The 52664-nt window shown below is 69.0% G+C and carries 49 protein-coding genes, 3 tRNA genes and 1 pseudogene; 43 read left to right on the forward strand and 10 right to left on the reverse strand.

Annotated features, from left to right (window positions below; translation table 11 throughout):
- The first annotated feature begins 171 nt into the window (after positions 1-171).
- Positions 172-1779 carry a type VI secretion system-associated FHA domain protein TagH gene (tagH, locus tag AC3A6X_RS35190; protein ID WP_487846505.1) on the forward strand — a complete coding sequence of 536 codons (1608 nt, stop codon included), beginning with the start codon at positions 172-174 and terminating at the stop codon, positions 1777-1779.
- Positions 1780-1809: 30 nt separating this feature from the next.
- Complete coding sequence (locus AC3A6X_RS35195) at positions 1810-2580, forward strand: PP2C family protein-serine/threonine phosphatase (RefSeq protein WP_487846506.1); 771 nt, start codon at positions 1810-1812, stop codon at positions 2578-2580.
- Between the two features lie 71 nt (positions 2581-2651).
- Here the strand turns inward: AC3A6X_RS35195 and AC3A6X_RS35200 are convergent, their stop codons facing one another.
- The 4 genes from AC3A6X_RS35200 to tssA all read right to left on the reverse strand — a co-directional run bounded on the left by AC3A6X_RS35200 (position 2652) and on the right by tssA (position 6412).
- Positions 2652-3137: an Hcp family type VI secretion system effector gene (locus AC3A6X_RS35200; RefSeq protein WP_487846507.1), complete on the reverse strand. Its 486-nt coding sequence runs from the start codon at positions 3135-3137 to the stop codon at positions 2652-2654.
- A 138-nt stretch (positions 3138-3275) separates the two neighbouring features.
- Positions 3276-4775, reverse strand: a complete 1500-nt coding sequence (gene tssC / locus AC3A6X_RS35205) for a type VI secretion system contractile sheath large subunit (protein WP_309958966.1) — start codon at positions 4773-4775, stop codon at positions 3276-3278.
- Positions 4776-4809: 34 nt separating this feature from the next.
- Entirely contained in the window at positions 4810-5328 is a 519-nt protein-coding gene (gene tssB, locus AC3A6X_RS35210; protein ID WP_309958963.1) for a type VI secretion system contractile sheath small subunit, read from the reverse strand.
- Positions 5329-5377: 49 nt separating this feature from the next.
- Positions 5378-6412 carry a type VI secretion system protein TssA gene (tssA, locus tag AC3A6X_RS35215; protein ID WP_487846508.1) on the reverse strand — a complete coding sequence of 345 codons (1035 nt, stop codon included), beginning with the start codon at positions 6410-6412 and terminating at the stop codon, positions 5378-5380.
- A gap of 71 nt (positions 6413-6483) precedes the next feature.
- Here tssA and tssJ point away from each other — a divergent pair, with 71 nt between their 5' ends.
- A complete protein-coding gene (gene tssJ, locus AC3A6X_RS35220) occupies positions 6484-7011 on the forward strand; it encodes a type VI secretion system lipoprotein TssJ (RefSeq protein WP_487846509.1) in 528 nt (175 codons plus the stop codon).
- A gap of 13 nt (positions 7012-7024) precedes the next feature.
- Here the strand turns inward: tssJ and AC3A6X_RS35225 are convergent, their stop codons facing one another.
- Both AC3A6X_RS35225 and AC3A6X_RS35230 read right to left on the reverse strand, forming a co-directional pair.
- Complete coding sequence (locus AC3A6X_RS35225; protein WP_487846510.1) at positions 7025-8101, reverse strand: type VI secretion system protein; 1077 nt, start codon at positions 8099-8101, stop codon at positions 7025-7027.
- 20 nt (positions 8102-8121) lie between these two features.
- A complete protein-coding gene (locus tag AC3A6X_RS35230) occupies positions 8122-9444 on the reverse strand; it encodes a DotU family type IV/VI secretion system protein (RefSeq protein ID WP_487846511.1) in 1323 nt (440 codons plus the stop codon).
- Positions 9445-9700: 256 nt separating this feature from the next.
- On the opposite strand from AC3A6X_RS35230, the gene AC3A6X_RS35235 reads away from it, so the two are divergent.
- Positions 9701-10381: a LuxR C-terminal-related transcriptional regulator gene (locus AC3A6X_RS35235; protein WP_309907471.1), complete on the forward strand. Its 681-nt coding sequence runs from the start codon at positions 9701-9703 to the stop codon at positions 10379-10381.
- A 52-nt stretch (positions 10382-10433) separates the two neighbouring features.
- Here AC3A6X_RS35235 and AC3A6X_RS35240 read toward each other — a convergent pair whose 3' ends face one another.
- The gene (locus tag AC3A6X_RS35240) at positions 10434-12452 is read right to left on the reverse strand and encodes a hypothetical protein (RefSeq protein WP_487846512.1); all 2019 of its coding nucleotides are present in this window, start codon (positions 12450-12452) and stop codon (positions 10434-10436) included.
- A gap of 201 nt (positions 12453-12653) precedes the next feature.
- On the reverse strand, positions 12654-12995 hold the full coding sequence (locus AC3A6X_RS35245; RefSeq protein ID WP_487846513.1) for an autoinducer binding domain-containing protein: 342 nt from the start codon (positions 12993-12995) through the stop codon (positions 12654-12656).
- 100 nt (positions 12996-13095) lie between these two features.
- On the opposite strand from AC3A6X_RS35245, the gene gph reads away from it, so the two are divergent.
- The 6 genes from gph (at position 13096) to AC3A6X_RS35275 (ending at position 18622) form a co-directional block, all read left to right on the forward strand.
- Complete coding sequence (gph, locus tag AC3A6X_RS35250) at positions 13096-13800, forward strand: phosphoglycolate phosphatase (protein ID WP_487846514.1); 705 nt, start codon at positions 13096-13098, stop codon at positions 13798-13800.
- A gap of 94 nt (positions 13801-13894) precedes the next feature.
- Entirely contained in the window at positions 13895-14968 is a 1074-nt protein-coding gene (locus AC3A6X_RS35255) for an NAD/NADP octopine/nopaline dehydrogenase family protein (protein WP_487846515.1), read from the forward strand.
- Positions 14958-15965: a 3-hydroxybutyryl-CoA dehydrogenase gene (locus AC3A6X_RS35260; RefSeq protein WP_487846516.1), complete on the forward strand. Its 1008-nt coding sequence runs from the start codon at positions 14958-14960 to the stop codon at positions 15963-15965. Before AC3A6X_RS35255 ends, AC3A6X_RS35260 begins: the two co-directional genes overlap by 11 nt.
- Positions 15962-16765 (forward strand): alpha/beta fold hydrolase, encoded by an 804-nt coding sequence (locus AC3A6X_RS35265; RefSeq protein WP_487846517.1) that lies wholly within the window; start codon positions 15962-15964, stop codon positions 16763-16765. Before AC3A6X_RS35260 ends, AC3A6X_RS35265 begins: the two co-directional genes overlap by 4 nt.
- Positions 16762-17631 (forward strand): quinone oxidoreductase family protein, encoded by an 870-nt coding sequence (locus AC3A6X_RS35270; protein WP_487846518.1) that lies wholly within the window; start codon positions 16762-16764, stop codon positions 17629-17631. The genes AC3A6X_RS35265 and AC3A6X_RS35270 overlap by 4 nt, the downstream gene beginning before the upstream one ends.
- Before the next feature lie 64 nt (positions 17632-17695).
- Positions 17696-18622, forward strand: a complete 927-nt coding sequence (locus AC3A6X_RS35275; protein ID WP_487846519.1) for a pseudouridine-5'-phosphate glycosidase — start codon at positions 17696-17698, stop codon at positions 18620-18622.
- A gap of 491 nt (positions 18623-19113) precedes the next feature.
- Here the strand turns inward: AC3A6X_RS35275 and AC3A6X_RS35280 are convergent, their stop codons facing one another.
- A complete protein-coding gene (locus AC3A6X_RS35280) occupies positions 19114-19611 on the reverse strand; it encodes a MarR family winged helix-turn-helix transcriptional regulator (protein ID WP_106557056.1) in 498 nt (165 codons plus the stop codon).
- Positions 19612-19749: 138 nt separating this feature from the next.
- On the opposite strand from AC3A6X_RS35280, the gene AC3A6X_RS35285 reads away from it, so the two are divergent.
- The 22 genes from AC3A6X_RS35285 to AC3A6X_RS35390 all read left to right on the forward strand — a co-directional run bounded on the left by AC3A6X_RS35285 (position 19750) and on the right by AC3A6X_RS35390 (position 44766).
- Positions 19750-21933, forward strand: a complete 2184-nt coding sequence (locus tag AC3A6X_RS35285; RefSeq protein WP_487846520.1) for a thiamine pyrophosphate-dependent enzyme — start codon at positions 19750-19752, stop codon at positions 21931-21933.
- A gap of 4 nt (positions 21934-21937) precedes the next feature.
- Positions 21938-23437, forward strand: coding sequence for an indolepyruvate oxidoreductase subunit beta family protein (locus AC3A6X_RS35290; RefSeq protein ID WP_487846521.1), 1500 nt, complete (start codon positions 21938-21940; stop codon positions 23435-23437).
- 29 nt (positions 23438-23466) lie between these two features.
- Positions 23467-24450 carry a PDR/VanB family oxidoreductase gene (locus tag AC3A6X_RS35295; RefSeq protein WP_487846522.1) on the forward strand — a complete coding sequence of 328 codons (984 nt, stop codon included), beginning with the start codon at positions 23467-23469 and terminating at the stop codon, positions 24448-24450.
- A gap of 14 nt (positions 24451-24464) precedes the next feature.
- Positions 24465-25778, forward strand: coding sequence for an aromatic ring-hydroxylating dioxygenase subunit alpha (locus AC3A6X_RS35300; protein WP_487846523.1), 1314 nt, complete (start codon positions 24465-24467; stop codon positions 25776-25778).
- Positions 25778-26263 (forward strand): aromatic-ring-hydroxylating dioxygenase subunit beta, encoded by a 486-nt coding sequence (locus AC3A6X_RS35305; protein WP_487846524.1) that lies wholly within the window; start codon positions 25778-25780, stop codon positions 26261-26263. The genes AC3A6X_RS35300 and AC3A6X_RS35305 overlap by 1 nt, the downstream gene beginning before the upstream one ends.
- Positions 26264-26270: 7 nt before the next feature.
- Positions 26271-27893, forward strand: a complete 1623-nt coding sequence (locus tag AC3A6X_RS35310) for an AMP-binding protein (protein ID WP_487846525.1) — start codon at positions 26271-26273, stop codon at positions 27891-27893.
- 1 nt (position 27894) lies between these two features.
- Positions 27895-29067 carry a thiolase family protein gene (locus tag AC3A6X_RS35315; RefSeq protein ID WP_487846526.1) on the forward strand — a complete coding sequence of 391 codons (1173 nt, stop codon included), beginning with the start codon at positions 27895-27897 and terminating at the stop codon, positions 29065-29067.
- Between the two features lie 85 nt (positions 29068-29152).
- The gene (locus AC3A6X_RS35320; protein ID WP_487846527.1) at positions 29153-30403 is read left to right on the forward strand and encodes an SDR family NAD(P)-dependent oxidoreductase; all 1251 of its coding nucleotides are present in this window, start codon (positions 29153-29155) and stop codon (positions 30401-30403) included.
- Between the two features lies 1 nt (position 30404).
- Positions 30405-31214 carry a cyclase family protein gene (locus AC3A6X_RS35325; protein WP_487846528.1) on the forward strand — a complete coding sequence of 270 codons (810 nt, stop codon included), beginning with the start codon at positions 30405-30407 and terminating at the stop codon, positions 31212-31214.
- Positions 31215-31233: 19 nt separating this feature from the next.
- Entirely contained in the window at positions 31234-31965 is a 732-nt protein-coding gene (locus tag AC3A6X_RS35330) for an SDR family oxidoreductase (protein WP_487846529.1), read from the forward strand.
- A gap of 138 nt (positions 31966-32103) precedes the next feature.
- Positions 32104-33261 carry an ABC transporter substrate-binding protein gene (locus tag AC3A6X_RS35335; protein WP_487846530.1) on the forward strand — a complete coding sequence of 386 codons (1158 nt, stop codon included), beginning with the start codon at positions 32104-32106 and terminating at the stop codon, positions 33259-33261.
- A 2-nt stretch (positions 33262-33263) separates the two neighbouring features.
- A complete protein-coding gene (locus tag AC3A6X_RS35340) occupies positions 33264-34406 on the forward strand; it encodes an ABC transporter substrate-binding protein (RefSeq protein WP_487846531.1) in 1143 nt (380 codons plus the stop codon).
- Positions 34407-34436: 30 nt separating this feature from the next.
- Positions 34437-35753: an aromatic ring-hydroxylating dioxygenase subunit alpha gene (locus tag AC3A6X_RS35345; RefSeq protein WP_487846532.1), complete on the forward strand. Its 1317-nt coding sequence runs from the start codon at positions 34437-34439 to the stop codon at positions 35751-35753.
- Complete coding sequence (locus tag AC3A6X_RS35350) at positions 35750-36214, forward strand: aromatic-ring-hydroxylating dioxygenase subunit beta (RefSeq protein WP_487846533.1); 465 nt, start codon at positions 35750-35752, stop codon at positions 36212-36214. The genes AC3A6X_RS35345 and AC3A6X_RS35350 overlap by 4 nt, the downstream gene beginning before the upstream one ends.
- A 31-nt stretch (positions 36215-36245) precedes the next feature.
- Positions 36246-37409 (forward strand): ABC transporter substrate-binding protein, encoded by a 1164-nt coding sequence (locus tag AC3A6X_RS35355; protein WP_487846534.1) that lies wholly within the window; start codon positions 36246-36248, stop codon positions 37407-37409.
- A gap of 40 nt (positions 37410-37449) precedes the next feature.
- Positions 37450-38505, forward strand: coding sequence for a branched-chain amino acid ABC transporter permease (locus AC3A6X_RS35360; protein ID WP_487846535.1), 1056 nt, complete (start codon positions 37450-37452; stop codon positions 38503-38505).
- Positions 38502-40352 carry a branched-chain amino acid ABC transporter ATP-binding protein/permease gene (locus tag AC3A6X_RS35365; protein WP_487846536.1) on the forward strand — a complete coding sequence of 617 codons (1851 nt, stop codon included), beginning with the start codon at positions 38502-38504 and terminating at the stop codon, positions 40350-40352. Before AC3A6X_RS35360 ends, AC3A6X_RS35365 begins: the two co-directional genes overlap by 4 nt.
- A complete protein-coding gene (locus AC3A6X_RS35370; protein WP_487846537.1) occupies positions 40349-41080 on the forward strand; it encodes an ABC transporter ATP-binding protein in 732 nt (243 codons plus the stop codon). Before AC3A6X_RS35365 ends, AC3A6X_RS35370 begins: the two co-directional genes overlap by 4 nt.
- On the forward strand, positions 41070-42674 hold the full coding sequence (locus tag AC3A6X_RS35375; protein ID WP_487846538.1) for an ATP-dependent acyl-CoA ligase: 1605 nt from the start codon (positions 41070-41072) through the stop codon (positions 42672-42674). Before AC3A6X_RS35370 ends, AC3A6X_RS35375 begins: the two co-directional genes overlap by 11 nt.
- 4 nt (positions 42675-42678) lie before the next feature.
- Positions 42679-43446, forward strand: coding sequence for an SDR family NAD(P)-dependent oxidoreductase (locus AC3A6X_RS35380; RefSeq protein ID WP_487846539.1), 768 nt, complete (start codon positions 42679-42681; stop codon positions 43444-43446).
- 40 nt (positions 43447-43486) lie between these two features.
- On the forward strand, positions 43487-44263 hold the full coding sequence (locus tag AC3A6X_RS35385) for an SDR family NAD(P)-dependent oxidoreductase (RefSeq protein ID WP_487846540.1): 777 nt from the start codon (positions 43487-43489) through the stop codon (positions 44261-44263).
- Entirely contained in the window at positions 44260-44766 is a 507-nt protein-coding gene (locus tag AC3A6X_RS35390) for a MarR family winged helix-turn-helix transcriptional regulator (RefSeq protein ID WP_487846541.1), read from the forward strand. The genes AC3A6X_RS35385 and AC3A6X_RS35390 overlap by 4 nt, the downstream gene beginning before the upstream one ends.
- Here AC3A6X_RS35390 and AC3A6X_RS35395 read toward each other — a convergent pair.
- On the reverse strand, positions 44763-45353 hold the full coding sequence (locus AC3A6X_RS35395) for a chalcone isomerase family protein (protein ID WP_487846542.1): 591 nt from the start codon (positions 45351-45353) through the stop codon (positions 44763-44765). The two genes, AC3A6X_RS35390 and AC3A6X_RS35395, sit on opposite strands and share 4 nt — an antisense overlap.
- 280 nt (positions 45354-45633) lie before the next feature.
- Here AC3A6X_RS35395 and trpE point away from each other — a divergent pair, with 280 nt between their 5' ends.
- From trpE to AC3A6X_RS35450, 11 genes and pseudogenes are all read left to right on the forward strand, one after another.
- Positions 45634-47136 (forward strand): anthranilate synthase component I, encoded by a 1503-nt coding sequence (gene trpE, locus AC3A6X_RS35400; RefSeq protein WP_487846543.1) that lies wholly within the window; start codon positions 45634-45636, stop codon positions 47134-47136.
- Positions 47133-47717 carry an anthranilate synthase component II gene (locus tag AC3A6X_RS35405; RefSeq protein WP_487846544.1) on the forward strand — a complete coding sequence of 195 codons (585 nt, stop codon included), beginning with the start codon at positions 47133-47135 and terminating at the stop codon, positions 47715-47717. The genes trpE and AC3A6X_RS35405 overlap by 4 nt, the downstream gene beginning before the upstream one ends.
- A gap of 4 nt (positions 47718-47721) precedes the next feature.
- Positions 47722-48771, forward strand: a complete 1050-nt coding sequence (ltaE, locus tag AC3A6X_RS35410; RefSeq protein WP_487846545.1) for a low-specificity L-threonine aldolase — start codon at positions 47722-47724, stop codon at positions 48769-48771.
- On the forward strand, positions 48764-49426 hold the full coding sequence (locus AC3A6X_RS35415) for a LysE family translocator (protein ID WP_487846546.1): 663 nt from the start codon (positions 48764-48766) through the stop codon (positions 49424-49426). Before ltaE ends, AC3A6X_RS35415 begins: the two co-directional genes overlap by 8 nt.
- A gap of 17 nt (positions 49427-49443) precedes the next feature.
- Positions 49444-50469 carry an anthranilate phosphoribosyltransferase gene (trpD, locus tag AC3A6X_RS35420; RefSeq protein WP_487846547.1) on the forward strand — a complete coding sequence of 342 codons (1026 nt, stop codon included), beginning with the start codon at positions 49444-49446 and terminating at the stop codon, positions 50467-50469.
- A gap of 13 nt (positions 50470-50482) precedes the next feature.
- Positions 50483-51283 (forward strand): indole-3-glycerol phosphate synthase TrpC, encoded by an 801-nt coding sequence (gene trpC, locus AC3A6X_RS35425; RefSeq protein WP_487846548.1) that lies wholly within the window; start codon positions 50483-50485, stop codon positions 51281-51283.
- Positions 51280-51984 carry a uracil-DNA glycosylase gene (locus tag AC3A6X_RS35430; RefSeq protein WP_487846549.1) on the forward strand — a complete coding sequence of 235 codons (705 nt, stop codon included), beginning with the start codon at positions 51280-51282 and terminating at the stop codon, positions 51982-51984. Before trpC ends, AC3A6X_RS35430 begins: the two co-directional genes overlap by 4 nt.
- A 136-nt stretch (positions 51985-52120) precedes the next feature.
- Positions 52121-52206: transfer RNA gene (locus tag AC3A6X_RS35435), tRNA-Tyr, on the forward strand.
- 120 nt (positions 52207-52326) lie between these two features.
- Positions 52327-52400, forward strand: a tRNA-Gly gene (locus AC3A6X_RS35440).
- 42 nt (positions 52401-52442) lie between these two features.
- Positions 52443-52517: transfer RNA gene (locus AC3A6X_RS35445), tRNA-Thr, on the forward strand.
- Positions 52518-52591: 74 nt separating this feature from the next.
- Positions 52592-52664 (forward strand): annotated as a pseudogene (locus AC3A6X_RS35450) (GTP-binding protein); the annotation flags it as partial.

Genomic DNA, 52664 nt, shown 5'->3' on the forward strand with positions numbered 1-52664 from the left:
CCTCTCTGGGGCCCCACCCGAAGGGCCGGGGCGGCAAGGGGCGCAGGGCGTCGTTGCGGTCCTTGCCCAGGCGGCCAAGCCTGGGCTGCGGCCCGCGCCTAGCCCTGCGCCCCTTGCCGCCCCGGCGCGGGGGTGATTCATGTGTCAACAGGCCCTAGAGGGAGTCGTTTCGTGATTCGCATTGCCGTCATTTCCCATCAGGGCGCGCCCGCGCCGCGCAAGCTGGCCGCGCAGTTCGGCGCCGATGGCGGGACCATCGGGCGCGCGCCCACCAACGCATTGGTGCTCGACGACCCGGACCGCACCGTCTCGCGCGTGCATGCGCAGGTGCTGTGCCGCGATGGCCGCTTCTTCATCGTGGACCGCGGCAGCAACCCGATGTTGTGCAACGGGCACCCGCTGGGCGCGGGCCACGAGGCCGCGCTGTCGCAGGGCGACCGGCTGGTGATCGGCGGCTTCGAGCTCGTGGTGGAGATGCTGTCCTCGCAGCATGCGCCGGCTGCAGCGGCACCTTCACCGGCGCATGCGCATGCCCCAGCGCAGGCTGTGCTGCCCACCGACGACGATCCCTTCGCCGACCTGCTGGCCGGGCTCGGGCCTGTGGCGCCCGCGGCCGCACCGGCGGCGATGCAGGCGCCGGCACCGGCCGGTCCTTTCCCCGATCCGCTCGGCGCCGGGCGGGCGCCCGCCGCGTCGGCGGACGATCCCTTCGCGGACCTGCTCGCGCCCTCCGCGCCCGCATCGGGCGGGGCGGCCGCACCTGCGCGCGGCCTGCCGCTGGACGACTTCTCGGACCTCGGCCTGTCGTCCTCCCCCAAGGGCTCGGGGATCGACGAGCTCTTCGGCATCGGTGGTGCCGGCGGCGGCGATCCGCTGGCCAGCTCGCCGCTCGGCGACCCCCTGCGCCAGCCCAACACTGCCTCGGCGGCCGATCCGCTGGCCGCGCTGCAGGGCACGGCGGCGCCGGCGGCGAAGCCGCGCAGCGACCATCTTCCGGTCGGCCAGTTCGCGTACACGCCGCCGCGCGAGGTGGCGCCTCCGCCTCCAGTCGCCCCGCGCTTCGACGACATGACCGGCGAGGCGATCCGGGCCGCGCCCGCGGCGCAAGCCGCACCTTCCGCTGTGACGCCCGCCGCGACGCCCGTGGCGCAAGCGGCGCCTCCCGCCGCAACGCCGACGGCCCCGCCCGATGCGTTGCTGGCTGCTTTTCTGCGCGGCCTCGGCAGCACGCACCAGGCACCGCAGCAGCTGACGCCGGAGCTCATGGAACGCATCGGCGTGCTGCTGCGCTCGGCCACCGAGGGCACGCTGCAGCTGCTGCTCACGCGCCAGGAGTTCAAGCGCGAGCTGCGCGCCGAAGTCACGATGATCGCGGCCCAGGCCAACAACCCGCTCAAGTTCTCGCCCACGGCCGAAGTCGCGCTGGCGCACCTGCTCGGCCCTGGCATGCGCGGCTTCATGCCGGCCGAGGCCGCGATGCGCGATGCCTTCGACGACCTGCGCTCGCACCAGTTCGGCGTCATGGTCGGCATGCGCGCGGCCCTGGCACAGGTCATCGAGCGCTTCGCGCCCGCGGAGCTGGAGAAGAAGATCGCCGCCAGGTCGGCGCTCGACAGCCTGTTCGCCGCCAACCGCAAGGCCAAGCTGTGGGATCAGTTCATCGCGCTCTACGGCGGCATCGCGAGCGAGGCGGAGGACGATTTCCACGCCCTGTTCGGCAAGGCCTTTCTCGAGGCCTACGAGGCGCAGATGGCGCGCCTGAAGTCCGGCCGCAATTGATCAGGAAAAGAAGCAAGAAGAGGAGGGCCCGTGGAAATCGAGATCATCACCCTGTCGAGGCAAGGCAGCCGGCGCTACAACGAGGATGTCTTCGGGCAATGGAACGACGGCCGTTTCGTTGCCTGCCTGGTGGCCGACGGCGCGGGCGGCCATGGCGGTGGCGACGTTGCGGCCGCCATCGCCCGCGGCAGCGTGCTGGACGGTTTCGCGGCCTGTCCCGGGCTCGATGCGGACTTGCTGCGTGGCCTGGTCGCGCGTGCCAACTTCGACATCGTGGCGCGCCAGGCCGAGGGCGGCAAGCTGGCCGACATGCGCTCGACCGTGGTGCTGGCCGCCATCGACCTGCACGAGCACCTGATCGCCTGGGCCCACAGCGGCGACAGCCGCGCCTACCTGTTTCGGGGCGGTGCGCTGGTGGCGCGCACCACCGATCACAGCCTGGTGCAGCAGATGGTGGCCGGCGGCATGATCGACGAGGAAGGCGCGCGCCTTCATCCGCAGCGCAACATGCTGCTGTCGGCGCTGGGCTCGATGGAGGAGCCGCCGGAGATCACCGTGTCCGCGCCCATGCCGCTGGCCGAGGGCGATGTGCTGCTGCTGTGCAGCGACGGCGTCTGGGAGCCGCTGGGCGACGAGGTCCTGCGGGAGACGCTGCAGGCCTCGCCGACGCCGACCCAGTGGGTCGAGCAGCTGGACGCGCACATCAGGGCGTTGGCCAAGCCGGGCCAGGACAACTACACCGCCCTGGCCCTCTGGGCGCATGCGGACGACGAGACGACGCGGCCGATGCCCGAGAGTTGAGGTTGCTGAACGCGGACATCCGGACGTGTTCTGCGTCCGGATGTCCCGGCCAACCGGCCCGCCTCGGAGGGTCAGCCGTAGGCGACGTTTTCGGAGATGTTCCAGGCCGCGGTCTTCACACCTTCACCGCCGCCCTTCTTGGTCTGCGGGTCGTACTCGAACTTCACCTTGGCGAAGTTGAGGGTGACGTTCTCGGTCAGGCGGTCCTCGCCGCCGCTGCCGCCGGTGCTGATGCTGGTGACGATCAGGTCTTCCATCGTGATCTTGATGTACTCCAACGGGTCGTCACCGGCCTTGCGCACCACCAGCACGGCCTTGTCGTAGTGCGTGCCCTTGCAGCAGGCCAGCAGCAGCGCGTGGGAGGCCGCGTCGACGTACTTGGTGAAGGACAGGTCCTGGACGCTCACCTTGCCGGCGCCGCCGCCGGAGCCGACATGCGTGGTGCCGCTTTGCGACGCACCCCAGCTCCAGGCCAGGACGTCGATGTCTTTCTTGTGCTTGGCATCGACCGACTCGCCGTCGACGGGACCGATCTTGATGAACATGTCTACAGCCATGATGTGCGCCTTTCAGTTGGGACGTGGGTGAGTGGTTGGGGAATCCGGGCTCCCCTTCGGCTGCCGTGACCGGCGGGCCGGGAGGGGGGCTGCCTGGAGAACGACTTCGATGCGCCTTTTTTCAAAGACCTTGCGGACTTATTTCCCGCCCTTGGCGGACGGCAGCCTCGACACCAGCCGGAGCGACACGGTGAGCCCTTCGAGCTGGTAGTGCGGGCGCAGGAAGAACTTGGAGCTGTAGTAGCCCGGATTGCCTTCCACCTCCTCGACCACCACCTCGGCCGCGGCCAGCGGCTTGCGGGCCTTGGTTTCCTCCGACGAGGTGGACGGGTCGCCGTCGACGTAGTTGGTGATCCACTTGTTGAGCCAGCGCTCCATGTCGGCCTTCTCCTTGAAGCTGCCGACCTTGTCGCGCACGATGCACTTCAGGTAGTGCGCGAAGCGGTTGCAGGCGAAGAGGTAAGGCAGGCGCGCCGCGAGGTTGGCGTTGGCGGTGGCGTCCGGGTCGTCGTACTCGGCCGGCTTGTGCAGCGACTGGGCGCCGATGAAGGCGGCGAAGTCGGAGTTCTTGCGGTGGATCAGCGACAGCAGCCCGGCCTTCGACAGCTCGGCCTCGCGCCGGTCGCTGATGGCGATCTCGGTCGGGCACTTCTGGTCGACGCCGCCGTCGTCGCTCGGGAAGGTGTGCAGGGGCAGGTTCTCCACGGCGCCGCCGGACTCGATGCCGCGGATGCGCGAGCCCCAGCCGTAGAGCTTGTACGAGCGGTTGATGTTGGTGGCCATCGCATAGGCCGCGTTGGCCCAGCTGTACTTGCTGTGGTCGGCGCCGGAGACGTCTTCTTCGAAGTCGAACTCCTCCACCGGATTGGTCTTGGCGCCGTAGGGCGTGCGCGCGAGGAAGCGCGGCATGCACAGGCCGATGTACTTGGAGTCGTCGGATTCGCGCAGGCTGCGCCAGCCGGCGTACTCGGGCGTGGAGAAGATCTTGGTCAGGTCGCGCGGGTTCGCGAGTTCCTGCCACGACTCCATCTGCATCAGGTTCGAGCTGGCGCCGGTGATGAAGGGCGCATGCGCCGAGGCCGCGATCTTGGCCATCTCGCCCAGGAGCTCCACGTCGGGCGGGCTCTGGTCGAAGTGGTAGTCGCCGACGATCGCGCCGAAGGGCTCGCCGCCGAACTGGCCGTACTCCTGTTCGTAGACCTTCTTGAACATGGGGCTCTGGTCCCAGGCCGCGCCCTTGAACTTCTTCAGGGTCTTGTGCAGCTCCTTCTTCGAGATGTCCATCACCCGGATCTTGAGCTGCTCGTCGGTCTCGGTGTTGTTCACCATGTAGTGCAGGCCGCGCCATGCGCTCTCGAGCTGCTGGAACTCCTCGTTGTGCAGGATCTTGTTGACCTGCTCGGTCAGCTTGCTGTCGATCGCGGCGATCATGGCCTGGATGGACTTCGTCACGTCCTTGCCGATGATCTGCGTGTTGGCCAGCGCCTGTTGCGCCAGCGTGAGGACGGCGGCTTCGACCGCGCTCTTGGCTTCGTCGCTGCGGGGCTTGAATTCCTTCTGCAGCAGCGACGCGAAGTCGCTCCCTTCGTATGCGACGTCCTTCAGTGCGCTCTGCTGGTCGAGTGCTTCGGTGGCCATGGTGCTTTCTCCTCGTGTTCGAATGGGGTGGGCTTCAGGCGGCCGGGGTGCCGGTGCCTTCCTCCGGCTTCTTGCTGGCGGCCAGCGTCTTGAGCAGCTCGGGGTTGTCCAGCACCTTGGCCAGCAGCTCCTCGGCCCCGCCCTTGCCGTCCATGTAGGTCACCAGGTTCGACAGCTGGTTGCGCGCCTCGAGCAGCTTGTTGAGCGCATCGACCTTGCGGGCCACCGCGGCGGGCGAGAAGTCGTCCATGTTCTCGAAGGTGATGTCGACCTTGAGCTCGCCCTCGCCGGTCAGCGTGTTGGGCACCGAGAAGGCGGCGCGCGGCTTCATGGCCTTCATGCGGGTGTCGAAGTTGTCGACGTCGAACTCCAGGAACTTGCGGTCGCCCACCGGCGCCAGCGGATCGGCCGGCTTGCCCGACAGGTCGGCCAGCACGCCCATCACGAAAGGCAGCTGGACCTTCTTCTCCGCGCCGTACAGCTCCACGTCGTACTCGATCTGGACCCGTGGCGCCCGGTTGCGGGCGATGAATTTCTGGCTGCTCTTGGACATGGACGTGCTCCTTGCGAGGGGTAAATGGAGGGGCCGCGCGACGCAGGCCCTATTCGGTGACCTGCTGCTTGCCGGTCACGGTCTCGATGGTGTCCAGCGCATTGGGCGCCAGATCGGCCATGATTTCGAAGAAGCTCACGCCGATGAGCTTCTTCGCGCGGGCGATCAGCAGGGGCGCGGGATTGCCCGGCTCGGCCTGCTGGAGGTAGTGGATGACGCGGTCGAGGGTCTGCAGCGCGTCCTGCCGGGTGCGGATCTCACCCGGCGCGGCGGCGCGTGCGCTGCCGGTGGTGCCCGGTTCCGCGCCATCCGCTGCTTCGGCGCCGGCCTCGTCCGACTGCGGCGGCGGCGCCACCGCGGCGGCGGCCTTGCCGAGCACGTTGGCGATCGCACGCAGCGGTGCCAGGTCGATCGAATCGGCGCGGCCGGTGCGTTCCACGATCAGCGACTGCAGCTTCGCGACCAGCGCGGGCGCTTCCACCAGCGTCTGCAACAGCTCGGGCGCCTCGGCATGGATGCTCTCCAGCCCGCCCTGGACCTGCGCCGCGGTGTAACCGGCCTCGGCGCCGGTCGGGGCCAGCGCGTTGTGCGCGATCGCGATGTCGCGCACGCGGATCGCACCGATGCCGCGCGCCGTGCCGATGCTGGCGTCGTACAGGTCGCGCAGCACCATGCCTTCGTCGGTCAGCGGGGCCAGCGCGTTGAGGCGCATGGTGGGGTCGTTGTCGTCTTCGGCATCCAGCTTTGGATGTATGCCTTCCCAGTAGCGGTCGAGCAGGGCCGTGAGCAGGCGCAGGCCCATGGCGAAACCGGCCACGCCCTGGGTGCGCGTGGCGGCGCGCAGCAGCAGCACGGCTGCCCGGGCGTCTTTGGTGCGTCCGAGCACGGCTTGGGCCTCCTGGGCCACGGCGCGCCACTCCGGCTCGACGGCGGGGATCACCGTGTCGCCGAACTGCTGCTCGGGCTTGCCCTGCGCAGCCGCCTCCAGCGCGGTGAAGGCCGGGTCGTACTCCAGATCGTCGCCGCAGGGCGAGGCTTCGCTGACGGGAGCCTGCAGGGCATCGACGAGTTCAGGTGTCAGCATGTTGCCTGTTCGAATTGACTGTCGATAATCAAAGATGCCCTTGCACGGGTCAATGCAACGAAGGAAATAGCATGAATGAGCCCGGTACACGCCGTTCGCCCTATGGACGACTCTCGAATGCGGGGGATCGGCAGCGGTTTGCCAGGCTCGGCATCCTGCTGTGGCTCGTCGGGGTCGCCGGGTGTTCGAGCCCGCCACCGCCGCCCAAGCCGATCACCACGCCCGTGGCAATGACGCTGGTCGCCGGCGCCGATGCCAATCCCGATGCGCGCGGCCGGGCCTCGCCGCTCACGGTGCGCGTCTATGCGCTCAAGACCAGCGGCGCCTTCGAGTCGGCCGACTTCTTCTCGCTCTTCGAGAAGGACCAGGCCACGCTGGGCGCGGAGATGGTGCAGCGCGAGGAGATGCTGCTGCGCCCCGGCGACAGCAAGAAGCTCGAGATGACGCTGGCCGCCGACATCAAGGCCATCGGCGTGATGGCAGCCTACCGCGACCTGGATCGCGCGCGCTGGCGCGAGGTGAAGGTGGTCGAGCCCGGCAAGGCGCTGGTGCTGACCACCACCTTCGGCGCGCGTCAAATTCGCATCGAAACCAAGTAGCGCGTCCCCTCGGTCATCGGGCCAGCGGCTGGTCGGTTGGCAGAAAGCGCTGGAACAGGTCGGTGACGAAGGCGGACTGGGCGCTCTCCTCAGGGGCCGCCACGAGATAGAGGCCGCGCCAGCGCGCGACCGCGTGGCCACCGCGCGTGGGCTCGAAAAGCTGCTGCGCGAAGGCGCGCAGGCCGGGCTGCAGGGCGCGCACCTGTTCGACGAAAGCATGGATCGCCAGGCGGTGCGCCGCCTCCGGCTGGCCGCGCAGCAGGCCCATGCGCAGGGCATGCAGCCGCAGCGCCAGGGGCTCGAATAACGCATCGGGGCGGGCGGCGGCGGCCGAGGTGTCGGGCAGGCGATGGCCCAAAACTTGGGCGCGCGCCGCAGGGGGCAGGGCCTCGCGCAGCACCTCGTAGCCCGCCAGCCGCTCCAGGCCGGTCACGAGCAGATAGACCGGCAGCTGCAGCCGCAGGAGCTCCGCCGCCTCGTCGACGCGCCGGCGCAGGCGTGCCGCATCGGCGGCGAGCGCCTGCGCATCGCCCAGCAGGCGGGCCGCGCTCACGCAGACCACGATGCCGTTGAGCGGCAGGCGCTCGCGCTGATCGGCCAGCGCCAGCAGGGCCTGGTACCAGAGGCTGCGCTCGCGCGGCGTGGCGGGCTCATGCACCGCGGCAGGACGGGCCTCGATGGCGACCATCGACGGCAGGAAGCGCCAGCGCCAGAAGTCCTCGCCCTCGGCTTCCTCCACGTCTTCGTGCGCCGCCGCGGCCATCAGCGCAGGCACGCCGGCGTCCTCGTCGCCGATGAACAGCAGCCAGGGCAGGTCGTAGAGCGGCTGATGCAGCGCGCGCAGCGACGGCGAGCGCAGCAGCCGCTCGCGCGCACGCGCGACCGCGGCGCGGGGCTCGGCGAAGGGGGCGGGCTGCGCGGGCTCCCCGTGTTCCGAGGGCGTGGCCAGCGCCTCGATGCGCCGGCGCAGCAAGCGCCGCCGCGCGAAGTAGCGCGAACCCAGCATGAACCACCACAACGCGAGCAGCCCGGCGAGGCACAGTGCCAGCAAGGCGCCGTAGTGGGCGGGCAGCGGGTACAGGACGTTCATGCGGTTCCGGCGTGCGCGGCTCAGCGCGAGACGGTTTCGAGGAACACGAAGTCGGCGATCGGCCGGCCCGCCGCCTCGCTGGTGGCCAGCGATTCGCGCAGGCGCTGCAGATAGGCCGAGGCCAGCTCGAAAGGCGGGGTGTCGCCGGCGTCGGCCAGCGGCGTGGTCGACGACAGGGCGGTGATCAGTACCGTGCCGAAGGGCGGGCTCACCAGCCAGCTCGAGGGAATGTCGCGGCCCAGTTCGAGGGCCTCGCCCGGGCGCATCGGCTGCGGGCCGCGGTTCGCATGCAGGTGCATGACGGCGCCGTCGGCCGTGTAGTAGTCGACCCGCAGGTAGCCTTCGTGGTCCGCATTGGTGACGCGCACCACCACCGTGTCGCCTTCGCGCAGCCGGCCCTCGCGCGCGGTGAACGCGGCGACCTTCAGTTGATACCGCTTCTCCTGGTTGCGCGCCTGGTAGGGCTTGAGGATGGCCACCACCTCGCAATGGGGCCAGATGCGCAGCCGCAGCGCGAAGTTCGCCGCTTCCACGCCAGGCACGGCGCGCACCTCGCGCTCGACGCGGGCCATGTCCTCCGCGGTCGGGACGAAGCCGCTGACGCGTGCCGTGCCGTCATCGCTCGCCGCGACAGCCAGGTCTGCGCAGGCGAAAGCCTGCAGCCGCTGTTCGACGCGCTGGGCCAGCGTGGGCGACGGCGCGCGCGCGCCCAGCATGGACCACAGCAGGTAGGCCAGCGGAATGAGCAGCGCCATCGCGCCGGCGGTGCGCAGCAGCGCGCGCTCGCGCCGCTCCGGCACGCGCGGGCCCGGCGGATCGGCCATGCTGTAGGGCTGCGGCGTGATGCGCTCCTCGGCCAGCGCATTGAGCGCCAGCGGGCGCACGGGCAGCTGCCGCCCGTGCAGCTCCTTGAGCTTGCCGAGCTCGCCGTCGTCGCCGCGCTCGAAGTAGTACTGGCCCTTGAAGCCGTGGGCCAGCGCGTGCCAGTAGATCTCGCGCACCTCGCCGTCGTCCGGCTGCAGGGCCGACAGGTGATGGAAGAACTCGCTGTGCGCGTTGTTGGAATTGAAGAGCCGCACCTGCAGCGGCGTTGCACCGGTGGGCCTTGCCGGGTGGCGCGCGATCACCTCGTCGAGCCAGGCGACGACCGCGAAGGACGCCGATTCGATGTGCGCCGCCGAGCTGCCTGCCGCCCGGGCCGCGTCACGGGCCTGGTCGAGCAGCTGGAGCGCGCGTTGCTGCGCGGCTTCGGGCGCGGGGGCGGCCCGGCCGGCCGCGATGGCGGCATCGAGCTCGAGGCCGAAGGTGAACAGCGTGCTGAAGCAGTCGAACAGGCGAGCCATGAAGCGCTCGCGCTATTCTTCGGTGGCAACGGGAGCCCTGGGTTTGCGCCTGTCTCGATGGCACATGCCTATGTCCCTGTTGAAGCGGTGGATCTTGGATTCATTCTTTCAACGCCCCTGGGGGGCGGCCATACCGCTTGGGGACTATGTCGTTCGTGGAGCCGGCGAGCCTTGCCGTGTCTGGCGATCCGTTTTATCTTTCGTGTTACTTGTCGAGTTGACTGCGTGTACCACGCTTAATCTTTTAAGGCCTGCCATGAAAATCCTGATCGCCGATGACCACAGGCTCGTCATCGAGGCGGTCAAGGCCAAGCTGTCGGAGATCGAGCCGGGCATCGAGTTCGTTCTGGCGATGAGCGTCGACGAACTGCTCGCCGGCGCCTCCGACGACATCGATTTGGCCGTGATCGATCTCAACATGCCCGGTGCCGAGGGCCAGGCCCATGTGGACGAGATCCGGCGCCGCCATCCGGCCGTGCCGGTCATCGTGCTCTCGGGCTACGAGGACCCGGCCATCATGCGCAGCGCGCTGGAGCGCGGTGTGCTGGGCTTCATTCCCAAGGCCTACTCGCCCGAGGTCATGCTGTCGGCCGTGCGGCTGGTGCTGGCGGGCGGCGTCTACGTGCCGCCGATGCTGCTGTCGGCGGTGCCGCCGGGCGTGGTGGCAGGCGTGCCGCCCGGTGCCGGCGAGGCCGCGCAGCGTGCGTCTTCCGCTGCCACGGCGCAAACCCTCGATCACCTGCGCACGGTGCTCACCGAGCGCCAGGTCGAGGTGCTGCAACTGCTGTCGCAAGGCAAGCCCAACAAGCTGATCGGGCGCGCGCTCGGCATCAGCGAGGGCACCGTCAAGATCCATCTGGCCGCCATCTTCCGTGCGCTCAACGTGCGCAACCGCACGGAGGCGGTGGTCGCGGCGCAGTCGCTGACCGAGGCCTGAGCCTCGCTTTTTTGCGGCGGCCACTGCACTGCCGTTGCCGGCGGGCGCTGTATCAGAAGCGCAAGGTCAGCAGGTGCGGCAAGCGGGGAATCGCGACGGCCCGGCCCGTGCACAGGGCCTCGCGATAGACGTGCAGAAGATGCCGCTGGAACAAGGTGACCTCGTCGGCCGGCCAGCCGTCCACGTAGCGCGCCTGAAGCTCCACCGCCGCGGCCCAGTCCCCTTGCTCGAAACGATAGCGCGCCAGCGCCATGATGCCGTTCGGATGTTCGGCTGCCCACGCGGGCACTTGGTCGAGCCAACCCTGCACCTCGTGAAGCGCGCGATCTTCGCAGGCGAGCCAGGCAGCCGCCAGGCAGGCGTTGGAGCGAACGATGCCGACCGAAGAGACCGCCATCGTTTCGCGAAGCATCCGCCAGGCCTGCTGCCGGTCAACGCGCGCATGGGCCAGCGCGGCGCTGAAGAACTCGGCGAAGCCGTACAGGCAAGTGCCTTCGTAGAAGCGCCGGTTGGCTGCGATCTCGGCGATCAGCTCGCGCGCCAGGTCGTAGTGGGCGCCGGCGATGGCGAGGCCCGTGTTCAGGGGGATCGCAACACTGAGCCAGAGATGCCGCGCCTCACGCCCGAGCTCGCGCACCCGCTCCATGCGCTGCGGCGCTTCGCCGATCCGGGCGCTGCGCCAGTACAGCCAGGCGTCGGTCAGCTGCGACAGGAACCGGCCGGCCCGGGACTGCTGCATCGACGGCGATGCGAGCGTGGCCTGCGCCCTTTTCGCGGCCGCCTGCTTGCCCGCGTGGCTATGCACCATCAGCTGCAACGCGAGCGTGAGCGCATGTCGCACCGGTGTGCCGGCCAGCCTCGCGCAGTCCACGGCTTCGTCGATGGCCACAGTCGCATCGTGCATGCGCCCGGCATCGCGGTAGATGATCGCGATCCGGTGCAGGGTGCGCGCGAGGTCTGCATGCTGCGGGAGCGGGTTGCGGCTGAGCTGCGCTGCGCGGTGCAAGCTCTCGAGCGCGGGTGCTGCCTGGCCGCGCAGGTGTGCGATGACGCCTTCCTGCCGCAGGCATTGCGCCGTGAGGCGATCATGGTTGCCACCTTGCGCCACGGCGAGCACGCGCCTGCCGATGCTTTGCGCGAGTTCGAACTCGCGTTCCGCGATCGCCAGCTCGCAGCGCTCCAGCAGCACCGCCGCCTTGAGGGCATCGTCGCCGTTCGATTCGAGCAGCGTCAGGGCCTGGTGGATGAGGGTCCGGGCGAGCTCGTTTTTTTCGAGCGCGCGGTAGTAGGCGGCGAGTGCGCGCAATACGCGCGCCTGCGTGGCGACGTCGGCCGACGCGGCGGCGCGCCCCAGCAGGTGCTGTGCCTTCGACGGGGTTTCCGGGTGTTCGATCGCGGCCAGGCTTTCGACGTGCTCCACGTCCATTTCGAACGCATGCGGCTCTGAAGCGACGCATACCTGCAGGTAGTCCTGCGCCATCTGATAGCGCTGCTCCCGGGCTGCGTGCATGGCGCGGGTGAATGCCTCTTTCGCGAAGCCGTCGATGGGGATGCGCGCCGGCGCCTTGCTGGCGCGTGCGGAAGACAGCCTCCGGCCGAGTGCGATGGTCAGCTCCGTCAGGTCGTTGCCGAGCAGCGGGGTGGCGTCGTCGAGCCGCATCTCGCCATGCAACTGCCAGCGCAGCTCGAAGCCGTTTTCGCAAGAATGAACCTGAACCGCGATCACGGTCCGGGCGCCGATGGCGCGCACCTGCTCGATGGCGCGGTTGCCCGCAGGCCTGTCGCCGCCTGCCTTGAGCGCGGTGACCACGTCGACGAGGGGCTGCACGGAAAGCCCTGGCTGCGTGCCGAGCTCTCGGTTCAGGAGCGCCGCCAGGCCGAACTCGACCCATACCAGTGCATCCCGGCCCGTGCGATTGTGAAAAGGGAGCGCGGCGACCGTGAGCACCCGGCCTGATTCGGAACGTTCCGGGGGCGCGGGCGGCGCCGCCGCATCGAGAGAGGCGCCGAATTCGCGCGCCGGAGGAAGCGAGGGGGAGTGCGGTGCCCCGATCATCGTGGACAGTGACATGGAACCACAATCAGAAAGAAGCCACCTCGTTCGCCGCTGAAAGCTGCGGGCCGGTGGAGGAGCCCCTTGTTTCGTTTGCGGCTGGCAGATTAGGCCTCCAGGCGGGGCGCGGCTGACCCGACGCGACAATTCATCAGGTTGTAGTGCCCCCTGACGATCGCGTCGGCGACATGACCGGCGCCTGCGCCTCGCAGATCGCGCTCAGCCGACGCGTATTCCGCAGGCTTGCGCCTCTGCCCATAGCTGCGGTGTGGACGCGAACAGCTCATCGCTCCAGACCACGGGCGTCTGGCTGCGTCGGCCATGCTGGACCGTCGGATCGGTGGCGACGTAGCCAGCTTCATGGTAGCGCTCGGCCCATGCGCTGGGGTAGTCGAACAGGGTCAGAACTCGGGGGTTCGACAGTGGGAACGGGAACCGGATTCCATAGGCGCAGTATTCGAAGCCCAGCCCGCGCGCGGCAGCAATGATTTCGTCAAAGATCTCCTGCTCGCTGGGCGCGACAGCGACGATGCGCAGCAAATCTTCTTGCCAGTTTTTCATAATGCGCCTCGCGACGACCTCCGGACGCAAAGAGTTTGCCAGTCAGCGTCGTTCGTCAATGCTCCCGGGGCAGAATTAATCACCATTTTGGAGATCTAGTTTGCATTCCCCCAACCTTGCGGCCCTACGCCGTCCACGGCTCGAGGCAGCCATCGTCGATCTCGATGGCACGATGGTCGACACGCTCGGCGACTTCGAGGTCGCGCTCAACCACATGCTGGGAGAACTGGCCCTGCCCGCGATCACGCGCGATGTCATCGGCACGATGGTGGGCAAGGGCTCGGAGCACCTCATCCGCTCAGTGCTGCATCGCGTGCGCGAGGGGCGCGATGCGGACGGCGCATTGTTCGACCAGGCCTGGGGGCGCTATGTGCACCACTACCTCGCCATCAACGGCCAGCATGCGCCGATCTACGCCGGCGTCGTCGAAGGGCTGGCCGCGTTGCGTGCGCGGGGCCTGCGCCTCGCCTGCCTGACGAACAAGCCCATCGCCTTCGCGCGCCCGCTGCTGGCGGCCAAGGGCCTCGACGGCTACTTCGAGCATCTGTTCGGCGGCGAGGCCTTCGAGCGCAAGAAGCCCGACCCGCTGCCGCTCCTGAAGACCTGCGAGGCGCTGGGCAGTGCGCCCGCCCGCACGTTGATGGTCGGCGATTCGAGCAACGACGCGCAGGCCGCGCGCGCCGCCGGCTGCCCGGTGGTGCTGGTGAGCTATGGCTACAACCACGGCCAGCCGGTGCGCGAGGTGGACGCCGACGGCTTCGTCGATTCGCTGGCCGAGCTCGATGGCCTGCTCGGGTCGGGTTGACGATAGTTGACAGTCAAATTGATGAAAAGTAATGTATCTACCTGCCCGCCGGTCTCCGTATCGGCGGCCCGTGGCCCACAACACTTTTTGCTCTATGAACATCGCGATCCTGGGCGGCGGCCATGGCTGTTATGCCGCCGCTGCCGACCTGTCCGAAGCCGGCCATTCGGTGCGCCTGTGGCGCCGTGATGCGGATGCACTGGCGGCCGTGCGCCAGGCCGGCTCCATTTGCCTGAAGGATGCGCGCGGCGCACGCGACGTGCCCATCGCACTCGCGACCGCCGACATCGGCGAGGCCTTGCGCGGCGCCTCGCTGATCGTGATCCCCACGCCCGCCATTGCGCAGGAAGACATCGCACGCGCCATGGCGCCGCACCTGGTCGATGGGCAGGTGGTGTTCCTGCCGCCCGGCACTTTCGGCAGCTTCGTGATGGCCCGCATCGTGAAGCAGGCCGGCAACCGCGCCGACGTGGCCTGGGCCGAGACCGGGACGCTGCCCTACCTGGCGCGCAAGCATGGCGAGCGCGAGGTCAACGTCACCATTCGCGCGATCCGTCTGCCGACCGGCGTCTATCCGGCGCGCAAGGAGCGCGAGGCGCTGGAGGTGATTCGCGCGGCCTACCCGAGCGTGCATGGCTGCGGCGATGCGCTCTCGGGTGCGCTGATGAATGCCGGGCCGATCATCCATCCCCCGCTGATGGTGATGAACGCCGCGCCGCTGCAGCACTTCGAGCGCTGGGACATCCACAACGAGGGCACGCAGCGCGCGGTGCGCGATGTGACCGACCGGCTGGACCAGGAGCGCATCGCGGTGCGCGAGGCCTTCGGCCAGGGCGCGCCGCACTATCCGCTGGCCGACCACTACAACAACGACCAGTGGATGTACGGCGATGCCCACAAGCAGCTGGTGAAGTCGGGCGACTGGCGCGAGAACATCGACCTCTACGCGCACCGCTACATCACCGAGGACACGGAGCTGGGCCTGGCCTTCCTGGCTTCGGCAGCGCGCCATGCGGGCGTGGATGCGCCGATCGCGCATGGCCTGCTGGCCATCGTCGGCGGCTTCCTCGGCCGTGACCTGCGCCAGGGCCCGCGCACCTTCGAGGCGCTGGGCCTGGCCGGGCTGGACCGGGCCGCGCTGACGAAGAGGCTGCACGATGGCGAATGAGGCCGCCGCAACGCCGCGCTTCGCTGCTGTCGGCGCGGGCCGCATGGGGCGCGGCATCGCGATTGCCTTCGCCTACGCGGGCCACCGCATCGCGCTGGTCGACCTGCGCGTGCGCAGCGACGAAGCCTGGCAGAAGCTGCGCGCCGAAGCCCGGGCCGAGATCGAGAGCAGCCTCTCCGGCCTGGCGCAACTGGGCGTGCTCGATGCAGCGCAAGTGCCGGCGATTGCCGAGCGCGTCGAGCTCGTGCCCGCCGCCGACGCGCCGCGCGCGCTCGCCGCCGCCGAGCTGGTGTTCGAAGGCGTGCCCGAAACGCTGGAGGCCAAGCGCGAGGCCTTCGAGCAGATCAACCGCCACTGCCGCGAGGACGCGATCCTCACCTCCACCACGAGCAGCATCCTGGTCACGCAGATCGCCGCGCTGGTGAAGAGGCCGGAGCGCTTCCTCAACATGCACTGGCTCAACCCGGCCTACGTGATCCCGGTGGTGGAGTTGAGCTGCCACCCGGGTACCGATGCGGCGGTGCTGGCGCGCACCAAGGCACTGATGGAAGCGATCGGCAAGCTGCCGGTGGTGTGCGGCCCGACGCCTGGCTACATCGTGCCGCGGCTGCAGGCGCTGGTCATGAACGAGGCCGCACGCATGGTGGAAGAGGGCGCCGCGACCGCGGAGGAAATCGACAAGGCCACGCGCTACGGCCTCGGCCTGCGCTTCGCCGCGCTGGGCGTGGTGGAGTTCATCGACTTCGGCGGCGCCGACATCCTGCACCACGCGAGCCGCGAGATGTCGGGCTCGATCGATCCCGCGCGCTATGCCGCGCCGGCCATCCTCGATCGCATGATGGAAGAGGGCCGGCTGGGCCTGAAGAGCGGCAGCGGCTTTTACGAGTACGCGGGCCGCGACGTGGGCGCCTACCGGCGCGATGTGCTGGCGCGCACGCTCGGGATGCTGAAGCACGCCGGATTGTGGCGGCCGCCGGCCGACCGGACGCAGCCATGACGAAGATCCGCCGCGCCTTCGCCGATTTGTCCGTCGGACAGGTCCACTACGCCAGCTGCGGCGATCCGCGTGCCGAGACGGTGCTGCTGCTGCACCAGTCGCCCCGCAGCTGGGCCGAGTACCGCCATGTGCTGCCCTTGATCGGGCGCCGTTTCCGCGCGGTGGCGATGGACACCGCTGGCTTCGGCGATTCCAATGACGGCGGCGTGCCCGCGAGCATCGAGCAATGGGCGCGCGTGGCGGTCGAGCTGCTCGATGCGCTGCGCATCGCCCGCGCCCATGTGGTGGGCCACCACACGGGCGGCGTGATCGCGGTCGAGCTGGCGAGCGCCTTCGCGGCGCGCGTGCATGGGCTGGTGCTGTCGTCGACGCCGTACACCGACGCCGCTTTCCGCCGTGCGCGGGCCGAGCGCCCGCCCATCGACGAGGTGGCGATGAGCGGCGACGGCAGTCATCTTGCGGCCTTGTGGCAGAAGCGTCTCGGCTTCTACCCGGCTGGCCGGCCCGAGCTGCTGGAGGCCTTCGTGCTGGACGCGCTGAAGGTGAGCGGCCGGATGGAAGAGGGGCACAGCGCCGTCGCGTCCTATCGCATGGAAGAGCGCATCGCGAAGGTGAGGCAGCCCACGCTGATCGTGCGCGCCACCGACGATCCCTTCGCGGCCCCGCATGCGCAGGAGCTGAAGGCACACATTCCGCAGGCCCGCATCGTCGACATCGAAGGCGGCATGGTGCCGCTGCCCGACCAGATGCCCGAGGCCTTCGCCGATGCGGTGCTGTCGTTCCTGGAGTCGCTGTCGTGAAGGCGGTGCGCATCCCCGGCTTCGGCGCCGCCCCGGTGCTGGAAGAACTGCCCGAGCCGCAGCCGCGCCCCGGCCGCACGATCGTGCGCATGGCCGCGGCCACCGTGGGCCATATCGATCGCACGGTGTGGAGCGGCGCCTTCCTCCAGCATCCGCCGCTGCCCTACATCCCCGGCGTCGAGGCCGCGGGCACCGTGGTCGCGAGCGAACGCCATGCGCCCGGCCAGCGCGTGCGGGTGCGCGGCAGCGGCCTGGGCACGACGGAGGACGGCACCTGGTGCGAGCTGATCGACGCGCCCGACGAGGCACTGGGCCTCTTGCCCGACGGGCTCGACATGGCGCTCGGCGCCGCCTTCTTCTCGCCCTGCACCTCGGCCTGGGTCGCGTTGCACGAGATCGCGAAGCTGCAGGCCGGCGAGCGCGTGCTGGTGACCGGCGCCACCGGCGCGGTGGGATCGATGACGGTGCAGCTCGCGCGCGAGGCAGGCGCCATCGTGCTCGCCCGCCTGGAGGAAGCGCAGCAGCAACCCGTCGACCTGCTGGTCGACACCGTCGGCGGCCCGGTGCTGGAGGCTGCCTTGCCCTGCGTCGCGCCCGGCGGCCGCGCGGTGCTGGTGGGCTACACGGCGGGCAACACGCTGCCCTTGAACATCGCCCATTTCCTGCAGCGCGACGTGGCGCTGTTGCCGCTCAACATGTTCCGGCGCGAAGCTGCCGGCCGCGCCGCCGTGCCGGCCTTGCTGGCGCGGCTGGCGGACGGAAGGCTCACGCTCGAGGTGAAGCGCTTCGCGCTCGGCGAGGCGGCGAGCGCGCTCGAATGGATCACGCAGCGCGGGCATCGGGGCCGGGCGGTGCTGGTGCCCTGAAGAGGGTGCGTGGGGCCAGGATCTAAGATTGTTGCGCCCGCATCGCCGAGGAGTACGCATCGACATGGACACCCCGCTTGCCCAATCCTGGCTCGCCCTGAGTGCGCCCGTGGCGGCTGCGCGCGCCGCCGGGCGTCCCCTCGTGGCGCTGGAGTCGACCATCATCGCGCACGGCATGCCCTACCCGGAGAACGTGCGCACGGCGCGCGAGGTGGAGGCGGCGATCCGCAGCCTGGGCGCCGAGCCCGCGACCATCGCGCTGATGGGCGGGCGCATCCGCGTCGGCCTATCGGACGAGGAGCTGGAACTGCTCGGCCGTTCCGGCCAGGCGCACAAGGTCAGCCGGCGCGACCTGCCGGCGGTGCTCGCCAGCGGCGAGCTCGGCGCCACCACCGTGGCCGGCACCATGATCTGCGCGGCGCTGGCGGGCATCGAGGTCTTCGTCACCGGCGGCATCGGCGGCGTGCATCGCGGTGCGGCGCAGAGCTTCGACATCTCGGCCGACCTGCAGGAACTGGCGAAGACTTCGGTGGCGGTGGTGTGCGCCGGCGCCAAGTCGATCCTGGACCTCGGGCTCACGCTGGAATACCTGGAGACGCATGGCGTGCCGGTGCTCAGCTGCGGGCAGGACAACTTCGCGGCCTTCTACACGCGTGACAGCGGCTTGCGCGCTGACTATCGCCTGGACGATGCGGATGCGCAGGCCCGCTTCATCCGCACCAAGTGGAGCCTGGGCCTCGCGGGCGGCGTGGTGCTGAGCACGCCGGTGCCGGAAGCCGCGGCCATGTCGCGCGAGGAGATCGATGCGATCACCGACCAGGCCCTGGCCGAGGCCGCGGCGCAGGGCATCGCCGGCAAGGCCGTGACGCCTTTTTTGCTGTCGCGCATCAAGGCGCTGACGGGCGGGCGCAGCCTGGCGACCAATATCGCGCTCGTGAAGCACAACGCCGAGGTGGGCGCGCGGCTGGCCCTGGCGTTGGCGTGCGTATAAGCGCCTTGCCTGCCAGGACTCCTGACATTCGTCTCTGTGCTGGAGACAAATGCTTTTATCTATCAGGGTTTCCCTTTCTCTCTCTTTCTCGCCAACTTGCTTCTGCGGGCTCGAATCTGACTAAGGTCATCGCCTTCCGACAACTCATCGACAAGACTAGATACGGATCTCGAACTTCCAAGCAAGCTGCACAAAGCACTTGAGCGTGAAGCGTCTGATGCGGGGCGAAGCCTGCACGCACACGTCATTGAGAAGCTGGAGTCGGTCACGCCACCTATCGAGGCAGTGACGCGCGAGGTGATAACGGCTGGGCTGCCCAAACCCAGTGGGACTCAGATGACGAATAGACTTGACGGGATGACTGCAGGCGCAGTTGCGCACGTTCGCGGTATCGGCGTCCCCATCTAAGGGATCTGGCGCCGGCGGTGTTGCCCCTCGAGGCAACGGATTCAGGATGTGGCTTTCAGTCGCGGTCGTGCGCGGCGAAGCCGCTACGCCTGCGAGTCCTCTTCCGCCTCATCCACCTCCCCCGCCGCACCGGCGTGCAGTTCGATCATCTGCCGCAGCGTCGTCTTCAACTCCTCCGCCCGCAGCAGGCCAAAGGGCTCCAGCACGCGCCGCTCGTGCTCGCGCGCCAGATCCATCAGCTGCTCCACCGTCTTCGCGCCCTTGCGCGTGATGCGCACCAGCGTGATGCGCCGGTCACTGTCGTGGGGCAGGCGCTCGACCTGGCCCTTGGACTCCATGCGGTCCAGCAGGCGCGTGACCGTCGGCTGCTTGGTCACCGTGACCTGCGCCAGCTGGCCGATGCTGACCGCCTCGCCCCCGGCCAGCGAGGCCATCACCCGCCACTCCGATACCGAGAAACCGTGCTGGCGCGCCACCACGTGGAACTCCGACGAAATCAACTGGCTGGCCTGCGCCAGCAGCGCCGGCAGGTAGTCGTCGACGAAGCGCAAGGCCTTCTTTTTAGAAGCGGCAGTGGCCATGAAGCGTCCCCTCGGCTGAAGTAGGCACGCAGCTTGCATGTCTAGGGTTATTCATGATTGTGGATACATTCACTTCTGAACATTATAGGAACCATGCGATGAGGCGGCACCCACGCCGTCACGGAAAGAAACAGAACCATGGCTGAGAGATCGTTCGTCGAGGAAGTGAAGAAACTCCGGCTCGCCGAAGGCGAAGTGTTCCGGGGTGAGGGCATTCTGGCAGTCACCAAGGCACTGCTCGAATCGGGTGTTTCCTATGTCGCCGGCTACCAGGGAGCACCCATCTCGCACCTGATGGACGTGCTGGCCGACGCCCAGGACATCCTGGCCGAGCAGGGCATCCGCTTCGAAAACAGCGCCAGCGAGGCGACGGCGGCCGCCACGCTGGCCGCCTCGGTCAACTACCCGCTGCGCGGCGCCGTCACCTTCAAGGCGACGGTGGGCACCAACGTGGCGTCCGACGCGCTGGCCAACCTGGCCTCGGGCGGCGTGACCGGCGGTGCGCTCGTCATCGTGGGCGAGGACTACGGCGAGGGCTCCTCGATCATGCAGGAGCGCAGCCACGCCTTCGCGATGAAGTCGCAGATCTGGCTGCTCGATCCGCGGCCCAACCTGCCGTCCATCGTCGATGCGGTGAAGAAGGGCTTCGAACTTTCCGAGGCCAGCCATACGCCGGTGATGCTGCAGCTGCGCATCCGCGCCTGCCACGTGCACGGCCAGTTCGTGGCCGGCGCCAACCGCCGGGCCGACTTCACGCTGAAGGACGCGCTGGAGAACCCGCAGCGCGACGTCAGCCGCATCGTGCTGCCACCGGCCAGCTTCGTGCACGAGCAGGAAAAGGTGAAGGAGCGCTGGCCCGCGGCGGTGCGCTTCATCGAGGAGCACAAGCTCAACGAGTTCTTCTCGGAAGACGCCGACGACATCGGCATCATCGTCCAGGGCGGGAGCTACAACACCCTGCTGCGGGCGCTGGAACGCCTGGGCCTGGCCGATGTCTACGGCCACACGCAGGTGCCGCTCTACGTGATGAACGTGGCCTACCCGCTGGTCGACAACGAGGTGCTGCGCTTCTGCATGGGCAAGCGCGCGGTGCTGGTGGTGGAAGAGGGCCAGCCCAACTTCGTCGAACAGAACCTCGCGAGCATCCTGCGCCAGGCCGGCTCCACCACCGCGCTGCACGGCAAGGACATGCTGCCCGTCGCGGGCGAATACACGGCGGCCGAGCTGCTCAAGGGCGCGCGCGCCTTCGGCGAGCGCTACGGCCGCCTGCAGCCGTTGCCGGTTCCGGCGGCGGTGCGCAAGGTGATCCCGCTCAAGGAAGTCGCCGAGATCGGCGTCGACGCCGCACCCGAGCCCGCCCTGCCGCTGGGCGACAGCGTGCATGCGCGCCCGCCGGGCTTTTGCACCGGCTGCCCCGAGCGGCCGATCTTCAGCGCGATGAAGCTGGTCGAGCTTGAACTGGGCCCGCACCACGTGAGCGCCGACATCGGCTGCCACCTGTTCTCCATCCTGCCGCCCTTCAACATCGGCAACACCACCATGGGCTACGGCCTGGGCGGCGCCGGCGCGTCCGCGCTCAACGCGCCGGCGGGCAAGCGCGCGATCTCGATGATGGGCGACGGCGGCTTCTGGCACAACGGCCTCACCAGCGGCGTGGCCAACGCGGTCTTCAACAAGAGCGACAACCTGACCATCGTGGTCGACAACAACTACACCTCCGCCACCGGCGGGCAGGACGTCCTCTCGTCGAACGCGCACAACGCGACCCGCAGCACCGGCCATGCGATCGAGCGCGCGGTGCGCGGCGTCGGCGTGCAATGGGTGCGCACGATGCGCCGCACCTACGACGTCGCCGGCATGCGCGACGTGATCAAGGAAGCGCTGACGACCAAGCAGAAGGGCCCCAAGGTCCTGATCGCGCAGTCCGAGTGCATGCTCAACAAGCAGCGCCGTGAGAAGCCGCTGGTGCGCAAGGCCATCGCAGACGGCAAGCGCATGGTGCGCGACAAGTTCGGCGTCGACGAGGACACCTGCACCGGCGACCATTCGTGCATCCGGCTGTCAGGCTGCCCGTCGCTGTCGATCAAGTCCAACCCCGATCCGCTGCGCGTCGATCCCGTCGCCACCGTGCTCGACAGCTGCGTGGGCTGCGGCAACTGCGGCGATGTGTCGCATGCCGCCGTGCTGTGCCCCTCTTTCTACAAGGCGCAGATCGTCAGCAACCCGACGGGCTGGGATCGTTTCCGCCAGCGCGTGCGCGCGGGCGTGATCGGCTGGCTCCAGCGCGGCGAGGCGAAGCGCCGGGCGGCCTATGCGTTCTGAAAAGATGACCACCGCTCAACCGATCAAGATCGCAATTCTCGCCATGGGCGGCGAGGGCGGCGGCGTGCTGGCCGACTGGATCGTCGACATGGGCGAGGCCAACGGCTACATCGCGCAGACCACCTCGGTGCCGGGCGTGGCCCAGCGTACCGGCGCGACCATCTACTACGTCGAGCTCTATCCCGAAGCGCAGGCCGAGGCCGACGGCGGCCGGCCCGTGCTGGCGCTGATGCCGCTGCCGGGCGACGTCGACGTGGTGCTGGCCTCGGAGCTGATGGAAGCCGGCCGCGCGGTGCAGCGCGGGCTGGTCACGAAGGACCGCACGACGCTTGTCGCCTCCACCCACCGCGTCTATTCGATCGCCGAGAAGAGCGCGATGGGTGACGGTCGCGTCGACAGCGCCCAACTGCTGGCGCATGCGGACAAGGCCGCCAAGCGCTTCATCCGCTTCGACATGGCGAAGGCCGCGGAAGAGGCCGGCAGCGTGATCAGCGCCGTGCTCTTCGGCGCGCTGGCCGGCGCCGGCGTGCTGCCTTTCAGCCGTGCGCAGTTCGAGGCCACCATCGAGCGCGGCGGCGTCGGCGTCAAGCCCAGCCTGAAGGCCTTCGGCGCAGCCTTTGCGCGGGCCCAAGGTGCGGGCGATGACGAGAAGCCGGTGCCGGCCCCCGCAGCCGCGCCGCAACCTCGCCACCCTGCGGTGCATGCGCTGGTCGAACGCGTGCAGCGCGACTTCGCGCCGGCGCTGCACCCCGTGCTGTTCGAAGCCGTGCGCCGCCTCATCGACTACCAGGACACCGACTACGCTGGCCTCTACCTCGACCGCATGGCTGCGATCGCCACGCTGCCCGCGGGCGAGGACCATCGCCTGCAGCGCGAGACCGCCCGCCACCTGGCGCTGTGGATGTCCTACGAGGACACGGCCCGCGTTGCTGCGCTCAAGACCCGCGCCTCGCGTTTCGAGCGCGTGCGCGGCGAGGCCGGCGTGCAAGAGGGCCAGCTGCTCGCGATCAACGAATACATGCACCCGCGCCTGCAGGAGATCTGCGAGACCCTGCCCGGCGGCCTCGGCCGCTGGCTGTTGGGCTCGGGCTGGCCGCGCCGCCTGGTGGAGCGCATGACCTGCAAGGGCCGCGTGATCCGCACCAGCTCGCTGGGCGGCTACCTGATGCTTTCCACGGTCGCCGCCATGAAGCGCTGGCGCCGCAGCACCACCCGCTATGCCGAGGAAAACGGCCGCATCGAGGAATGGCTGGGGCGCATCGCCGCCACGGCCGCGCAGCATCCCGAGCTGGCGGTGGAACTCGCCCAATGCCAGCGCCTGGTCAAGGGCTACAGCGACACCCACGAACGTGGCCTGCGCAACTACGACACGCTGATGGCCGCCTTCCAGCGGGCGGGCACTCGCATGGCGCCGGCCACGCTGCGCGAGTTGCGCGATGCGGCGTTGGCCGATGAACAGGGCCACCAGCTGAGCGCCATGCTGGCGCGGCATGCGCTGGCCTGAGTCGCTGTGAAAAGACAAGAGAGACACGCATGACCGCCACACTTCAACTGCGCGTCGCCGAGGCGTGCGAGCTCAACCCGCTGATCCGCAGGTTCGTGCTGCGCGCCGACGATGGCCGCGCGCTGCCGGGCTACAGCGCCGGCGCCCATCTCCGCATCCAGGTCGAGCTGCCCGATGGCGCGAAGGACTGGCGCCATTACTCGCTGATCAACTTCGCCACCGAGCGCAATGCGACGAACGCGCCCACGCAGTACGTCATCGCCGTGCGCAAGGAGGACGAGGGCCGCGGCGGCTCGCGCTTCATGCACGAGCGGCTGAAAGAGGGCGAGCTCGTCACCATCGAGCCGCCGAAGAACGACTTCCCGCTGCACACCGGCCCCGGGGGCACGGTGCTGGTCGCGGGCGGCATCGGCATCACGCCGCTGGCCAGCATGGCCGCGCGCCGGCGCGCCGAGGGCGAGCCCGTGCGCCTGCACTATGCCGGCCGCAGCCGCGAGCTGATGGCCTTCCTGCCAGAACTGCAGGCGCTGCTGGGCAAGGACCTGCGCGTGCATGCCGACGCCGACGCCGGCACGCCGCTCGACATCGACGCGGTGCTCGACGACGTGCCCGCCGGCGACCGCCTCTACGTCTGTGGCCCCAAGGTCATGCTCGACGCCGTGCTGGCCCGCACCCAGGCGCGCGGCTGGGAACACGACCGCGTGCACTTCGAGCTCTTCACCACCACGGTCGCCGAGGAAGGCGACCAGCCTTTCGAAGTGGAGCTCGCCCAATCCGGCCAACGCTTTACGGTGCCCGCGGATCAGAGCATCCTCGACTGCCTGATCGAGCATGGCTGCGACCCGATGTACGACTGCAAGCGCGGCGAATGCGGCGTGTGCACGACGCCGGTGCTGGAAGGCGAGATCGACCACCGCGACTACGTGCTGAGCGCGCGCGAAAAGGCCGAGGGCAACGTGATGCAGATCTGCATCTCGCGCGCCAAGGGGGCGAAGCTCGTGCTGGACATCTGAAGGAGAGCGACACGATGACTTCCTATCGAGGCAACCCAGAGGCCGTGCGCGCCCTGGTGCAGAACGACCGCGTGCACCGCGACCTCTACATCAGCCAGGACCTGTTCGAGCTGGAACAGGAGCATTTCTTCGCCAACACCTGGAACTACGTCGGCCACGAGAGCCAGCTGCCCAAGCCTGGCGACTACATCAGCAACGAGATCGCCGGCCGCCCCCTGATCGTGGTGCGCCACAGCGACGGGTCGCTGCGCGCGATGATGAACCGCTGCGCCCACAAGGGCTCGCGCCTGGTGAGCGCGCCCTGCGGCAACACCGGCAAGTTCTTCCGCTGCCCCTATCACGCCTGGACCTTCAAGACCGACGGCTCGCTGCTCGCGATCCCGCTGAAGAACGGCTACGAGGGCACGCAGCTGCACGAATGCGAGTCGGCCAAGGGCCTGACCACCATCCGCAACGTGCGCAGCCACCGCGGATTCATCTTCGTCAAGATCAACGACGTCGGCCCGGACTTCGAGGCGTACTTCGGCGACTCGCTGAGCTCCATCGACAACATGGCCGACCGCTCGCCCGAAGGCGAGCTGGAGATCGCCGGCGGCTGCCTGCGCTTCATGCACCAGTGCAACTGGAAGATGTTCGTCGAGAACCTCAACGACACCATGCACCCCATGGTGGCGCACGAGTCGTCGGCCGGCACCGCCAAGCGCATGTGGTCCGACAAGCCGGCCGACGAGCCGAAGCCCATGGCCATCGAGCAGTTCGTGCCCTTCATGTCGGACTACAAGTTCTTCGACGACATGGGCATCCGGACCTACGACAACGGCCACAGCTTCACCGGCGTGCACTTCAGCATCCACAGCAAGTACAAGGCGATCCCCGAGTACGACGACGCGATGAAGTCGAAGTACGGCGAGGAGCGCACCGCGCAGATCCTGGGCATGGCGCGCCACAACACGGTGTACTACCCCAACCTCACGATCAAGGGCGCGATCCAGGCGATCCGCGTGGTGAAGCCGATCGCGGCCGACAAGACGCTGATCGAGAGCTGGACCTTCCGCCTGAAGGGCGCGCCGCCCGAGCTGCTGCAGCGCACCGCCATGTACAACCGGCTGATCAACTCGCCCTTCTCGGTGGTCGGCCACGACGACCTGCAGGCCTATCGCGGCATGCAGGCCGGGCTGCACGCCACGGGCAACGAGTGGGTGAGCCTGCACCGCAACTACGACCCCGAGGAGTTGAAGGGCGGCGAGATCACCACCGGCGGCACCAACGAATTGCCGATGCGCAACCAGTACCGCAGCTGGGCCCGCTACATGACGGAGACCATGTGATGAGCAACACCGTCACGCGCCAGGACCTGATCGACTTCGTGGTGCAGGAGTCGCGCCTGCTCGACGGCAAGCGCTTCGAGGAGTGGAACTCGCTCTTCGCCGACGACGCCTACTACTGGGTGCCCGCGGTGCCGGACCAGGAAGATGGCCTCAACCACTGCTCGCATCTCTACGAAGACAAGCTCCTGCGCGACCTGCGCATCGAGCGCCTGAAGAGCCCGCGCGCCTTCTCGCAGCAGCCGCCCAGCCGCTGCCACCACCTGCTGCAGACGCCCACCGTGGAGGTGTTCGACGAGGCGGGCAATGCCTTCGTGGTGCGCACCGAGTTCCACTACACCGAGTCGCAGGGCGACGAGCTGCAGTTCTATGTGGGCACCTTCTTCCACCACCTGACGCAGGTGGATGGGCAGCTGCGCATGACGCTCAAGCGCGTGAACCTGCTCAACTGCGACGCCGCGCTGCCGGCCGTGCAGCTCTTCATCTAGGGACGAGATGCACACCACTGTCCATCAATGCTTCGCAGCCACCGCGGCGCGCACGCCGCAGGCGGAGTTCCTTTTCACGGAGTCGGTGACGGCGAAGGCCTACGGCATTGCTCCCGGCGCCGTCCGCTGGGGCGAGGCCGCGGCCGAGGTCGAGCGCCTGCGCCGTGCCTACTCGGCAGCGGGCTACGGCCACGGCCACCGCGTCGGTCTGCTGCTGGAGAACCGGCCCGCCTTCCTGCTCCACTGGTTCGCGCTCAATGCGCTGGGCGTGAGCGTGGTGCCCATCAACGCCGAGATGCGCTCGGCCGAGCTGGTCTACCTGATCGGCCACAGCGAGATCGCCCTGGCCGTGACCCTGCCCGAGCGCGTCGCCGACCTGCGCGCCGCCGCGGCCCAGGCCGGCATTGCCTTCGAGACCATGGGGCCTGACGACGCGGTGCCCGCGGCGAAGACCAGGCCGCCGCGTGCGGCCGAAGCGATCGGCCTCGACACCGAATGCGCCCTGCTCTACACCTCCGGCACCACCGGCCGGCCCAAGGGCTGCATCCTGGGCAATGCCTACTTCCTGCGAGCGGGCGAGTGGTATGCCGCGCTCGACGGCGTGTGCGGCATCCGCCCCGATGCCGAGCGCGTGATCACGCCGCTGCCGCTCAATCACATGAACGCGATGGCGTTCTCGACCATGGTGGTGCTGGTGGCCGGCGGCTGCCTGGTGCAGCTGGACCGCTTCCACCCGAAGACCTGGCTCGCGAGCGCACGCGAGAGCCGCGCCACCATCGTCCACTACCTGGGCGTGATGCCGGCGATGCTGCTGGCTGCGCCGGAGTCGGCGGCCGACAAGGACCATGCGATCCGCTGGGGTTTCGGTGCCGGCGTGGACCGAAAGAACCATGCGCCTTTCGAATCGCGTTTCGGCTTCCCGCTGGTCGAGGCCTGGGCCATGACCGAGACCGGCGCCGGCGCCTGCATCATGGCCAACCGCGAGCCGCGGCTGGTGGGCACGAGCTGCTTCGGCCGGCAGCAGGACTACGTCGAGCTCCGGCTGGTGGACGACGAAGGCCGGGACGTGCCCGCCGGTGCGCCGGGCGAGCTGCTGGTGCGCTCCGCCGGCGAGGACCCGCGGCGCTATTTCTTCTCCGGCTATCTGAAGGACGAGGACGCCACGCGCGAGGCCTGGGCCGGCGGCTGGTTCCATACCGGCGACCTGGTGCGGCGCGATGCCGATGGCAACTTCTTCTTCGTCGACCGCAAGAAGAACGTGATCCGCCGCAGCGGCGAGAACATCTCGGCGGTGGAGGTCGAGAGCGTGCTGAACCAGCACCCTTCGGTGAAGACCTCCGCCGTCGCCGCCACGCCCGACGCCGTGCGCGGCGACGAGGTGCTGGCCTGCATCGTGGTGCGCGAGGAGCTCGATGCCTCGCAGCGCGCCGAGATCGCGCAGAGCATCGTCGAGCATGCGCTGGCGCAACTGGCCTACTACAAGGCGCCCGGCTATGTCGCCTTCGTCGATGCATTGCCGCTGACGGCATCGCAGAAGATCCAGCGCGGGCAGCTGCGCGAGCTGGCGCACGGCCTGCCCGGCCAGGCGCACTGCATCGACACCCGCGCGATGAAGAAGAGGCAGGCCTGAGATGGCGCACAAGCGGCTTTCCTACGAAGGCGTCGCGGTGGCGGTGCCGGTGACCGTGCCCTACGTGCGCTACTCCACGCGCAGTGCGCACTGGTTCATCGGGCAGGCGCTCGAAGCGCTGGTCAAGGCCAGCGGCGTGGCCAAGGAAGACATCGACGGCCTGTGTCTCAGCAGCTTCTCGCTGGCGCCCGACACGGCTGTCGGCGTGACGCAGCACCTGGGCCTCTCGCCGCGCTGGCTGGACCATGTGCCCACCGGCGGCGCCTCGGGCGTGATGTGCCTGCGCCGCGCGGCGCGTGCGGTGCAGGCGGGCGATGCCGAGGTCGTGGCCTGCGTGGGCGCGGACACCAACCATGTCGATTCCTTCCGCCTGACGCTGGGCAGCTTCAGCAACTTCGCGCGCGATGCGAGCTACCCCTACGGCTCGGGCGGGCCCAACTCGATCTTCGCGATGATCACCGCCAACTACATGCGCACCTACGGCGCGAAGCGCGAGGACTTCGGCCGCATCGCGGTGGACCAGCGCACCAATGCGCTGGGCAATCCGAACGCGATGTTCAAGAAGCCGCTCACGCTGGAAGAGTACATGAGCGCGCGGCCGATCTCCGAGCCCATCCATCTGTTCGATTGCGTGATGCCCTGCGCCGGCGCCGAGGCCTTCCTGGTGATGAGCGAGGCCCGAGCCCGCGACCTGGGCCTGCCCCATGTGGTGATCCGCGGCGCGATCGAACGCCACAACGCCTATGCCGAAGATCCGGTGATGGTGCAGGGCGGCTGGCGCAAGGACCGCGATGACCTCTATGCGCAGGCCGGTGTGAAGCCCGCCGAGCTCGACTTCGTCCAGACCTACGACGACTACCCGGTGATCGTGATGATGCATTTCGAGGACCTGGGCTTCTGCGAGAAGGGCGAAGGCCCGGCCTTCGTTCGCGAGCACACCATGACCTTCGACGGCAGCTTTCCCAACAACACCAGCGGCGGCCAGCTCTCGGCCGGGCAGGCCGGCGCGGCGGGCGGCTTTCTCGGCATGGTGGAGTCGATCCGCCAGCTCACGGACCAGGCCGGTCCGCGCACCGTGCCCGATGCCGAGCTGGGCCTGGTCGCGGGCTTCGGCATGGTCACCTACGACCGCTGCCTGTGCACGGGTGCGGTGATTCTGGGGAGACCAGAATGAACAACCCCCACGTTTGCCGCTGCGCGGCTGCACTGCCCCCCGAGGGGGCCGCGCGCCTGCCTTGGGGCGGCCCGGCGGAGGCGCGATGACCATGCCCCTGATGCGCCCCAAGCGCAAGAACCCCGTCCTGCGCACGCGGCAGATGAACCTGCCGCCCGGTTCGCGCGGCCGCATTGCGCTCGGCATGACGGCCGCGGCTGCCGAGGGCCGCTTCGAGCTGCAGACCTGCGAGGACTGCGGCACGGTGCAGTACCCGCCGCGCGAGGCCTGCCACAAGTGCCTGTCGCCGCGCCTGCACTGGCGCGAGCAAAGCGGCGAGGGCGAGCTGCTCGCCACCACCACGCTGCACCACAGCAACGACCTGTTCTTCCGCGAGCGCCTGCCCTGGCGCCTGGGCCTGGTGCACCTCGACAGCGGACCGACGCTGATGGTGCACATGCACGGCGAGGTCGGCGACGCGCCGGCCCGCGTGCGCGTGGGCGCGCGGCTCGACCGCGCGGGACAAGCCGTACTCATTGGATTTCCGAACGAAGGGAGTGCCCATATGGCCGACGACAAGATGCTGCGCGAGATGACCAGCGACCCGAAGTTCCGCAAGGCGCTGGTGACCGACGGCAAGACCGAGGTGGGCCAGGCCATCGTGCGCGCCCTGGTGAAGGCCGGTGCCGACATCGTCTGGGTCGGCCATGCCGAGCCCTGGAAGAAGCTGGGCGGCCTGGAAGACATCACGGCCCTGCCGCAGGTGACGCTGGTGCCGCTGGACCTCACCAACGGCCGCTCGGTCAGCGAGCTGGCCGGCGAGATCGGCGGCAAGGTCGACATCGTGATCAACAACGCCGAGGTGCACCGCACCTTCGGCATCGGCGCGCGCCGCGGCACCGACGTGGCCAAGGCCGAGATGGACGTCAACTACTTCGGCCTGCTGCGCCTGGCGCAGGAGTTCGGACCGGCGCTCAAGGGGCGCTCGGCCGATGGCGTGACCGGCGCCACGGCCTGGGTCAACCTGCTGTCGATCTACGCACTCGCGAACTTCCCGCCGCACGGCACCTTCAGCGCCTCCAAGGCGGCGGCCTATTCGCTGGCGCAGTGCCTGCGCGCCGAGATGCGGCCGGCAGGCATCCGCGTGATCAATGTGTTCCCGGGGCCGATCGACGACGAATGGAACCAGCACATGCCGCCGCCCAAGGTGGCGCCGGGCGCGCTGGCCAACGCGATCGTGAAGGCGCTGCGCGACGGCGTCGAGGACGTCTACCCCGGCGATGTGGCGCAGGAATGGCTGGAGCGCTGGCGCGACAACCCCAAGGTGCTCGAACGCGAGCTCGCAGCTGGAGGCTGAAATGACGACGACAACCGAACTGATGTCCACCGCCGAGATCCTCGGCAGCCTCGTGGGCGCCATGGCCACCGGCCGCATCCGCGTGGTCGACCTCACGCAGACGCTGACGCCCGAATTCCCGCAGATTGCGCTGCCGCCCGAGATGGGCCAGTGCTGGCCCTTCCGCATCGAGGAGGTGTCGAAGTACGACGAGCGCGGGCCCGGCTGGTACTGGAACAATTTTTCCTGCGGCGAGCACACGGGCACGCACTTCGACGCGCCCATCCACTGGATCTCGGGCCGCGACCTGCCGAACAATTCCGTCGACACCATCCCCGTGCAGCACTTCGTGGCGGCCGCCTGCGTGATCGATTGCTCGGAGCAGGTGAAGGCCGATGCCGACTACCTGATGACGGTCGAGGACATCGAGCGCTTCGAGGCGAAGCACGGGCGCATTCCGAAGGGCGCCTGGGTGCTGATGCGCACCGACTGGTCCCAGCGGCAGGACCCGGAGGCCTACCAGAACTTCGACGAGACCGGCCAGCACACGCCGGGCCCGAGCGCCGAGGCGGTGCGCTTTCTGGTCGAGCAGCGCGACGTGCTGGGCTTCGGCTCCGAGGCCATCGGCACCGACGCCGGCCAGGGCTACCACCTGCGCCCGCCCTATCCCTGCCACTACTTCATGCACGGCGCCGGCCGCTATGGCCTGCAGTGCCTGAGCAACCTCGACCTGCTGCCACCCACCGGCGCGGTGCTGATCTGCCCGCCGCTCAAGATCGAGAAGGGCAGCGGCAGCCCGTTGCGGGTGCTGGCGCTGGTGGGCGGCGCTTGAGCAAGAAGAGGAGATCACCATGAACCTGACGCATCCCGTCGCCGCCGTCACCGGCGGCAGTGCCGGCATCGGCAAGGCGATCTGCGCGGACCTGCTCGCGCAAGGCTGGGAGGTGGTGTCGCTGGCGCGGCGCCGATGCGAGATCAACCACCCCAAGCTCTACAACATCGAGGTCGATCTGATGGACCGCGCCGCGACCGCGCAGGCCGCGCGGGAGATGGCCAGCCGCTTCGAGGTGAGGACCGTGGTGCACAACGCCGGCGTGATCCGTCCGGCGCTGCTGTCCGAGGCCAAGCTCGAGGACCTCGACGCCCTGGCCCAGCTGCACCTGGGCTGCGCGATCCAGCTGGTGCAGGCCGCGCTCCCCGCGATGCGGGCCGAGCGCTTCGGCCGGGTGGTACTCCTGTCCTCGCGCGCCGCGGTGGGCCTGGCCACGCGCACGAACTACTCGGCCACCAAGGCCGGCATGCTGGGCATGGCGCGCACCTGGGCGCTGGAGCTGGCGGCCGAGGGCATCACGGTCAACGTGGTGGCGCCGGGGCCGATCCGCACCGACATGTTCTACGACGTGGTGGAAGCCGGCAGCGAGAAGGAACGCCAGCTCGCCGCTTCGGTGCCGGTGCAGCGCCTGGGCGAGGCGGCCGACGTGGCACGGGCCGTGCGCTTCTTCGTCGACCCGGCCAACGGCTTCATCACCGGCCAGGTGCTCTACGTGTGCGGCGGCACCAGCGTGGGAAGTCTCGCGCTGTAGCGGTGCATCGCGCGCCTTTTACTCGAAACCCCTCGTTGCCTCCCTTGTCATCGCACCGTCGTCTCGCTAGTATTGTTTAGGTCTAAACATTTCAGAAATCATCTTCAGGCCTTGTCCCAACCTTTCTGGAGGATCGTCATGAGAGTTGCAAGCCCCATCCGCGCCCTGGCGGGCATCGTCCTGGGCATCGGCGCGCTGAGCGCCGCGAGTGCCTGGGCAGCCGACTACAAGGTCGGCTTCATCACCTCGCTGTCGGGGCCGGTGTCCTCGCTGGGCATTCCCTACGACAAGGGCATGAAGGCCGCGCTGGCCTACAAGGCCGAGCTCAACGGCCGCAAGATCCAGCTGGTGCAGCTCGACGACGCCTCTGATCCGTCGACCGCCGCGCGCAACGCGCGCAAGATGATCGACGAGGACAAGGTCGACGTCATCATCGGCACGGCCGGCTCGCCCGGCGCGCTGGCCATCGCCGCGGTGGCGCGCGAGACCAAGACGCCGCTGATCTCCATCGCCAACGCCAACCTGCCCGGCGAGGAAGGCGCGTGGATGGTCACGCTGCCGCAGCCTGCGCCGCTGATGCTGAACGCCGTCGTCGACCAGATGAAGAAGTCCGGCGTGAAGACCGTGGGCTACATCGGCTTTTCCGATGCCTGGGGCGACCTGGTCTACGACGCGCTCACCAAAAGCGCGCCGGCCGCCGGCATCAAGGTGGTGAGCAACGAGCGCTATGCGCGCGCCGACGCCTCGGTCACCGGCCAGGTGCTGAAGATCGTCGCGCTGCGTCCCGACGCGGTGATCACCGGCACTTCGGGCACGCCGGGCGCGCTGCCCTACCTGGCGCTCTCGGAGCGTGGCTACAAGGGCCAGATCTACGGCATGCATGCGCTGATCAACCCCGACTTCGTGCGCGTGGGCGGCAATGCGGTCGAGGGCCTGCTGGCGCCGACCGGCCCGGTGATCGTGGCCGAGCAGCTGCCCGACTCCAACCCGATCCGCAAGACCTCGATGGACTTCCGCGCGGCCTACCAGAAGGCCAACGGCGCGGCGCCCACCGATGCCTTCTCTGCCTACACCTTCGACGCCTGGCTGCTGTTCCTCGACGCCGCGCAGCGCGCCAAGGGCGAGCCCGGCACGCCGGCCTACCGCGTGGCGCTGCGCGACGCGATCGTCAGCACCAAGGAGCTGGTGGGCACGCACAGCGTCTACAACTTCAAGCCGGACAACCGCTATGGCTCGGACGAGCGCTCGCGCGTCGTGGTCAAGCTCGAAAAAGGTCAATGGAAGCTGGTCCCCTGAACATGAAAAACATCGCACGTTTCATCGGTCTCGCGGCCATCGCCCTGGCGGCTGCACAGGCCACGGCGGCCGATCTCAAGATCGGCTTCATCAGCTCGCTGTCGGGGCCTATCTCGGCACTCGGCATTCCTTACGAGAAGGGCATCCGCGCCGCCATCGCCGAGCATCCGATGCTGGCCGGCCGCAAGGTCGAGCTGATCGTGCTCGACGACGCCTCCGATCCCACCACCGCCGGCCGCAATGCGCGCAAGCTCGTGACCGAGGACAAGGTCGACTTGCTCATCGGCAGCTCGGGCGTTCCCAATGCAATGGCCATCGCGGCCGTGGCGCGCGAGCTCAACACGCCGCTGATCTCGCCCACGCCGGTCACCCTCCCCGGCCCCGAGGGTGCATGGACCGTGACGGTCTCGCAGCCTTTCCCGCTGATGGTCGCAGGCGTGGTCGAGCGCATGAAGAAATCGGGCGTGAAGACGGTGGCCTTCATCGGCTTCTCCGACGCGTTGGGCGACCTGGCCTACGACTCGCTCGTGAAGAGCGCTGACGCGGCCGGCATCAAGGTGGTGGCCAACGAGCGCTATGCACGTGCCGATTCCTCGGTCGCGGGCCAGGTGCTCAAGATCGTTGCCGCGCGTCCCGATGCGGTCTTCGCCGGCAACTCCGGCACACCTGGCGCCTTGCCCTACCTGGGCCTGGCCGAACGCGGCTACAAGGGCCAGCTCTACGGCACGCACGGCCTGATCAACGCCGACTTCGTGCGCGTGGGCGGCGCCTCGATCGAGGGCCTGCAGGTGCCCAGCGGCCCGGTGCTGGTGGCCGACCAGCTGCCGGCCGACAACCCGATCAAGAAGGTGTCGATGAACTTCCGCGCCGCCTACCAGAAGGCGCACGGCGCGGTGCCGACGGACGCCTTCTCCTCATACACCTACGACGCCTACCTGCTGCTGGCCGACGCCGCCTCGCGCACCAAGGGCGAGCCGGGCACGGCGCAGTACCGCACGGCGCTGCGCGACGCCATCATGAGCACCAAGGAGCTGGTGGGCACGCACGGCGTCTACAACTTCAAGCCGGACAACCGCTACGGCTCCGACCAGCGTGCCGTGGTGGTGGTGCGCATGGAAAAGGGCCAGTGGAAGCTGGTCCCCTGACGCCCTGATACGACGCAAGGCGCCCCTGCCATGAACAGCTACCGCGACCGACCGGATGCCATCCGCGCGCTGGTCCAGGAAGACCGCGTGCACCGCGACCTCTACCTCAGCGAGGAGCTGTTCGCGCTGGAGCAGGAGCGCTTCTTCGCCAACACCTGGCTCTACGTGGGCCATGCGAGCCAGGTGCCGAACACCGGCGACTACTGGGCGCTGGAACTGGCGGGCAGGCCGGTGATGATGGTGCGCCAGGCCGACGGCGCGGTGCGCGTCTTCTACAACCGCTGCGCGCACAAGGGCAGCCGCTTGGTGACGGACGAGAGCGGCAACGCCGGCAAGTTCTTCCGCTGCCCGTACCACGCCTGGACCTACAAGCTCGACGGCGCGCCGCTCGCGATTCCGCTCAAGTCCGGCTACGAGGGCACGCGCCTGAAGGAATGCGAATCGGGCCAGGGCCTGGTCGAGCTGAAGAACACGGCCGTCTACCGCGACTTCGTGTTCGTGCGCCTGTCCGACCACGGCCCCGGCTTCGAGGACTACTTCGGCGAGGTGCTGGGCGCCATCGACAACATGGTCGCGCGCTCGCCCGAGGGCCGGCTCACGGTGGGCGGCGGCGTGCTGCGCAACATCATCCATTGCAACTGGAAGATGTACCTCGAGAACATCAACGACACGGTGCATCCGATGTCCACGCACGAGTCGGCCACGCAGGCGGCCGATGCGCTGTGGCAGGGTCGCGCGCCCGAGGAGCCCAAGCCGATGGCGATGGAGCAGATCCTGCCCTTCGGCTCGGGCTACGATTTCTTCGACAAGATGGGCGGGCGCGTGTTCGCCAACGGGCACAGCGTGCTGGGCATCAACTTCAGCATCCACTCGAACTACGCCCAGCTGCCCGACTACGAGGCCGCGATGCGCGAGGCGCACGGCGCCGAACGGGCGATCGAGATCCTGCAGCGCTCGCCGCAGAACTCGGTGCTGTTCCCCAGCCTCTCGGTCAAGGGTTCGCCGCAGGCCATTCGCGTGATCCGCCCGCTGGCCGCGAACCGCACGCTGATCGAGGCCTGGAGCTTCCGCGCCGCCGGCGCGCCCCAACTTCTCTTCGAGCGTGCGATGACCTACAACCGGCTGGTGTTCTCGCCCATGTCGGTGGTGGCGCACGACGACGTGCACCTGTTCGAGAGCATGCAGTTGGGACTCAGGGGCGAAGGCAACGAATGGGTGAGCCTGCACCGCAACTTCGACCCCGCCGAGCTCGCGCAGGCCACGATCAGCACCAACGGCACCAACGAGCTGCTGATGCGCAACCAGTTCCGCGCCTGGGCCAAGTACATGACGGAGCCTTCGGCATGAAGCAGGCACAGGACTTCGTCGCCCACGAGACTGCCCTGCTCGATGCCGGCCGCTTCGACGACTGGCTGGCGCTCTTCGCCGAGGACGGCCACTACTGGGTGCCGCTGCAGGGCGCCGCGCAGGCCGATCCGCTGTCGCACAACTCCATCGCCTACGAAGACCGGCTGCTGCTGCAGCTGCGCATCGAGCGCCTCAAGAACCCGCGCGCCCATTCGCAGCACCCGAAGAGCCATTGCCAGCATGTGCTGCAGCGCTCCGTGATCGAGCACGACGACGCCCGCGGACTCGCGCTCTCCACGCCCTTCATCTACGTGGAAGCGCGCGGTGAAGACCAGGTGCTGCTGGCCGGTACCGTCCGCCACCTGCTGGTGCGCCACGCCGAAGGCTTCCTGATCCGCCAGAAGCGCATCGACCTGCTCAACGCCGGCCGCGCGCTGCCCGCCATCCAGTTGTTCATCTGACCCATTCCACCCACTTTCGAGGAGCCACGACATGACGAAGAGCCCGATGCTGAAGACCCTGGCGCGCAGCGCGCTGGCCACGGCCCTGGCCGCCGGATTCGCGACCCCCGCGCTCGCGGCCGATCTCAAGGTGGGCCTGAGCGTCTCGCTCTCCGGCCCGAACTCCTCGCTGGGCGTGCCTTACGCCAAGGGCATGCAGGCCGCGCTGGCCTACAAGGGCGAGGTCAACGGCCGCAAGATCCAGCTGATCGTGCTCGACGACGGCTCCGACCCGACCAACGCCGGCCGCAACGCGCGCAAGCTGGTGGACGAGGAGAAGGTGGACGTGCTGATGGGCACCTCCGGCGTGCCGGCCGCGATCGCGATGGCGCAGGTGGGCCGCGATGCGAAGGTGCCGATGATCGGCCTGACGCCGATCCAGCTCGACCCGGCGGAGAACGGCTGGGTCTTCACCGTGGCGCAGCCCACGCAGCTGATGATCGACGCGGTGGTCGAGCGCATGAAGAAGGACGGCATCAAGACCGTGGGCTACATCGGCTTCTCCGACGCCTGGGGCGACCTGGTCTACAACGCGCTGATGAAGGCGGCGCCCGCGGCCGGCATCAAGGTGCTGGGCAACGAGCGCTATGCGCGCGCCGACGCCTCCGTCACCGGCCAGGTGCTCAAGCTGCTGGCGATGAAGCCCGACGCGGTGATGACCGGCGGCGCCGGCACGCCGGGTGCGCTGCCCTTCCTGGCGCTGAGCGAGCGCGGCTTCAAGGGCCCGATGTACGGCCAGCACGGCCTGATCAATCCCGACTTCGTGCGCGTGGTCGGCGGAGCAGGGCAGGGCGCACTGATGCCCACCGGCCCGGTGATCGTGGCCGAGCAGCTGCCGAACGACTACCCGACCAAGAAGATCGCGATGGACTTCCGTGCCGCCTTCCAGAAGGTCAACAACGCGCCCACCAGCGATGCCTTCTCGGCCTACTCCTTCGACGGCTGGCTGGTGTTCACCAACGCGGCGGCGCGCGCCAAGGGCGAGCCGGGCACGCCGGAGTTCAGGCTGTCGCTGCGCGATGCGATCGCCAGCACCAAGGAAGTGGTGGGTACGCACGGCGTCTACAACTTCAAGCCGGGCGATCTCTACGGCGTGGACCAGCGCGCACGCGTGATCGTGAAGCTCGAGAACGGCCAGTGGAAGCTGGCGAACTGAAACCAGTGCGCAGCAGCGGAACCAAGCGGAGGACTTCTCAATGACACCCGACGTGGCACTGATCCTGGGCATCGACGGCCTGGCGAACGGCGCCGTTTACCTTCTGGCCGGGCTGGGGCTGGTGCTGATCTTCTCGGTCACGCGCGTGGTCTTCGTGCCCTTCGGCGACGTCGCGGCCTTTGCCGCGCTCACGCTGGCCGCCTTCGAAACCGGGCGCGTGCCGCCCACCATCGGCCTGGTGCTGGTGCTCACGGCGCTCGCGCTGGCGACCGAGGTCGGCAGCCTGCTGCGGCGCGGCGAGACCGCGCGCATTCCCAAGGCGTTGCTGGGCTGGGGCGTGCTGCCGCTCGTCCCCTGCCTGCTGGCCTGGCTGGCGAGCCGGCCGGGCGTGCCGGCGCCGGTTCACATCGCGTGTGCGGTGCTGCTGGTGGTGCCGATCGCGCCGCTGCTCTCGCGCGTGGTGTTCCAGCCCATTGCCGATGCCTCGGTGCTGGTGCTGCTGATCGTCTCGCTGGCGCTGCACTTCCTGCTGTCGGGCCTGGGCCTGCTCTTCTTCGGCCCCGAGGGCTCGCGCACGCAGCCCCTGGCGAGCGGCTCGCTGCCGCTGGGCGACGGCTTCACGGTGAGCGGGCAGGTGATCCTGATGGTGGCCTCGGCCATCGTGCTCAGCGGCCTGTTCTTCCTGGTGTTCGAGCGCACGATCGCCGGCAAGGCACTGCGCGCCACGGCGGTCAACCGCGTGGGTGCGCGGCTGGTCGGCATCCGGCCGGCGCGCACGGCGCTGCTGGCCTACGGCTGCGCCTCGCTGCTCGCCGGGCTGATCGGCGTGCTGATCGCGCCGGTCACCACCATGTATTACGACTCGGGCTTCATCATCGGGCTCAAGGCCTTCGTGGCCGCGATCATCGGCGGGCTGGTGAGCTACCCGATGACCGCCATCGGCGCACTGGCGGTGGGCGTGGTCGAGAGCTTCGCTTCCTTCTGGAGCGGCGCGCTGAAGGACGTGATCGTCTTCAGCCTGCTGATCCCGGTGCTGATGCTTCGCTCCTTCCTGAGCGTGCATGCGGAAGAGGAAGAAGAGGAGGTGGACCAATGAGTGCAGCACAAACGAGCGAAGGCGCCGTCGCGGTGGAGCGCGGCGCGGTGGCAGGAACGCCGGCGAAGCGCGTCTCCCGGCGCCTGCTGTGGATCGGCCTCGTCGTCGTGGTCTTGGCGCTGGTGCCGCTGCTGGCGGGCAACTTCACCGTCTCGCTTCTCAACGACATCGGCATCGGCGCGCTGGTGGCGTTGGGCCTGGTGCTCTTGACCGGCATCGGCGGCGCGACCTCCTTCGGGCAGGCGGCCTTCGTCGGCATCGCGGCCTATGCGACGGCCTGGCTCAGCACCACGCAGGGGCTGTCGCCCTGGATCGGGTTGGTGTTCGCGCTGGGCCTGACCGGCCTCTCGGCGCTGGCCATCGGCCTGCTGACGCTGCGGCTGGGCGGACACTTCCTGCCGCTGTCGACCATCGCCTGGGGGCTGTCGATCGCGATGCTGTTCGGCAACGTGGATGCGTTGGGGCGCCACACGGGGCTGTCGAACATTCCGGCGCTCACCATCGGCACGTTCTCGCTGGCCGATCCGCGCGCCATCTACTACCTGATCTGGGTCCTGGTCGGCCTGGCGATGCTGTTCAGCCACAACCTGCTGCAGTCGCGGCCGGGCCGCGCGATCCGCAGCCTGCGCGGCGGCGCCATCCTGCTGGCCAGCGTGGGCGCGGATGCCTACCGCGTGCGGCTCACGCTGTTCGTGACGGCGGCGCTGTTCGCGGGCCTCGCCGGCTGGCTCTACGCGCACATGAACCGCTTCGTGAGCCCTTCGCCCTTCGACGTGCGCGCCAGCATCGAGTACCTGCTGATGGCGGTGGCCGGCGGACTCGGCCACCTGGCCGGCGCGCTGGTCGGCTCGGCACTGGTGCTGATCCTCAAGAACGGGCTGCAGGACGTGCTGCCGCTCCTGACGCAGCGCGCCGGCCAGCTGGAGGCGGTGGCCTTCGCGACGCTCTTCATCCTGCTGCTGCACTTTGCGCGCGGCGGGCTGATGGGCTTCGTGCGGCGCTGGACGCACAAGCATGCGCGCTCGCACGCGCCGCGCGAGCCGATGGCCGCGGTCGCACCGCTGCCGCACCGCACGCTGCCCGAGCGCGGCTCGCCGATCCTCTCGGTCACCGGCGCGGTCAAGCGCTTCGGCGGGCTGGTGGCGGTCAACGATGTGAGCTTCGAAGTCAAGGCCGGCGAGATCATGGGGTTGATCGGCCCCAACGGCGCCGGCAAGTCGACCATGTTCAACCTGCTGACCTGCACTGCGCCGATGACGGCCGGGCAGGTGCGCTTCCTCGGCCATGACATCGCCGGCATGCCGCAGCGCAAGGTCGCGCGGCTGGGGCTGGCGCGGACCTTCCAGCACGTCAAGCTGCGCCCGCACATGACGTTGCTGGACAACGTCGCGCTGGGTGCGCATGCGCGCACGAGCGCGGGCGTGCTCAAGGCAGGCCTCAGGCTGGACCGCGCCGAGGAGCGCCAGATCCTGCAGGAGGCGCAGCGCCAGCTGGACCGCATCGGCCTCGGCGACCGCGCGCACGAACTCGCGGGCAGCCTGCCGCTGGGCACGCAGCGCATCCTGGAGATCGCCCGCGCGCTGGCGGCCGACCCGGTGCTGCTGGTGCTCGACGAGCCGGCCGCCGGCCTGCGGCGCAAGGAAAAGATGGCCTTGGGGGACCTGCTGCGCAAGCTGCGCGAGGAGGGCGTGACGATCCTGATCGTCGAGCACGACATGGACTTCGTGATGAAACTGGTGGACCGGCTGGTGGTGATGAACTTCGGCTCCAAGCTGGTCGAGGGCGTGCCCTCGGCGGTGCGGGCAGACGAGCGGGTGCAGGCGGCTTATCTGGGGAGCGTCGTATGACCGCGATGCTCGAGATTGGCGACCTGCACGTTTCGTATGGCCAAGTCGATGCGGTGCGCGGCGTCTCGCTCAACCTGGAGCACGGCCAGATCATCTCGGTGATCGGCCCCAACGGTGCCGGCAAGACCACGCTGCTGGCCGCGGCCATGGGCCTGCTGCCCTGCAAGGGCGTGCTGCGCTTCGAGGGCGAGGACCTGCACGGGCTCGACGTCGAGGCGCGCGTGGAGCGCGGCCTGTGCCTGGTGCCGGAGAAGCGCGAACTGTTCGGCGAGCTCAGCGTGCTCGACAACCTGCAGCTGGGCGCCTTCGGCAGCAAGCTGCGCAGCGATGCGCTGAAGAAGCGGCTGCACGGCGTCTACGACCGCTTCCCGCGCCTGGCCGAGCGCCGCGCCCAGCGTGCCGACACGCTCTCGGGCGGCGAGCGGCAGATGCTGGCGGTGGGCCGCGCGCTGATGTCGGCGCCGCGCCTGCTGATGCTCGACGAGCCCAGCCTGGGCCTCGCGCCGCTGATCGTGCGCGACATCCTCGCCATCGTGCGCAAGCTGCGCGAGGACGGCGTTTCCATCCTGCTGGTGGAGCAGAACGCGCGCGCCGCGCTGGAGAGCTCGGACCACGGCTATGTGCTGGAGACCGGCGAGATCGCGCTGACCGGCGCCTCGCAGGAGCTGGCCAACGATCCGCGCGTGCAGGCCACCTACCTGGGCGGGGGCACGAACGATGAGGACTGAGCTGCCTGTCAGCCCACTGCCTCCGGCGCAGCGCACGCTGCCCGCAATGCTGGAGCGCCAGGCGGCGCGCTTCGGCGAGCGGCCGCTGCTGCGCATCGCCGGGCGGTCGTGGACGCACGGGGATGCACTGCGTGCCGCAGGCGGCCGCGCCGCGGCACTGGCGCAGGCCGGCGTGCAGCGCGGCGACCGCGTGGCCGTGATGAGCAGCAACCGCATCGAGTTCCTCGAGGTCTTCCTCGGTTGCGGCTGGCTGGGCGCCGCGATGGTGCCGATCAACACCGCCTCGATGGGGCCGCAGATCGACTACTTCCTGCAGAACAGCGATGCGAAGCTGCTGGTCATCGAGGTGGCCTTCGTCGAGCGCTTGCTGGCGGCGGATCTGGCGCGCAGCTCCCTGCGGGAGATCTGGGTGCTGGACGCGGCCGCCGGGGACGGCGCGGGACCGGGCGTGCGCACGCTGCCCTATCCCGTGGCGCGCGAAGCCCTGCCGCCGGCCGCGATGCAGCCGGGAGATCCGCTGGCCATCCTCTACACCTCCGGCACCACCGGGCCGGCCAAGGGCGTGATGTGCCCGCACGCGCAGTACTACTGGTGGGGCGTCAACAGCGCGGACGTGCTCGGCGTGGGCGCCGAGGATGTGCTGTGCACCACGCTGCCGCTGTTCCACATCAACGCGCTCAACACCTTCGCGCAGGCGGCGATCACCGGCTGCGAAGTGGTCTTCGAGTCGCGCTTCTCGGCTTCCGGCTTCTGGGCCTCGATGCGGGCCTCGGGCGCCACGGTGGTCTACCTGCTGGGCGCGATGGTGCCTATCCTGCTGGCGCAGCCCGAGGGCCCCGGCGAGCGCGACCACCGCGTGCGCGTCGGGCTCGGGCCCGGGGTGCCGGAATCGGCGGGCCGGGCCTTTCTGGAACGCACGGGCGTGCGGCTGCTGGAAGGCTACGGTTCCACCGAGACCAACTTCGCCATCGCCACCGCACCCGATTCGCCGCGCGGTGGCGTGATGGGCTGGCTCAGGCCCGGCTTCCAGGCGCGCGTGGCGGACGAGGACGATGTCGCGCTGCCCGACGGCGAGGCCGGCGAGCTGCTGCTGCGCGCCGACGAGCCTCATGCCTTCGCGAGCGGCTACTTCAACATGCCCGAGAAGACGGTGGAGGCTTGGCGCAACCTGTGGTTTCACACCGGCGACCGCGTGGTGCGCGAGGCGGACGGGGCCTTCCGCTTCGTCGATCGCATCAAGGATGCGATCCGGCGGCGCGGCGAGAACATCTCTTCCTTCGAAGTCGAGCAGGTGCTCCTGAGCCATCCCGGCGTCGCCGCCTGCGCGGTCTATCCCGTGCGCTCCGAGCTGGCCGAGGACGAGGTGATGGCCGCGCTGGTCGCGCGCGAGGGGCAGTGCATCGAACCGGCCGAGTTGCTCGCCTTCTGCGAAAGCCGGCTGCCGTACTTCGCGCTGCCGCGCTACGTGGACCTGCTGCCCGAGCTGCCGCGCACCGAGAACGGCAAGGTGCAGAAGTACAAGCTGCGCGAGCGCGGCGTGACGTCGATCACCTGGGACCGCGGGCCTGGCGGGCGGCCGCCGGCCAAAGGCTGAAGCCATGGCGACGGCTGCGGCGCTGTTCTCGCTGGCCGGGTGCTCGGCCTTCGTGACCGGCGCGGGCCGAGGACTGGGCATTGCCATTGCGCGCGGCTTGGCTGAGGCGGGGGCGCGCGTGGCGCTGGCCGATATCGACGCAGCGGCGGTCGAGGCGGCCGCAGCCGGCCTGCGCGACGCGGGCCACGAAGCCCTCGCCATGCCGCTCGACGTGCGCGACGAGGCAGCTTTCCAACTGTGCTTCGACACCGCCGTGCAGCGCTTTGGCGGCGTCGACGTGATGGTCAACAACGCCGCCCGCACGCCGTCGACTTCGCTCTGGGACATCGGCGCCGGGGAATGGGACGAGGTCCTGGCCGTCAACTTGCGCGGCAGCTTCTTCGGCTGCCGCATCGCCGGGCGCCACATGCGCGAGCGCAGCGCGGGCCGCATCGTCAACCTCGGCTCGATCGCCGGGCAGCAGGCCAGCGCGGCCACCGGCGTTCACTATGCGGCCTCGAAGGCGGGCGTGATCGCGCTGACCCGCGCCTTCGCGCAAGAGCTCGCGCCGCACGGCGTCACCGTGAACGCGCTGGCGCCGGCCGCGGTGCGCAGCCCGGTGCTCGATGCGATGGACGAGGCGCGGCAGCGCACACTGGCCGCCGGCATCCCGCTCGGGCGCTTCGGCGAGCCGGAAGAGGTGGCCGCGGCGGTCGTCTACCTGGCCTCGCCGGCCGCCGCCTTCATGACCGGCGCCACGCTGGACCTCAACGGCGGGCGGCTGATGCGTTGAGGGCATTCGCTAAAATGATTCAGGACTAAACAATTCAGGTATGCAAGCAACTTCATTGACTGGCCGCCATGCGCTCGTGACGGGCGCCGCGCGCGGCATCGGCGCCGAGATCGCGCGCACCCTGGCGGCCGAGGGGGCCGTGCTGACCCTGCTGGGGCGCGACCGCGCGGCGCTGCTGCGCGTGGCGGACTCGCTGCCGGGCAGCGGCCATGGCGTGGTGACGGCCGATGTGGCCGACCCCGAGGCCGTGCCCGCGGCCTTCGCGCAGGCGCGCGCCGAGCGCGGGCCGGTCGCGATCCTCGTCAACAACGCAGGCGCGGCCGAGAGCGCGCCTTTCCTGAAGACCTCCGTCGCGCTGTGGCAGCGCATGCTCAGCGTCAACCTGACCGGCAGCTTCCTGTGCGCCCAGGCGGCGCTGCCCGGCATGCTGGAGGCGGGCTGGGGCCGCATCGTCAACATCGCGAGCACCGCGGGGCAGAAGGGCTATGCCTATGTCAGCGCCTACACGGCGGCCAAGCACGGCGTGATCGGCCTCACCCGCTCGCTGGCGCTGGAGGTGGCGCGCAAGGGCGTGACGGTGAATGCCGTCTGCCCCGGCTACACCGACACCGACATCCTGCGCGACAGCGTCAGCAACGTGGTCGGCAAGACCGGCCGCAGCGAGGCCGATGCGCTGGCCGAGTTCGCGTCCGTCAATCCGCAGCGCCGCATCGTGCAGCCGGCCGAGGTGGCCGATGCGGTGCGCTGGCTGTGCGGCGAGAGCGCGGCCTCGGTCACGGGGCAGTCGATATCGGTCTCGGGCGGCGAGGTCACATGAAGCAGAACGACGTTTCCCACGCGCTCCTGAGCGATGCCCAGGAGCTGGGCCACGAGGCGCGCGCCGGCACCGGCGACCATGCGGTGCTCAAGCTGTGGCTGCGCATGCTGGCCAGCACCACGCAGATCGAGGCCGAGATCCGCAAGCGGCTGCGCGAGAACTTCGACATCTCGCTCGCGCGCTTCGACTACATGGCGCAGCTCTTTCGCTACCGCGAGGGCCTCAAGATGCGCGTGCTCTCGCGCTACCTGATGGTGACCGGCGGCAACGTCACGGGCCTGACCGACGAGCTCGAGCGCGAGGGCGTGGTGCAGCGCTCGCCCAGCCCGGAAGACCGCCGGGCCTGGATCGTCAGCCTGACGCCCAAGGGCCGACGCAGCTTCGAAGCGATGGCCAAGGCGCACGAGGAATGGCTGCTGGAGCTGTTCGCGGGGCTGGACGAGAAGGCGGTGCAGCAGCTGTACGCGCAGCTCGGGGCGCTGCGCGTGCACTTGGTGAGTTAGCTCTTACCGAGCAACGCGTCCTTCAGTTTCCAGTCGGCCGGTGCCGGGCCGAGCCAGATGCGCATCAGCGCGTTGAAGAAGGCCTGCTCCTTGATCGGCTCGCCCTGGGCTGTCTTGTTGACCGAGATCACGGTGCCGGTGCCCGGCAGCCAGTCGATGGTGAAGCTGTCGCCGGGCTTCAGCTGCTTCTGGTCGGAGAAGATCTGGCTCATGCGCAGCAGGCCGGGAATGAGCTGCGACATCTCGGCCTTGGGCGAGTTGTCTTCCACGCCGCGGGTGAAGAGCTTGCCCAGTTCGTTGGCGTCGATCTCGCGCAGCATGGTGATGGTCATCCGCTTGGCGCCGGTCGCCGCCAGCACCTCGTCGGGGGTCGAGGCCTTCTGCCCCAGGTAGAGGCCGGCCGTGTAGACCTTGAACACCGCCTTGTAGCGCACCCCGGCGCCATTGAGCTGCAACTTGCTGCCCTTGAGCTCGAGGGCGTCGTCGAGCTTGACGCCGGCCAGGTCGACCGGGGCGGCGCTCGCCGTGAGCGCGGCCAAGGCGAAAACATGGAGCGCCAGCAGGCGCTGCAGGGCGGTGCGATTCATCGGGTCTCCTCTGGGCAAAAATAATAAGTGCCCGAATGTATCTTTTTGTATTGCCAATGTCGCTGGGATAAACTCACGGTTCCATGTTCATTCATCACGTCATTCAGACAGGTCAAGGCGGCCGGGGAGCCTGGCCTTGGCGCACGCCATCGTTGCAGCCTGTTTGATTGCACGGCGCACGCCGTGCGCCCGCGGCCGAGGTCCATTCCGACCCGGCCACCTCTCATGTGAATGACACTGGCGACCACGTGGCGTCGCCGGCCGACGGAGACCCCACCCCGTGATCACCGAACTCGAATTCAAGAGCCTCAGCGCGCAGGGCTACAACCGCATCCCGCTGATGGTCGAGGCCTTTGCCGACCTCGAAACCCCGCTGTCCCTCTATCTCAAGCTGGCCCACGCCAAGGAGGGCGGCCGCCACAGCTTCCTCCTGGAATCGGTGGTGGGCGGCGAGCGCTTCGGCCGCTACAGCTTCATCGGCCTGCCGGCGCGCACCCTGCTGCGCGCCAGCGGCTTCGGCGCCGAGGCGCTGACGCAGGTCGTCACCGGCGGCAAAGTGGTCGAGGAAGCCCGCGGCAATCCGCTGGACTTCGTCGCGGCCTACCAGAAGCGCTTCAAGGTGGCGCTGCGGCCCGGTCTGCCGCGCTTCTGCGGCGGCTTGGCCGGCTACTTCGGCTACGACACCGTCCGGCACATCGAGAAGAAGCTGGAGCACAGCTGCCCGCCCGACACGCTGGGCTGTCCCGACATCCTCCTCCTGCAATGCGAGGAACTGGCGGTGATCGACAACCTCTCGGGCAAGCTCTACCTGATCGTCTACGCCGACCCGGCGCAGCCGGAGGCCTATGCCAACGCCAAGCGGCGCCTGCGCGGGCTGCGCGAGCAGCTCAAGTATTCGGTCAGCGCGCCGCAGGTGCGGCCGACCCAGGCGCACCCGCCCGAGCGCAGCTTCGCCAAGGCCGACTACCTCGCGGCGGTGGAGCGCGCCAAGGAGCTGATCGCGGCCGGCGACTTCATGCAGGTGCAGGTGGGCCAGCGCATCAGCAAGCGCTACACCGAATCGCCGCTTTCGCTCTACCGCGCGCTGCGTTCGCTCAACCCGTCGCCCTACATGTACTACTACGACCTGGGCGATTTCCACGTGGTGGGCGCCTCGCCCGAGATCCTGGTGCGCCAGGAGCACACGGGCGAGGGCGAGCAGAAGATCACCATCCGACCGCTGGCCGGCACCCGCCCGCGCGGCGCCTCGCCCGAGCTGGACAAGGCGGCCGAGCAGGAGTTGATCAACGACCCGAAGGAACGCGCCGAGCACGTGATGCTGATCGACCTGGCGCGCAACGACATCGGCCGCATCGCCAAGACCGGCAGCGTGAAGGTGACCGAGGCCTTCGCCATCGAGCGCTACAGCCACGTGATGCACATCGTGAGCAACGTCGAGGGCACCTTGAAAGACGGCATGACCGCAATCGACGTGCTCAAGGCCACCTTCCCGGCCGGCACCCTGACCGGCGCGCCCAAGGTGCATGCGATGGAGCTGATCGACCAGCTGGAGCCTACCAAGCGCGGGCTCTACGGCGGCGCCTGCGGCTACATCAGCTACGCGGGGGACATGGACGTCGCGATCGCGATCCGAACCGGCATCGTGAAGGACCAGATGCTGCACGTGCAGGCGGCAGCGGGGGTGGTCGCCGATTCGGTTCCGGAGCTGGAGTGGAAGGAAACGGAGGCGAAGGCAAGAGCCTTGCTGCGCGCCGCTGAACTGGTCGAGGAGGGCCTGGAATGAAGCTGCTGATGATCGACAACTACGACAGCTTCACCTACAACCTCGTCCAGTATTTCGGCGAGCTGGGCGCGGAGGTGGAGGTGCATCGCAACGACGAGATCACGGTCGAGGAACTGGGCGGCCGCATCGCCGCCGGCGTCGGCCGGCTGGTGATCTCGCCCGGGCCGTGCTCGCCGGCCGAAGCCGGCATCTCGGTCGCGGCGATCAAGGCATTCGCCGGCAAGCTGCCGATCCTCGGGGTCTGCCTGGGCCACCAGGCGATCGGCGCGGCCTTCGGCGCCCGCATCATCCGTGCGCAGCAGCTGATGCACGGCAAGACCAGCGAGATCACGACCACGCGCGAGGGCGTGTTCGCCGGGCTGCCCGAGAAATTCGTGGTCAACCGCTACCACTCGCTGTCCATCGAGCGCGAGTCCTGCCCTGGCGATCTCAAGATCACCGCCTGGACCGAGGACGGCGAGATCATGGGCGTGCGCCATGCCGGCTTCGCGCAGGCGGTGCGCATCGAGGGCGTGCAGTTCCATCCGGAATCCATCCTCACCGAGCACGGCCATGCCATGCTCAAGAACTTCCTGGAGTGAAGCGATGAGCCATCCCCTGGTCGACCTGCGCAGCGACACCGTCACCCGGCCCACTGCGGCGATGCGCGCAGCCATGTTCGAGGCCCCGCTGGGCGACGACGTGTTCGGCGATGACCCGAGCGTCAACGCGCTGCAGGCGCAGATCGCCGAGATGCTGGGTTTCGAGGCGGCGCTCTTCGTGCCCACCGGGACGCAGAGCAACTTCTGCGGAATCCTCGCCCACTGCCAGCGCGGCGACGAGTACATCGTGGGCCAAATGGCGCACTGCTACCGCTGGGAAGGCGGCGGCGCGGCGGTGTTCGGCAGCGTGCAGCCGCAGCCGCTCGACCACCAGCCCGACGGCACGCTGGCGCTGAAGGACATCGAGGCCGCCATCAAGCCCGATGACGCGCACTTCGCCCGCACCCGCCTGCTGGCGCTGGAAAACACGCTGGGCGGCAAGCTGCTGCCCTTCGACTATGTCGAGCAGGCCACGCAGCTGGCGCAGCGCAAGGGCCTGGCCCGCCATCTCGACGGCGCGCGGCTCTTCAATGCGGCGGTCGCTCAGGCGGCGCAGCGCGGCACCGATGCGCGGGCCGAAGCACGGCGCATCGCGGGCTGCTTCGACAGCGTCTCGGTCTGCTTCAGCAAGGGCCTCGGTGCGCCGGTGGGGTCGGCACTGTGCGGGTCGCGCGAGTTGATCGCTCGGGCCCACCGCATCCGCAAGATGGCCGGCGGCGGCATGCGCCAGGCCGGCGTGCTGGCGGCAGCTGCGTCCCATGCGCTGCAGCATCACATCGATCGCCTCGCAGAGGACCACGCGCTCGCCCGCCGCCTGGCCGAGGGCCTGGCCGGGATCGAGGGCCTGAACGTCGAGGCGCCGCAGACCAACCTGCTCTTCGTCGACCTCGTTGGCGAGGCGCAGGCGCGCTCGGCCGAACTGCTGCCGCACCTGAAGCGCCAGGGTGTTCTTGCCACGGGCCTGTACCGCCTGCGTTTCGCCACGCACCTGGACGTCGACGCCGCCGGCATCGACCGCGCCATCGCCGCCATCCGGAGCTTCTTCCATGCCTGACGCACATTCCCTGCTGCTCTTCGTCGCCGCCGGCCTGCTGTTGAACCTGACGCCCGGCCCGGACGTGCTCTACATCGTGACCCGGTCGCTGCGCTCGGGCGTGCGCGCCGGCATCGTGGCCGGCCTGGGCATCACCGCGGGCTGCTTCGTGCACATCACGGCCGCCGCGGTGGGCGTGGGCGCGTTGATGGCAACCTCGACGGCGCTGTTCACCGCGCTCAAATGGGTCGGCGCGGCCTACCTGCTGTGGGTCGGCGTGCGCATGCTGGCGTCGCGCATGCCGAAGGAAGATCTGCTGCCGGTCGAGGGCGCGCCGGAGCGGGCAGACCTCAAGAGCGTGTTCCTCGGCGGCTTCTGGACCAATGTGCTCAACCCGAAGGTGGCGCTGTTCTTCCTGGCCTTCGTGCCGCAGTTCATCGCGCCCGAGACGGCCAACAAGCCGCTGGCCTTCCTTCTGCTGGGCACGCTGTTCAACGTCAACGCGATCTTCGTGAATGTCGGCTGGGCGCTGCTCGCAGGATGGACCGCGCGCCGCGTGGGCGCGGTACGGCGCGGCATGCACTGGCTGGAGCGCGGCGCGGGCGCTCTGTTCATCGGCTTTGGCATCCGGCTCGCGCTCGCGGAGAATCCGGGCGCCGCCCCATCCGTCCACTAACCCAGGGAGACTTCACCATGCCCATTACCCCCCAGGAAGCCCTGCAGCGCACCATCGAGCACCGCGAGGTGTTCCACGACGAGATGCTGCACATCGTGCGTCTGATCATGAGCGGCGAATGCTCGCCGGTGATGATGGCGGCGCTGATCACCGGCCTGCGCGTCAAGAAGGAAACCATCGGCGAGATCACCGCCGCCGCGCAGGTGATGCGCGAGGTCTCGACCAAGGTGCCCGTGGCCGACACGCGCCACCTGGTCGACATCGTGGGCACGGGCGGCGACGGCTCGCACACCTTCAACATCTCGACCTGCTCGATGTTCGTGGCCGCCGCGGCGGGCGCCAAGGTGAGCAAGCACGGCGGGCGCAGCGTGAGCAGCAAGTCCGGCAGCGCCGACGTGCTGGAGTCGCTGGGCATCAACATCCACCTCAAGCCCGAGCAGATCGCGAAGTGCATCGCCGATGTGGGCATCGGCTTCATGTTCGCGCCCAACCACCACCCGGCGATGAAGAACGTGGCGCCGGTGCGCAAGGAGCTGGGCATCAAGACCATCTTCAACATCCTGGGGCCGCTCACCAACCCGGCCGGCGCGCCGAACATCCTGATGGGCGTGTTCCACCCAGACCTGGTCGGCATCCAGGTGCGCGCGCTGCAGCGGCTGGGCGCCGAGCATGCGCTGGTGGTCTACGGGCGCGACGGCATGGACGAGATCTCGCTCGGCGCCGCCACCATGGTGGGCGAGCTGAAGAACGGCGAGGTGCGCGAGTACGAGCTGCATCCCGAGGACTTCGGCTTCGCGATGTCGAGCAACCGCACGCTGCGTGTCGAGACGCCCGAGCAATCGAAGGCGATGCTGCTGGGCGTGTTGGACAACCAGCCCGGGCCGGCGCGCGACATCGTGATCCTCAATGCCGGCGCCGCGCTCTATGCGGCCGACCTGGTCGACTCGATGGCGGGCGGGATCGCGCGTGCCCGTGCGGCCTTGGAATCGGGTGCCGCGAAGGCCAAGCTGGCCGAGCTGGTCCAGGCGACCAACGCGGGTTGAGGAGGCGGGAAGCATGTCCGACATCCTCGAGAAGATCGTCGCCGTCAAGCGGGAGGAGGTGGCCGCGGCGGTCAAGAAGCGCTCCCTCGAAGCGATCCGCTTCGATGCCGAGAGCCGGGTGCTCACGCGCGACTTCACCGGCGCGCTGCGGGCCAAGATCGCGGGCCGCCACGCGGCGGTCATTGCCGAGGTCAAGAAGGCCAGCCCGAGCAAAGGCGTGCTGCGGGCCGACTTCGTCCCGGCCGACATCGCGCAGAGTTATGCCGAAGGCGACGGCACCGTCAGCGCGGCCTGCCTTTCGGTGCTGACCGATCGCCAGTTCTTCCAGGGCGGCGTTGACTACCTCAAGCAGGCGCGCGCCTCTTGCGAGCTGCCGGTGCTGCGCAAGGATTTCATCGTCGACGCCTACCAGGTCTACGAATCGCGCGCCATCGGCGCCGACGCGATCCTGTTGATCGCGGCCTGCCTGGACGACGCGCAGATGCGCGAGTTCGAGGCGATCGCGGCGGGGCTGGGCATGGCGGTGCTGGTCGAGGTGCATGACGCGGCCGAGCTCGAGCGGGCGCTGAAGCTGCGCACGCCGCTCATTGGCGTCAACAACCGCAACCTGCGGACCTTTGAGGTCTCGGTGCAGACCACCCTCGATCTGCTGCCGAAGGTTCCTGCGGATCGCCTGCTCGTCACGGAGTCCGGCATCACGTCGCGTGAGGATGTAGCGACGCTGCGGGCCGCCGGGATCCATGCCTTCCTGGTGGGCGAGGCTTTCATGCGTGCCGACGAGCCGGGCGAGGCGCTGGCCGACCTGTTCCGATGAGCGCGCTGTCCACCCAGCTGCAAAGCAGCGATCCGGCCGATTGGCCGGTGGCCCCAGGTTGGCAGTCCCTGGTCGACGAGTTCTTCGGCTCGCCGGCCGGGCTGAAGCTGATCGATTTCCTGCACGAGCGGCTGAAGGCCGGTGCGGCCATCTTTCCGCCGCGCCCGCTGCGCGCGCTCGAGCTCACGCCGCCGGACGCGGTGCGCGTGGTGATCCTGGGCCAGGACCCGTACCACGGCCGCGGCCAGGCCGAGGGGCTCGCCTTCTCGGTGGCGCCGGGCGTGGCGCTGCCGCCCTCGTTGCGCAACATCTTCAAGGAACTGGAACGCGACCTGGGCACGCCGCCGCCGCGTTTCCCGGAACCAGGTGGCAGCCTGGTCAAGTGGGCCGCCCACGGCGTGCTGCTGCTCAACACCTGCCTCACGGTGGAGGAAGGCCAGCCGGCCAGCCATTCCGGCCGCGGCTGGGAGGTGCTGACCGATGCCGTGATCCGGCACGTGGCCCAGGGCGAGCGCCCGGTGGTGTTCATGCTGTGGGGCTCGCATGCGCAGAGCAAGCGAGCGCTGATCGACAGTCGCCGCCACAAGGTGCTGACCGCCAACCATCCTTCGCCGCTGTCGGCCCTGCGCCCGCCGGTGCCCTTCATCGGCTGCGGCCATTTCGGCCAAGCGCGGGCGTGGCGCGAGGCCCAGGGCCTTTGATTGATCCGGGTGAAATCATGCAGGTAGCTGGCGGGTGCGGAGGCGTTTCGATGGGCTGCCCGTCGCGCCGCCGCGACCGAGCCCCATCCCTGTCATCGACCTGACCCGCCAACCGTGCTATATTTCGAGGTTCGCCGGAGAGGTGGCCGAGTGGTTAATGGCAGCAGACTGTAAATCTGCCCTCTTACGAGTACGCTGGTTCGAATCCAGCCCTCTCCACCAGCGAAGAACGGATTTTGCAGAGCGTTTGAATGACGGGTTTCGGTGCAAAGCTGGAAGGCGAAAGCGCAGAACCCGGACCGTGCTTCGGTGCGGCCCTGGCTAGAGGGGTTGCGCCGCGATGCGGGAGTAGTTCAATGGTAGAACCCTAGCCTTCCAAGCTAATGACGCGGGTTCGATTCCCGTCTCCCGCTCCAAGAATCCGGTTCGACGCGAGGCGCAGGTTTTTTGAGTATTTCGCCCATTTGGCTCAGTGGTAGAGCACTCCCTTGGTAAGGGAGAGGTCGCGGGTCCGATTCCCGCAATGGGCACCAGTCTTGGGGTTGCAGCCGATCGGTTGCAGCCCCATGTCAGTGTGTTGATCTAGTTATTTTTCGGAGTCGAGAAAATGGCAAAAGGAAAATTCACCCGCACGAAGCCGCACGTGAACGTGGGCACGATCGGTCACGTGGACCACGGCA

It is taken from the genome of Variovorax sp. Soil_C_12 (genome assembly GCF_057657375.1).

What these genes read in the sequence shown, in the direction of transcription:
- AC3A6X_RS35200 (WP_487846507.1), bottom strand. Translation starts at nt 3,137, where the DNA reads ATGGCTGTAGACATGTTCATCAAGATCGGTCCCGTCGACGGCGAGTCG.
- tssC (WP_309958966.1), bottom strand. Translation starts at nt 4,775, where the DNA reads ATGGCCACCGAAGCACTCGACCAGCAGAGCGCACTGAAGGACGTCGCA.
- tssB (WP_309958963.1), bottom strand. Translation starts at nt 5,328, where the DNA reads ATGTCCAAGAGCAGCCAGAAATTCATCGCCCGCAACCGGGCGCCACGG.
- tssA (WP_487846508.1), bottom strand. Translation starts at nt 6,412, where the DNA reads ATGCTGACACCTGAACTCGTCGATGCCCTGCAGGCTCCCGTCAGCGAA.
- tssJ (WP_487846509.1), top strand. Translation starts at nt 6,484, where the DNA reads ATGAATGAGCCCGGTACACGCCGTTCGCCCTATGGACGACTCTCGAAT.
- AC3A6X_RS35225 (WP_487846510.1), bottom strand. Translation starts at nt 8,101, where the DNA reads ATGAACGTCCTGTACCCGCTGCCCGCCCACTACGGCGCCTTGCTGGCA.
- AC3A6X_RS35230 (WP_487846511.1), bottom strand. Translation starts at nt 9,444, where the DNA reads ATGGCTCGCCTGTTCGACTGCTTCAGCACGCTGTTCACCTTCGGCCTC.
- AC3A6X_RS35235 (WP_309907471.1), top strand. Translation starts at nt 9,701, where the DNA reads ATGAAAATCCTGATCGCCGATGACCACAGGCTCGTCATCGAGGCGGTC.
- AC3A6X_RS35240 (WP_487846512.1), bottom strand. Translation starts at nt 12,452, where the DNA reads ATGTCACTGTCCACGATGATCGGGGCACCGCACTCCCCCTCGCTTCCT.
- AC3A6X_RS35245 (WP_487846513.1), bottom strand. Translation starts at nt 12,995, where the DNA reads ATGAAAAACTGGCAAGAAGATTTGCTGCGCATCGTCGCTGTCGCGCCC.
- AC3A6X_RS35255 (WP_487846515.1), top strand. Translation starts at nt 13,895, where the DNA reads ATGAACATCGCGATCCTGGGCGGCGGCCATGGCTGTTATGCCGCCGCT.
- AC3A6X_RS35260 (WP_487846516.1), top strand. Translation starts at nt 14,958, where the DNA reads ATGGCGAATGAGGCCGCCGCAACGCCGCGCTTCGCTGCTGTCGGCGCG.
- AC3A6X_RS35265 (WP_487846517.1), top strand. Translation starts at nt 15,962, where the DNA reads ATGACGAAGATCCGCCGCGCCTTCGCCGATTTGTCCGTCGGACAGGTC.
- AC3A6X_RS35275 (WP_487846519.1), top strand. Translation starts at nt 17,696, where the DNA reads ATGGACACCCCGCTTGCCCAATCCTGGCTCGCCCTGAGTGCGCCCGTG.
- AC3A6X_RS35280 (WP_106557056.1), bottom strand. Translation starts at nt 19,611, where the DNA reads ATGGCCACTGCCGCTTCTAAAAAGAAGGCCTTGCGCTTCGTCGACGAC.
- AC3A6X_RS35285 (WP_487846520.1), top strand. Translation starts at nt 19,750, where the DNA reads ATGGCTGAGAGATCGTTCGTCGAGGAAGTGAAGAAACTCCGGCTCGCC.
- AC3A6X_RS35290 (WP_487846521.1), top strand. Translation starts at nt 21,938, where the DNA reads ATGACCACCGCTCAACCGATCAAGATCGCAATTCTCGCCATGGGCGGC.
- AC3A6X_RS35295 (WP_487846522.1), top strand. Translation starts at nt 23,467, where the DNA reads ATGACCGCCACACTTCAACTGCGCGTCGCCGAGGCGTGCGAGCTCAAC.
- AC3A6X_RS35300 (WP_487846523.1), top strand. Translation starts at nt 24,465, where the DNA reads ATGACTTCCTATCGAGGCAACCCAGAGGCCGTGCGCGCCCTGGTGCAG.
- AC3A6X_RS35305 (WP_487846524.1), top strand. Translation starts at nt 25,778, where the DNA reads ATGAGCAACACCGTCACGCGCCAGGACCTGATCGACTTCGTGGTGCAG.
- AC3A6X_RS35310 (WP_487846525.1), top strand. Translation starts at nt 26,271, where the DNA reads ATGCACACCACTGTCCATCAATGCTTCGCAGCCACCGCGGCGCGCACG.
- AC3A6X_RS35315 (WP_487846526.1), top strand. Translation starts at nt 27,895, where the DNA reads ATGGCGCACAAGCGGCTTTCCTACGAAGGCGTCGCGGTGGCGGTGCCG.
- AC3A6X_RS35320 (WP_487846527.1), top strand. Translation starts at nt 29,153, where the DNA reads ATGACCATGCCCCTGATGCGCCCCAAGCGCAAGAACCCCGTCCTGCGC.
- AC3A6X_RS35325 (WP_487846528.1), top strand. Translation starts at nt 30,405, where the DNA reads ATGACGACGACAACCGAACTGATGTCCACCGCCGAGATCCTCGGCAGC.
- AC3A6X_RS35330 (WP_487846529.1), top strand. Translation starts at nt 31,234, where the DNA reads ATGAACCTGACGCATCCCGTCGCCGCCGTCACCGGCGGCAGTGCCGGC.
- AC3A6X_RS35335 (WP_487846530.1), top strand. Translation starts at nt 32,104, where the DNA reads ATGAGAGTTGCAAGCCCCATCCGCGCCCTGGCGGGCATCGTCCTGGGC.
- AC3A6X_RS35340 (WP_487846531.1), top strand. Translation starts at nt 33,264, where the DNA reads ATGAAAAACATCGCACGTTTCATCGGTCTCGCGGCCATCGCCCTGGCG.
- AC3A6X_RS35345 (WP_487846532.1), top strand. Translation starts at nt 34,437, where the DNA reads ATGAACAGCTACCGCGACCGACCGGATGCCATCCGCGCGCTGGTCCAG.
- AC3A6X_RS35350 (WP_487846533.1), top strand. Translation starts at nt 35,750, where the DNA reads ATGAAGCAGGCACAGGACTTCGTCGCCCACGAGACTGCCCTGCTCGAT.
- AC3A6X_RS35355 (WP_487846534.1), top strand. Translation starts at nt 36,246, where the DNA reads ATGACGAAGAGCCCGATGCTGAAGACCCTGGCGCGCAGCGCGCTGGCC.
- AC3A6X_RS35360 (WP_487846535.1), top strand. Translation starts at nt 37,450, where the DNA reads ATGACACCCGACGTGGCACTGATCCTGGGCATCGACGGCCTGGCGAAC.
- AC3A6X_RS35365 (WP_487846536.1), top strand. Translation starts at nt 38,502, where the DNA reads ATGAGTGCAGCACAAACGAGCGAAGGCGCCGTCGCGGTGGAGCGCGGC.
- AC3A6X_RS35370 (WP_487846537.1), top strand. Translation starts at nt 40,349, where the DNA reads ATGACCGCGATGCTCGAGATTGGCGACCTGCACGTTTCGTATGGCCAA.
- AC3A6X_RS35375 (WP_487846538.1), top strand. Translation starts at nt 41,070, where the DNA reads ATGAGGACTGAGCTGCCTGTCAGCCCACTGCCTCCGGCGCAGCGCACG.
- AC3A6X_RS35380 (WP_487846539.1), top strand. Translation starts at nt 42,679, where the DNA reads ATGGCGACGGCTGCGGCGCTGTTCTCGCTGGCCGGGTGCTCGGCCTTC.
- AC3A6X_RS35385 (WP_487846540.1), top strand. Translation starts at nt 43,487, where the DNA reads ATGCAAGCAACTTCATTGACTGGCCGCCATGCGCTCGTGACGGGCGCC.
- AC3A6X_RS35390 (WP_487846541.1), top strand. Translation starts at nt 44,260, where the DNA reads ATGAAGCAGAACGACGTTTCCCACGCGCTCCTGAGCGATGCCCAGGAG.
- AC3A6X_RS35395 (WP_487846542.1), bottom strand. Translation starts at nt 45,353, where the DNA reads ATGAATCGCACCGCCCTGCAGCGCCTGCTGGCGCTCCATGTTTTCGCC.
- AC3A6X_RS35405 (WP_487846544.1), top strand. Translation starts at nt 47,133, where the DNA reads ATGAAGCTGCTGATGATCGACAACTACGACAGCTTCACCTACAACCTC.
- ltaE (WP_487846545.1), top strand. Translation starts at nt 47,722, where the DNA reads ATGAGCCATCCCCTGGTCGACCTGCGCAGCGACACCGTCACCCGGCCC.
- AC3A6X_RS35415 (WP_487846546.1), top strand. Translation starts at nt 48,764, where the DNA reads ATGCCTGACGCACATTCCCTGCTGCTCTTCGTCGCCGCCGGCCTGCTG.
- trpD (WP_487846547.1), top strand. Translation starts at nt 49,444, where the DNA reads ATGCCCATTACCCCCCAGGAAGCCCTGCAGCGCACCATCGAGCACCGC.
- trpC (WP_487846548.1), top strand. Translation starts at nt 50,483, where the DNA reads ATGTCCGACATCCTCGAGAAGATCGTCGCCGTCAAGCGGGAGGAGGTG.
- AC3A6X_RS35430 (WP_487846549.1), top strand. Translation starts at nt 51,280, where the DNA reads ATGAGCGCGCTGTCCACCCAGCTGCAAAGCAGCGATCCGGCCGATTGG.